Source organism: Cuneatibacter caecimuris (assembly GCF_004216775.1).
GTDB lineage: Bacteria > Bacillota > Clostridia > Lachnospirales > Lachnospiraceae > Cuneatibacter > Cuneatibacter caecimuris.
The window spans coordinates 689,392-747,062 of record NZ_SGXF01000001.1 but is presented as its reverse complement, the minus strand read 5'-3'; the positions used below and the strand labels follow the sequence as shown (position 1 = coordinate 747,062).

The window sequence follows — 57,671 nt, the reverse complement described above, 5'->3', positions numbered from 1 at the left end:
TGCGCAGTGAATTTCCGGAAATTGAGAATAAACTGGCAAAGGGAAAATACAAATATTTAGAAGGCAATGTCAAAATCAGGATGAAAGAGACAGATGCAGTGTATCAGGTGCGGGTTACCAGAAAATGTGCTGAAAACCTGAAAACGTTTGTAGAAGAGTCTCTGGAGATGTTTGGGAAATTCCAGGACGAGATACGCAGAGACCGGGTTAAGATCTGCGGTACCTGGGGGAAGCGCGTTTACCTGTCAGATATTGAGGAAGAGGTGGAAGCCGGAGATTCGGAATATGAGGAATGTTTTGAAATACAGTACCCTGGTGAGAAAGAATATGGCAGGCCTATGCGCGCGGTCCGGACAAAGTCCGGCACCTGGACAGGCAAAGGGACCGCTTATTCTCTGATGGAAGAAGAGGTTGAAGCATACATACAATCTATAAGCGGCGGGGAAAGTGAGCCGGATCTGGAGATCAGCAGGAGTGAAGGGAAATTTTATGATTTACGGGGCGTACAGGAGCTGCCAGACGTGAGCTATCCGCTTTGGGATGGAGAGGTGTCACTTCAGGAGGCTGTCGATACATTTGAAGAACAGATCAATGTGGACGGCAATTACTATTATCCGGACCCGAACCCAGCGGTGCATCTGGCTGTAACAGAGCTGTATCCCCGGAAGCTGAAAGACGGCCTGTATGAATATTGTTTTCAGGTCACGGAAGTATATGACGGGATACCGCTGGACAGTGTTTATAATTTATATGATTCCTTAAAAAATATTGAGAAATTTGACTACCCGGAGGACCGCCTGCTGGGCGGCGGAAGCGCTACCATGGTGGAAAAAGGAAAATTGGATATGACTACGGGCTGTGACCGGGTGTGCGATACCCGGCGGGAGGACGGACCTATGACGGAAGGCCTTTCTCTGGATTACCTTTTGACGCAGCTTTCCAAAAGGCTGGAACGCGGTACGAAAACACATTACCAGGTTCTGCATATTGAATTTATCTATCAGCAGGAAGTGATTTCCACCGGACATCTGGGAGATGAGGTGACCGATGAAATATACCGGTGGAGGCCAATATGGAAAGTGATCTGCGCAGAGGAGGATACAGGCGCGTATGTGGCGTTTTATCTGGATCCGGTGACTGAGGATATCTGGGCGGAAGCGGGAGGGTGAGCTGCAGTCCGGCGAGCGGGCTCTGTATTTCATTTTGTTTACAATACATAAAAAATGTCAGAAACTATTCATTTGACATAAATGTAAAAACAATGTATTATAAACAAAGGTTTGTTGAGCAGACCTAAGATGGAATACAGAGAGGATGAACAAGATGAAAAAGCTGTGGAAGCTGGTGGAAAAGGTGATGCCTGGATATGCGCTGGTTCCGCTGATTTTCTGTTTCACATACAACTGTCTGGTCTATGAAGGGGCCATGATGATTACGAAAAACTGGACCCATTATGACCTCACCATGGGAGTGGACCGGGCGGTTCCTTTTGTTCCCTGGTGGATCTATATTTATTTTATATGCTATGCATTCTGGGCTGCTAATTATGTTCTGGTCGCCCGGGTTTCGGACCGGGAACAGTTTTTCCGTTTTGTGACGGCTGAACTGATGTCCAAAACGGTGTGCCTGATTTTCTTTTTGGTGCTGCCCACCACCAATGTGCGTCCGGCGGTGACAGGAACGGACTTTGCCAGCGATTTGATGCGTATGCTCTATACCATTGATGCTCCGGCCAATTTGTTTCCCTCCATCCATTGTCTTGTGAGCTGGTTCTGCTGGATCGGCATCAGGGGCAATAAACGTGTTCCGGCGGCTTACCGGATATTCAGCCTGGTATTTGCACTGGCTGTCTGTGCTTCCACGCAGTTTACGAAACAGCATTATATTGTGGATGTGGCAGGAGGGCTGCTGCTGGCGGAAGGAGCCTGGTGGCTGGCAGCCAGAGTACAGCTGCGGGTATGGGTGCAGCAGTTTTTCACCAGAATGAATAACCGGCTGAAATATGCGGGTTTGGAATAGAGTGACTGGAGGAAATCTTGAAAAATCGGAAAAAGGCGGCTTTGAACATCCTGTTTTTGGCGGGCGTATTCGGGCTGACATTTTATCTGTTGCTGAAGGATCAGGAACTGTCCGGAATCTGGGCGAGCCTGCAGCAGGCGCAGCCTGGGTGGCTGATCGCAGGCCTGCTGCTGGTGATTGTGTTCGTATGCAGTGAATCCGTTATCATCCATTATATGATGGGCAAGCTGGAGGGAATCAGGCCGAAGCTGGGACAATGCGTGAAATATTCTTTTGTCGGATTTTTTTACAGCTGCGTGACGCCGTCGGCTTCCGGCGGACAGCCTATGCAGGTTTACTACATGAAAAAAGACGGGATTCCTGTCTCTGTTTCCACGCTGGTATTGATGGTCATCACCATACTTTACAAGCTGGTGCTGGTGGTGTTCGGCCTGCTGATTCTGGCTTTTTTGCCCGGGCTGATGGAAACATATCTCTCTGATACGAAATTTTTCCTGTACCTCGGTTTGGGATTGAATATTTTGTTTATTTCTGGTATGCTTATACTTGTATTCGCTCCCAGCTTTGCAAAAAGGCTGGCAATGGGCATTCTGCGCCTGCTGGAGCGGATTCATATTATAAAAGAAAAAGAAGAACGCCGCCGCCGTCTGGCTGCGTCTATGGATAAATATCACGCCACCGCGCAGGCGTTGGAACGGCATAAAAGTGTGCTGGCAACGGCGTTTATGATTACTGTATTTCAGAGGATATGCCTGTTTTTGGTGACCTGGCTGGTATACAAGTCCTTTGGATTTTCGGGGACGCCGCTGTGGAAAATAGTAATGCTTCAGTCAGTGATATCTATTGATGTGGATATGCTTCCGCTTCCCGGCGGAATCGGGGCCAGCGAGAGCCTGTTTCTCCACATATTCATGCCGGTATTTGGCTCAGCCATGGTGCTGCCGGCCATGCTGCTTTCCAGAGGAATTAATTATTATGCGCTGGTGCTGATCAGCGCTGCGGTCAGCCTATACGCTCATCTTACTGCGGGCCGCAGGCAGAGTACGATAGGACGAGAGGAAAAAGAATCATGATTGGATTTTATAATCATTCAGTAATATTGACTTACATTGGGCTGGCGTCTGCCGTAATCGGTATGACTCAGGCGCTGGGCGGCCATCCGAAAATTGCGCTGGCCTGTCTGATCATTGCGGGCGGCTGCGATATGTTTGACGGAAAAATCGCCAGAGCCATGAAAAACCGTACAGAGGATGAAAAACGGTTTGGAATCCAAATTGATTCATTGTGCGATCTCATTTGTTTCGGCGCGTTCCCGGCGATTATGGGCTATGCCTTCGGTTTGCGGGGTATCGTAGGGACCGGGGTGATGGTACTGTTTGTGCTGGCGGCGGTGATCCGCCTCGGCTACTTTAATGTGGTGGAAGAACGCAGACAGCAGGAGACGGATGAAGTCCGCAAGTATTATCAGGGCCTTCCGGTGACGTCCATTGCAATCCTGTTTCCGGCCGCCTATCTGCTGCGCGGCTATTTCCCCGACGCTTTTGTGTATATTCTGGAAGGGGTGCTTCTGCTGGTCGCGGTTCTGTTCGTTGCGGATATTAAAGTGCCGAAGCCGGGAAATAAAGTGATGGTGCTGTTTTTTGTGCTGGCCGCTGCAATTTTGCTGAAATTATTTGTATTTTGAGCATGCAGGCGTATGAAGGGCGTGAGAGTGATGCCGATGGATGGTCCGGCGGGCATTGCGGCGCTTCATAGGCCTGCTTTTTTGTGCATAGACAAAGTTAAAGCGAACCTGCTCTGGTTGTGATAAACGAGGGTGGGCCGCCATATTTGTATGAAGGAGGAAACGATGAAATATGTAACCGCAGAGGGAAAATATGTGGATGAGAATAATAAGCAGGACCGGCTGCTTTCTGTGCTCTATGGGAGCTGGTGGGGAAGAGCGCTGCTGAAGCCCCTTGTCTGCCCGGCTGTTTCCAGGGTATGCGGCTGTTTTTTGGATACACCTGTGTCCAAAGTGCTGATCTGTCCTTTTATCAGAGCAAACCGTATTGATATGTCTCAGTATGAAGAAACAGACTATGCTTCCTATAATGACTTTTTCACCCGCAGAGTGCGTCCGGAGCTGCGGCCGTTTCCTGGTGACCCGGAGGCTCTGCCTTCCCCCTGCGACGGCAAGCTGAGCGCGTTTGTAATCGGGGCCGGAAGCTTGTTTTCCGTCAAACATACGCGTTACAGTTTAAAAGAGCTTTTAAAAAGCAGAACACTGGCAGAGAGGTATGAAGGAGGCCTGGCGGTAATCCTTCGTCTGACGGTAGATGACTACCACCGCTATGCTTATCCGGATTCCGGCGTCAAAAGCTGCAACAGGGTGATTCACGGACGTCTCCATACAGTGAACCCGGTGGCGAATGACGTTTATCCGATCTATAAGGAGAACAGCCGGGAATATACCATGCTCCATACAGAAAATTTTGGCGATGTAATTCAAATGGAAGTGGGCGCGCTGATGGTGGGCCGCATCTGCAACCGTCAGGGTAAGGGCAGGATTGCAAGAGGCCAGGAAAAGGGACGGTTTGAGTTCGGAGGTTCCACGGTGATCCTGCTGTTTGAAAAGGACCGGGTGCAGCTTCGGGAAAGGCTGCTGGAAGATACGGCAAAAGGATACGAAACAGTGGTGAAGATGGGAGAGGTGATCGGATGGAAAAGAAAATAGTGGTCACATTGGGGCGGCAATATGGTTCCGGCGCCAGAGAGATCGGGCAGATGCTGGCGAAAAGGCTGGAAATCAATTTCTATGACAAAGAAATCCTGAAACTGGTTTCGGATACCAGCGGTATTGAGGAAAGTTATTTTCATCTGGCAGACGAACGCCCGGGACAGAAGCTGCTCTATAAAGTGGCAAAATCCCAGGCTCCCAGGCTGGAGAAACCCACCATCAGCGGAAGGCTTCTGGCGGATGACAATCTGTTTCTGTTCCAGTCAGAGGTGATCCGCGGTCTGGCGGAAGCGGAGTCCTGCGTGATTGTAGGCCGGTGCGCGGATTATTTGCTGAAGGATATGGAAAATGTAGTGAGTATCTATGTACATGCGCCGGAAGATACCCGCATTGCGCGGATCATGGAGCGCTACGAGATGACGCGGCAGGAGGCGGAGAAAGCGGTAAACCGGGTGGATAAGGAGAGATCCGATTATTACAGCTATTATACAGGCCGCTCCTGGGGAGACCTGAATCATTATGACTTGACCTTTGACAGCAGCAGGATGAATCCGGAGGGAGCGGTAGAGCTGATCGTGCAGTACCTGAAAGCTAGAACGATCTGAGAATAGGGGGATGATCTATGAAACTGATGGATATGCACTGCGACACGATTTCCAGGCTTCTGGAGTTGGAGGAAGCAGGAAAACCTGAAGAATTGCGGGAAAATTCAGGGCACCTGGATCTGGAAAAGATGAAAAAGGGCGGCTACAGGTCACAGAATTTTGCTCTTTTTGTAGAATTGAGACGGCCGGAGGACGCGCTGCTTACGGCGATGAAGCTGGCGGATCTGTTTTACAGAGAGCTGGAGCGGAATGAGGATACACTGAGGCTGGCGCGCAATGTCCGGGAGATGGAGGAAAATGAGCGGGCCGGTAAGATGTCTGCTTTTCTGACGATTGAGGAGGGCGGCGTCTGCAAAGGAAGCCTGGCAGCGCTGCGGGATTTTTACCGGCTGGGCGTCCGGATGATGACTCTGACCTGGAATTATGAAAACGAGCTGGGTTTTCCCAATACCATGAATGAAATGCCTGGGACAGGGCTGAAGCCTGCGGGTTTTGCTTTTGTGGAAGAAATGGAGCGTTTGGGCATGATTATTGATGTGTCCCATCTTTCTGACCAGGGTTTCTATGATGTGTACAGATGTACAAAGAAACCTTTTGTTGCCAGCCATTCCAATGCCCGGGCGCTTTGCCCCCACAGCCGGAACCTGACGGATGATATGCTGCGTTTGCTGGGAGAGCGGGGAGGGGTGGCAGGGATTAATTTTGCCACGAATTTTCTGGACCCGGCGGCGGTGAGGGGAAAGAGCATCAGCAGGATACAGGATATGATCGCCCATATGAAACATATCGCCAATACAGCGGGGATTGAAAGCGTGGGCCTGGGGACGGACTATGACGGTATCGGGGGAAGTGTGGAAATTGCCGACGCCTCCGGGATGCAGCGGCTTGTCAGCGGCATGGAACAGGCAGGGTTTACTGCCTCGGAAATTGAGAAGATCTGCTGGCGGAATGTGGAGCGGGTCTACAGGGAAGTCCTGCATTAGAGCGGAAAAGGCCATCTCTGCATATACTATATAGGCAGGAAATTGAAAACGGACATTGGAGGTGGCCCGATGAAGTTTGCGAAGATGCAGGGAACCGGCAATGATTTTATCTGTGTCGATTGCTTCCGGGAAAAAATTGTCCATCCGCACAGCCTGGCAAGGCGGCTTTGCGACCGCCATTTTGGGATTGGCGCGGATGGATTGCTTCTGCTCCTGCCGTCCGCTGCCGCAGATTGCAGAATGGAATTATATAACCGGGACGGGAGCGCCGCAGGCATGTGCGGCAACGGGCTTCGGTGCGCCGGCGCGTATCTGAATGCACATCTGCTGCCGCAGCGGCAGGAAATGATCATAGAGACCAGAGCAGGCCTGAAAAGGCTTTGGAAAAAGGAAGGCGGTTACCGTGTGGATATGGAAGCGCCCAGGCTGGAAGCCCATGCGCTTCCGGTTCTGTCCGAGCGGGGACTGGTGATAGAGGAAGCCTTTTCCGTGGAAGGAAAGACTGTGACCCTTACCTGTGTTTCCATGGGAAATCCCCATGCAGTGTGTTTTGTGGAGAAGACGGAAGAAGCGGAATTAGAGCTTTTGGGAAGAGCGCTGGAGCATCATCACCGTTTTCCCGAAGGCGTAAACACAGAATTTGTGGAAATTGTGGATGAGGAGCACCTGAAGGTAAGAGTCTGGGAACGGGGCTGCGGAGAAACCATGGCCTGCGGCACAGGGGCCTGCGCCGCCGTGGTGGCAGGCGCGCTGACAGGAAGGTGCGGCAGATCGGCCAGCGTCCGGCTTCCGGGCGGAACGCTTACGGTAGAATGGGAACAGGGCGGCCCGGTGTTTCTGGAAGGCCCTGCGGAAGAAGTGTTTTCCGGAGAAATCCCCGCAGTGTGACTTGGTTACAGACAGAGCCCTTATAGTTTGCTAGAATACAGGTAACAATAGAGAACAAAAAGACAAAGGAGTGTAAGAATATGGCAATGAAATTAACGAAGGAAATTTTTGAAGAAGAAGTGCTGAAATCAGAGGTGCCGGTTCTGGTAGATTTCTGGGCCAGCTGGTGCGGCCCCTGCAGGATGCTCGGACCGGTGATCGATGAGCTGTCGGAAGAAGCTTCGGGATATAAAGTGGGCAAGGTGGATGTGGACGATCAGCCGGAGCTGGCGCAGCAGTACGGCGTGATGACCATTCCTACGGTGATCGTATTTAAAAACGGCGCTCCCGCGGGAAAGACCATCGGCGTGCAGTCTAAGGAGACGCTGAAGCAGCTGATCTGATTAGAATGAAATAAAGGGCGTGTATATGAAAATGCCGGGCGGACAAAAGCACAGTTCCGGCAGTTCATATACACGCCTTTTACCGTGCGGCGAAAGATTGTGCTTCAAATGGGAAACTCTAAAAAAGAGAAAATTATGGAGAAAATAAATTGAATGATAAAAATTGACAGAATAAACCGGAGATGTTAGTATTTTATTAGAAGAACCTGGAAGAAGTGATATTTGGCGACAGAGGGGAAGGGGGTATGGAATGCGGAAAAAGCGTATGGCAGTTTTGATTGCTATTCTAACTGTCGGAAACGTATGGGGATGCGGCAATCCAGGCTTATCAGAATCCGCCGTGATGGGTCAGACGGCGGATTATTCTAAAGAAGAGCCTGAAACCGTTCGGGAGGAAAACTCATCCGTTCCCTGGACCAGCGTCGCCGCGGTGGATTCGCGCACACACCCGATGATCGCCTTTGAAGATGCTGCGCCAGAGGTCAGAGACGCTGTGGAGCAGTACCAGGAGGAGAAATATCGGGAAGACCGGTCCTTCCTGTACCTGCAAAAGCTTTCTGTTTTATGGGAAAACAAGGAGGAAACGGTGCTGTATGCCTATTGCTGTAAAAAAAGATATTTCCTGGAAATGGGATTCCGGCTATGGCCCTGCGGAAGCGGAGGCGGTGAAATATGTGAAGGCTCATATGGACAAGTTTCCGGTAAAGTACAGCCGGATTTCAGAAGCGGATTTGAAGACTGCGGAAGAATTTATCCCGAAGGATATTTTTGCGGGAGGCTGGCAGACGGATTTTTTGATGGGGCCGGAATGGTATGAAATCCGGGCGGCTCTCTATCTCTACTGGGTAGGAGAATACGCCCCCGCTATTCATCCTGATAAGGATGCTCCGGAACAGGTTTTGCTGGTGCGGGTGAAAGAGAATGAAGAGACGGGTGATGTAAGATTTTTTGGGCTATATCAATATTCCCAACGGTGGGACGGCTCGGCCATGGTACCTGGACTGGGGTATTATGCAGTAGATGAAACAACCCTTTTAAGCAGAGTGAAGTCCTGGATTGAGATGCCGGAGTTAAAATGACAGGGCGGTGAAACCAGAGGGCTGGGAGAAATCCCGGCCCTTTTATTGCGCATTCTTTTGCTGCATAGAAAACCGCGTTCCCTATGATGCAAAGCCCTCCGGGGGGATCGCACTACGCGCTAAGGAAATATGGCCGCTGAAGCGGCCGCGCTCCGGCGCGAGAGTCCGGCGGGCCGGACTCTTATTCACACCCGGCTATACAGTTCCTTCCGGTCCAGCAGCTCCACGCCGCCCCGGAACAGCCGGATCAGCCCCTCCTGAGACAGCTTCTTCAAGGCCCTTGTCACCGCCTCCCGGGCGCTGCCGATGGCCCTGGCGGTCTGTTCCTGGGTCACATGCAGTTCATCACTGTTCTGGCTGGCCGCCTCGTCCAATAGGAAAGACACCAGCCGCTGCTCCAGAGTCTGGAACAGGAGCTGCTCGATGGCCTGGATGATATCGGAAAAGTGCTCCGTGGCGGAACGGTAGGCGTAGTTTTCCACATAAATATTTTCACGGATGAGCCGGGCGAAGACCGGGGTGGGGAGAATCAGGGCGGAACTGTCCTCCATGGCCTGTATCTGAACGTCGTAATGGATGTCCGGCATTGTGCAGGAAGCGGAGAGCACGCAGATTTCTCCCTGCCCCAGGCGGTAAATGGTGGCTTCCCTCCCATCTTCAGCCGATATGTAAACCCGCATCCGGCCGGAGAGCAGCATCAGAACGCCCAGACATTCCGAGCCGTTTCCCCGGACCTCCTGTCCGGCGGCATAGTCCGCTCTGCGGACAGATGCGTCCAGCCTCTCCTGCCAGGCCGTGTCCAGGTGCCGCCAGAAGGGAAAATTTTGAACCTCCGGATTAATCATCATACGTCTCCTTTCTGAAGAAATGATTGAAATTCAGCACTGCAGATATTATACTGATAAGAAGTTGTATACATTATACTACATGAAAAAGGAAAAGCAACCATATGGAATGTGAAAAAAATAGGAATATCCGGATGATCGGCCTGGATTTAGACGGGACAGTTTTTAATGATGAAAAAAAGATTACAGCGCATACAAAGGAAGTGCTGGCAGCGGCCATCCGGCGGGGAATCGTGGTGCTGCCTGCCACAGGCAGGCCGCAGTCCGGATTGCCGGAAGAATTTCTGGAGATTCCCGGGGTGCGCTATGCGGTGACTTCCAACGGGGGGAGAATTGTGGATCTGGAAAGCGGGGAAGCGGTCTATGAATGCAGGATGCCCTGGGAGCTGACTCAACAGGTGATCCGTCAGGTCAGAGATGTGCCGGGCAGCGTGTGGGAAGTATACTGTGACGGGAAATGCCTGGTGGAAAAAGAAGAATACCGGTATATCGAACATCCGCTGATGCCCCAGGCGCTGAAAGACTATATCAGGAAATCCAGGATCTATGTGCCAAAACTGACGGAGAAGCTGCGGGAAAACCGCGCAGGGGCGGAGAAGATGCACATGCTGTTTGAACGGACAGAGGACAGGGACGGGACGCTGGAGCTGCTGCGGCAGAATCAGGATCTGCAGGTGAGCATCGCGGCTCCTTTTAACCTGGAAATCAACTATGCCCGGGCTGGAAAGGGAAAAGGGCTTCTGGAGCTGGGACGCCTACTGGGAATACGAAGAGAGGAGATCATGGCCTGCGGCGACTCCTGGAACGACTGGACGATGCTCAAAAGTGTGGGGTTTCCCGTGGTCATGGGAAACGCGGACCCGGAGACGAAGAAGCTGGGGGCTTTTATCACCAGGAGCAATGAAGAGGACGGTGTGGCATATGCCATTGAAAAGTTTATTCTGCATTGAAAATAAGGGGAAAATCTGGTATAATTTATGTATAACATACGGGCTGAGGAGGTAGACAGAATGCAGTACAGAAAATTTGGCAAAACAGGGGTGGAAGTTTCCGCATTAGGCTTTGGAACCATGCGCCTTCCGCTGGTGAATCCGGAGGATTCCAGCACGATCGATGAGGCGCGGGCGATTCGCATGCTGCGGGATGCGGTGGACGCGGGGCTCAACTACATTGACACAGCGTATCCCTATCACATGAGGATGAGCGAGACTCTGGTGGGGAAAGCGCTTCAGGACGGTTACAGGGAGAAGGTTTATCTTGCCACCAAGTCTCCGGTATGGCTTTTGGAAAAACCGGAAGATTTTGACAGGATTCTGGACGAACAGCTGGAGAAACTGCAAACAGACCACATCGACTTCTACCTGCTCCACGCGCTCAGTCAGGAACGCTGGGAGAATGTGGTGGTGAAGCTGGGACTGCTGGAACGTGCGGAAAAAGCAAAGGAGGCGGGAAAAATCCGCCATATCGGTTTTTCTTTCCATGACGGCCTTCCCGCGTTCAAAACAATTGTGGACGGCTATGACAAATGGGATTTCTGCCAGATCCAGTATAACTACATCAATACAGATTATCAGGCGGGCGCAGAGGGCCTTCGTTATGCCGCGTCCAAAGGCCTTGGCGTAATCATCATGGAACCGCTTCTGGGTGGCAGGCTGGCAGATCCGCCTCAGGCAGTGAAAGATGTGCTTCCGGATACAAAGAGCCCGGTGGAATGGGGGCTGGATTACCTGTGGAACCAGCCGGAGGTGAGCCTGCTGCTCAGCGGGATGAGTACGGAGGAACAGGCTGCCCAAAACCTGGAATACGCTTCCAGGTCTTCGGTGGGCATGCTGTCCGAAGAGGAAGCGGAGATGTTTGAACAGGCGAAGCTGGCTTATGACGGGCTGGCCCTGGTGCCCTGCACCAAATGCAAATACTGCATGCCCTGTCCTTTCGGGCTGGATATCCCGGGCACCTTTGAAGCATATAACGCGCTGGCTTATGAGACGGAAGAATCTGCGAGAAAGCGCTACGGGACCCTGGAAAAGAAGGCGGACGCCTGCAGGGCGTGCCATCATTGCGAGAAAGAATGCCCGCAGCATATCGGGATCAGCAGCCTGATGCCTGAGATCGCGAAAAAACTTGGCTGAACAGAAAGGGGATTTATGGAGCAGAAATATTTACAGCTGCTTGCAAAAGAGTATCCCACAATTCAGGCGGCCTGCAGTGAAATCGTGAATTTGAACGCGATCCGGCAGCTGCCTAAGGGAACAGAATACTTTTTCAGTGACCTGCACGGGGAGTATGAGGCGTTTCTTCATCTGCTGAAGAGCGCCTCCGGCGTGATCCGCGCCAAAATCAAACAGATATTTGACAATACCCTTTCAGAGGCGGAGCAGAACCAGCTGGCAAACCTGATCTATGAGCCGGAATCAGTGCTGAATTGTGTGGAGCTGTTCGGGCATCATGATTCCATGGAGGACTGGAAGCGCCTGACGATTTACCGGCTGGTGCTGGTCTGTAAAGAAGTTTCTTCCAAATATACCAGATCCAAGGTCAGAAAGAAGATGCCGCCTGCCTTTGCCTACATTATTGATGAGCTGCTTCATGTAAATTATGACGATGGCAATAAAAAGGTATATTATAACGAGATCATCCGCTCCATTATAGAGATAGACGGAGGGGACAAGTTTATTATTGCGTTATGTAAATTGATTCAGAACCTGGTGGTGGACAACCTGCATATCATAGGGGACATTTTTGACAGGGGGCCCAGGGCGGATATTATTATGAACGCGCTGGTTTCTTTTCATGATGTGGACGTGCAGTGGGGAAATCACGACATTTCCTGGATGGGAGCGGCTTCCGGCAACCGCGCGTTAATGGCTAATGTGGTGCGCATGGCCATCAGCTACAATAATTTTGACGTGTTGGAGGACGGCTACGGCATTAATCTCCGGCCTCTTTCTGCATTTGCTGCGGAGGTATACCGGGAGGACAGCTGCGAACGGTTCCTGCCCCACATTCTGGATGAGAATGAGTTTGACACCGTGGACGGCGATCTGGCGGCCAAGATGCACAAGGCTATGGCCGTGATCCAGTTTAAGCTGGAAGGGCAGATTCTGGAACGCCATCCGGAATACCGGATGGCTGACAGGTCTCTGCTGAAAGAGGTGGATTTCGGGGCGGGAACTGTAAAGGTGGACGGACAGATATATCCTATGCTGGACACCAGTTTTCCAACGGTAGACCCTGCCGGTCCCCTGAAGCTTTCCCGTGGGGAAGAGGACCTGATGAACGCCATATCCGCTTCTTTTGACCACAGTGAAGTGCTGCACCGCCATATCAAGTTTCTGTACAGCCACGGCGGTATGTATAAATGCGCCAATTCTAATCTCCTGTATCACGGGTGTATCCCCATGACCGCAGACGGGAATTTCGATACGATTGAATTTGACGGCCAGAAATACAGCGGAAAAGGGCTGCTGGATTTTCTGAACGGCCAGGTGCGGGCGGCCTATTTCCTGCCGAAGGAATCCCCCTGGTGGCAGGACGCCAGCGATTTCATGTGGTATCTCTGGTGCGGCCCCAAGTCTCCGCTGTTCGGAAAGAGCAAGCTGTCCGCGTTTGAACATTATTTCATTGAGGATGAAGCTGTCCATAAAGAAATATTAAATCCCTATTATAAACTGAGCCAGTCTGAGGAAGCGTGCTGCCGGATACTGGAAGAATTTGGCCTGGATCCGGAACACTCCCACATTATCAACGGCCATATGCCGGTGAAAATCAAAGACGGGGAGAGCCCGGTCAAGGCGAACGGCCGGCTATTTATCATAGACGGAGGGATTTCCAAGGCCTATCAGTCCAAAACAGGGATCGCAGGCTACACGCTGATCTTTAATTCCCATCACCTGGCGCTGGCGGAGCACAAGAATTATATGAACCAGGAACAGGCTCTGCGCCGGGATACGCCGGAAGTAAAGATCGTGGAACGGATGCGGTCGAGGCTGCGGGTGGCGGATACGGATATCGGAGCAGCGCTGGCGGCCCAGATAGAAGATCTGAAGGCGCTGGTAGCGGCTTACAAAGAGGGAGAGATTAAAGAGAAGATAGAATAGCGAAAAAGAAGGGGGCGGGGATATGAATCTTTGGGACAATATAAATGTATGGGGGATGATTTTAAAGGTGCTCGCGCTGACGGTATTTCTGGTAATGGCGGCAGCGCCGAACTTTTCCTGGGAGGTTCTGTTTGGCTGGCAGTGGAAAGACGCGAGACCAGCGGATGGGGCGGGCCGTATTATTCGTGTGATCGGAATTGTGGGAGCTGTGGTGATGTTTATTTGGATCTGTCTGGCCATCCAGATTGCAAAAGACCCTTATATGGTCTGATGTGATTATGAGGGGGTAAGCCATTCAGTAAATTGCAGCCTCGTTGATTGTGGTACTGGGCAAGCCATAACTGCAACAAGCCTATATGGTCGGACGGGTGTGGATTGACGCAGCAGGCGTAGCGTCCGCCGGCTGGCAGTTAAGGAATTATTGCAGAACGTAGAGGAAAAGAGAATGGAAGGAATAGATCATGTATTGCAACAGATATTGAATAGGCTGGATGGACTTGATTCTAAGGTGACTGATCTTCAGCTCACGCTTGAGAATGAAACTAATAAAAACATCCAGTTAATTGCTGAAGGGCATCTTGACTTAAACAGGAAGTCGGACGATTCTTTGAGGCTCGAGAATGAAAAGGAGATGCTATTGATCCGTGAGAATGAGCTGAGGAGGGTGAAAACAAAAATAGAGGAAATTGCATAACATAGTACATTTGTTTTGATTAACAAAACAGCTGGTTATGCTTTTGCTTTAGGGGGGATAAGGTATACAAAGACCAAATTAACCAGACAGCAAATGATATTGAAGCAGAAAAAACTAAAAGGAAATCCCAAATGGAAAAAGAAAAATTGCTGAATCATATTGCGCCGTGTTCTCTGCTTTGTTACACTTGTACCGCCTATGCAGAGGGAATAATATGTCAATCGGCTAATACATTATTACATCACTTGGATGGTATCTGTGAATTTAATCAAATACATAATTTAAGTTCTGTCAGCAATACAAAAACACTTCTAAACGAATTAGAGATGTATGGCGCAGGGCTTTGTTCAGGATGCCGTAACCGAACACATCATACGTGCAGTATTCAGGGATGCTTTATTTTGGAATGTACAAAGGAACATTTTGTTGATTTTTGCGGTGAGTGTAACGAATTTCCCTGCACTCAAACAAGAGGCATATTTGAGGATGAAGTGTACCAGAAATGGCTTAATGGAAATCAAGAAATTCATGATCATGGAATAGAACAATACTGGAACAGCCACTGTAAGGAATCTCATTATAATGCTTACAAAAGGGGAATATAAAGAAAACATCACAAATCCAGTATTCAATCCGCATACGCCTCGAATAGCTTCAGCATAATCAATCCAAAAAAACAGCAGAAAAAAGACAAGAAAAATCCGCAGCCAGAAAAAAGCCCGGGCAGGAGGAGGCAGAAAAAACGTAGGAGGGTATAGCCAAGAATTGGCATGGACCCTCCGGAGTTTCTTCTGCCTCCTCCCCGCGACTTGTGCGAAATGGCAGAGGAACCCAGGAAAACCTGCTGATTATTTCATGCAAGAATCCCGCTGTCCTTTACAGCCCCCACAGCCTTCTCCAATTCCGGCACAGGCAAGGTCAGCGCAAAACGCACATAACCCTCCCCCAGAGAGCCAAAGGCGCTGCCCGGAGTGCAGATCACACCGGAGCGGGACATCAGCTCTTCACAAAAAGCAGAGGAGGAAGAAAACCCTCCGGGAACCGGCGCCCATGCGAACATGGACCCCTCGCTGTCCGGAACCGGCCAGCCGATGGCTGTAAGGCCGCGGCAAAGAGCGTTTCTGCGCCGTTCATATTCCTCTGCCTGAGCCTTTACAGAATCCTGGGGCCCGGTGAGGGCGGCGATGGCAGCGTACTGGACCGGCAGGAAAATCCCGTAATCAATTTGAGAACGCAGCAGGCGGAATGCCCGTATGGCATCAGGATTGCCCAGAAGGAATGAAATCCGCGCTCCGGTCAGATTAAAAGTTTTGGATAGAGAATAAAATTCAGCGCCCACTTCGCATGCGCCCGGATGCTGCAGAAAAGAACCTCCGGTGCTGCCGTCGTAGACAATATCCGCATAAGCGTTGTCATGGAGAATGAAAATGTTATGTCTGCGCGCGAATGCGATCAGCTCGTCATAAAAGCTGTCCGGCGCCGCAGCGCAGACAGGGTTTAAGGGATAGGAGAGGATCATTACTTTTGCCGCCTGCGCGGTTTCTTCCGGGATGGATGATAAATCCGGCAGATATCCGTTTTCTGGTTTCAGCTCATAATATCCTATCTGCGCGCCGGAGAGAAAAGGGCCGGCTTCAAAAATGGGATAGCCGGGATTAGGAACCAGCACCAGGTCGCCGGGGTTGCAGAGCGCCAGGCAGATATGGGCCAGCCCCTCCTGGGAACCGCTCACTGTCATGATTTGGTTTGTATTCAGGGAAACGCCGAACCGTTTTTGGTAATATTCTGCGGCAGCCTCCAGCAGCTCCGGAAGATCCCGGAGAGAATATTTGTAATTTTCCGGATTGCGGCAGGCTTCTTCCATCGCCTGCATCACATGCGGGGCCGGAGGAAAGTCGGGCGTGCCCACGGACAGGTTGTAGATTGTCCTACCTTCCTTTAAAAGCTGTTCCTTCTTTTCATTCAAGGCTGAGAAAATGCCGGTCTGAAAGGATTTCAGCCGGTTTGAGAATAATATGTCCACCGCGGTACCTCCTTTGAATTATTTCGAGTATATCATATTCTTTTGCAAAAAAATTACTAAACTGGTTCGTGAAGGTTGACGAAATCTTCGGAAAAAGTTACAATAGATATAACCGGACATGTTCTGGGAGGTGAAAGAAAGGGGTTGTGAGAATGGGATACAGAATTTTAGAGATTGATCCGCTTTTGAAAAATTACGAGGGTGATATCAATCTGCGTATGGAGAACTATGCGCATAAGAAGGCTGAACTGCTTCCCGACGGAAGGCCGCTGACAGAGTTTGCCAACGGTCACCTGTATTTTGGGTTCCATCAGGAAAAAGGCGGCTGGTATTACAGGGAATGGGCTCCCGGTGCAGACGCTATGTATCTGGAGGGAGATTTCAACGGCTGGTCTCAGACTTCCCACCCGATGAAGAAACTGGATAACGGCAACTTTGAAATTTTTCTGCCCGGAAAAAACGCGCTGTGGAACGGCTGCCGCGTGAAAGCAGTGGTGCACCACGGCGGGAAGGTCCTGGAACGGATTCCGCTGTATGCTGCCAGGGTGGTGCAGGACCCGGAAACCTATCTCTGGTGTGCAGAAGTTTACGCGCCGGAGAAAAAATACCGTTGGAGGAAACGAGTATTTCACCCGAAAAAGCCGCTGATGATATATGAGTGCCATATCGGCATGGCTCAGGAGAAATATGGTATCGGGAGCTACGCGGAGTTCAGGGAAAATGTACTTCCCAGAATACAGGCGCTGGGATATAATACGATTCAGATTATGGCGGTGATGGAGCATCCTTATTATGGATCTTTCGGATACCAGGTGTCCAATTTCTTTGCCGCATCCTCCAGGTACGGCACCCCGGATGATCTGAAAGAGCTGATCGATACCGCCCACACCATGGGGATCGCGGTTTTGCTTGATGTGGTGCATTCCCATGCGGTGCGCAATACCAATGAAGGAATCAATGAATTTGACGGGACTACATATCAGTTTTTCCATGAAGGCCCGGCAGGAGACCATCAGGCCTGGGGAACCAAGCTTTTTAACTATGGCAAGAATGAGGTGCTGCATTTCCTGCTGTCCAACCTGAAATTCTGGATGACAGAATACCGCTTTGACGGATTCCGTTTTGACGGGGTGACCTCCATGCTGTATCACGATCATGGCCTGGGCAGCAGTTTTGATCATTATGATAAATATTTTTCATTGAATACGGACACAGAGGCTGTGACCTATCTGCAGCTGGCAAACGAGCTGATCAAAGAGGTGAACCCGGAAGCACTTTCTCTCGCGGAAGATACCTCCGCCATGCCGGGGCTCTGCCTCCCCATAGAGGACGGCGGCCTGGGATTTGATTACCGGCTTGCCATGGGAGAACCGGATCTGTGGGTGCGAACATTGAAAGAAGTCCCGGATGAAGACTGGGATATCTGGAATATCTGGTACGAACTCACCGGAAGAAGGCCGGAAGAGCCGGTGATCGGTTATGTGGAATCCCATGATCAGGCGCTGGTGGGAGATAAGACGGTGATGTTCCGGCTCTGCGATAAAGAGATGTACTGGAGCATGGAGAAAAAGACTCAGAACATGGTGATCGACCGGGGGATTGCCCTGCATAAGATGATCCGCCTGCTGACCATGAGCCTGGGCGGCGAAGGCTATCTGAATTTTATGGGCAACGAGTTCGGCCATCCGGAGTGGATTGATTTCCCCCGCCAGGGCAACGGCTGGAGCTACCATTACTGCAGGCGCCAGTGGAGTCTGGTGGAAAACCATGAGCTGAAATATGAGTGGCTGAATGAATTTGACAATGAGATGGTGCATTTTGCGGAGCAGTCTGAACTGCTGACCGGAGACGCTCATAATCTCTGGGTGCATCAGGGGGACAAAATACTGATGTACCAGAAGAAAGGCCGTGTATTCGCTTTTAACTTCAATCCGACCCGTTCCTTTGGAGGATATTTTATGCCGGTCAGGACAGAAGGAGATTATCGTGTCGTGCTGTCAACGGATGACCCTGAAGTTGGCGGGCAGGGCCGAATCTCCAGAGAAGTGGTCTACCATGCGGAGACGATTCCCGACGGACGGATTGGATTTCTGGTTTATCTTCCCAGCCGTACGGCTATGGTGCTGGAGCGGATTGGCAGCCAGCCGGGAAGAAAGAAAGCATCCGGAAGGAAAGCAGCAGCTTCCAAAGCATCGGCTGCCGCTAAAACACCAGCGGCCGGGAATCCGGCAGAAAAGCCCGGGGAGAAGAAGAAATGACTTCCTCTGAAGAAGCTGATCGGGCTTGAGACTGAGTAAAAAAGAGCAAATTTTCTCATACTGCATTGGAGCTGTTCCCGCACTTGATTGAAGTCCGGGACGGCTCCATTTTTGCAGGAATGAAGATGATTAGATTGCATAATTTTATGAGATTTGTTATAATACCAATAGTTAAACAACAAAACGTAGACATATAAGTCGAAAACAATCTGTTTATTTATATTTTTTGCTGTAAACAGGCAGATGACGAATAAGAAGGTAGAAAATGATAGCGCAAAAACAGGTTTTGATCGTAGAAGATAATGAAATTAACCGGATGATGCTGCGGGAAATCCTGTCTTCCGAGTATAGTGTACTGGAGGCGGAGAATGGACAGGCAGCTCTGGATGTGCTGAAAACGAACAGGGCGGACATTTCTTTGATTCTGCTGGATATTGTGATGCCTGTGATGGATGGGTATACGTTTCTTTCTATTATCAAAGCTGATGCAGTGTACTCGGCAATTCCTGTAATTGTAACTACCCAGAGCGACAGAGAATCCGATGAGGTGGCGGCTCTTTCCCATGGAGCTGCTGATTTTGTGGCCAAGCCCTATAAGCCGCAGGTGATTCTGCACAGGGTAGCGAGCATCATACATCTCCGGGAAACTGCTGCGATGGTAAACCAGTTTCAGTATGACCGGCTGACCGGACTTTACAGCAAGGAGTTTTTTTATCAGCGGGTGAGAGAGATCCTGCTTCAGCAGCCGGACCGCAGTTATGATATCATCTGCTCTGACATTGAAAATTTCAAACTGATCAATGATATTTTCGGCGTCCCGGCAGGAGACAAGCTTCTTTGCGGAGTCGCGGATATGTATTCCGAATTAGTAGGGGAAGAGGGAATCTGCGGGCGGTTTAACGCAGATCAGTTTGCCTGCCTGCTGGAGCACCAGGAGTATACGGATCAGTTGTTTGTCCAGGCGGAAGCACAGTTGAACGCACTCTCCAATACCAAGAGCGTTGTGGTGAAGTGGGGGATTTATCCGGTAAGGGACAGGGCTACATCTGTAGAGCAGATGTGCGACAGGGCCTTTTTGGCTGCGCACAGCATTAAGGGGCAGTATGCAAAACACTTTGCGGTATATGATGATAATCTCCGGAACAAGCTTTTGCGGGAACAGGCGATTACGGACAGTATGGAGAAGGCCCTGGCGGAAAAACAGTTCTTTATTTATCTGCAGCCCAAGTATACAATTCAGGATGACCGGCTGGCGGGAGCGGAGTCCCTGGTGCGCTGGAACCATCCGGAATGGGGATTCATGTCTCCTGCAGAGTTCATCCCTCTGTTTGAAAAAAACGGTTTTATTACCCGTCTGGACCAGTTCGTCTGGGTAGAAACCTGTAAAGTTTTGCGCAGGTGGCTGGATCAGGGATATCAGCCGATCCCCATTTCTGTGAATGTTTCCAGGGCGGACGTATACCAGGCGGATTTGGCGGATATCCTGCTGCGGCTGATCCAAAAATACAGCCTGCCGCCCTCTCTTCTTCATTTGGAAATTACGGAGAGCGCCTACACGGAAAATCCGGAGCAGATTATCCATACGGTGGGGAATCTGCGGGAATTGGGTTTTATCATAGAGATGGATGATTTTGGAACGGGATATTCTTCCTTGAACATGCTCAACAAAATGCCTTTGGATGTCTTAAAGCTGGATATGAAATTTATTCAAAGCGAAACGGCAAAACCCATAGACCAGGGAATTCTGCGTTTTATTATGGGACTGGCCCGGTGGATGAATCTGAGTGTGGTGGCGGAAGGCGTGGAGACCAGAGAACAGCTGGAACGCCTTCGGGATATTGGGTGTGATTATGTCCAGGGCTACTATTTTTCCAAGCCAATGCCCTGCAGGGAGTTCGAAATACTGGCTCAAAGTCTTGAGAGCCAGAGTACAGGCAGGGATGTCCGGGAAGAGGATAGGGATGATTGTGAAGAAGATTCCGGCGTCCTTCTGATTGTGGATGAAGATTCGGAATACCGGCGCCTGGCACGGGAAACTTTTCAGTGTGGATATCGGATCGAGGAGGCAGAAAATGCCGTACAGGCGATCCGATGTATCGTAAAGCATGAAAACAGAATTGCCGGAGTGATTTTAAGCTTGTCTCTCAGAGAAGAAGGCGGTTTTGCGGTTTTGGAGTATATTCAAAAAGAGAAAAAAATCTGGAATATTCCCGTGATTGTGTCGGGGCCTCAGGACGCTTTGCTGGAAGAAAAGGCTTTAATAATGGGAGCAGATGACTTTATCAGCCGTCCTTATACCCAAAAGAGCTTATGGAAACGGCTGGCGCGTGTCAGGGCGGCGGCTGTGGTCCGGGAGCGGGAGCGCAGACTGCACAGTGAAGCGTACCGGGATTATCTTACGGGGCTGCTGAACCGGAGGGGGCTCCATGTGGCGGAGGAGGCTCTGAGAAGAGAGGAGGGGCCTTTTGCGGTATATCTTTTTGATCTGGATAATCTGAAAGAGGTCAATGATAAATTGGGCCATGCCGAAGGGGATCGGATGATCCGTGATTTCGGCTCTCTGCTTCGCGCCCATTCCAGGGAAACGGACATACTGGCCCGGTATGGCGGGGATGAATTCGCTGTAATACTGAAACGGATGGGATCAGAGGAAGCTGCCCTCAGAAAAGGAAATGAGATATGCCGGGCATTTCGGGATAATTGCGGCAGAGGGAAGATTACTGTTACATGTTCTGCCGGCATTGTGGTCTGCCGGGAAACGGAGATGTCTGTAGAGAAAATGCTTGCCAGGGCTGATGAGGCGCTTTATAAAACAAAATCAGATCAAAAAGGCTGCTGCTGCATGTGGAAAGGATAGAGGATTTATGAATTTTGGAATTACAGCGGAGGAAACCGCACAGCAATTCTGCCGCGCGTGGTTTGAACTGTGCGATGCCGACAAGGCAGCGGATTTTCTGGAAGAGGATGTGAGCTTTGTTGGGACCGGCCAGGAGGAGCTGGCCCTTGGGAAGGAGCATCTGAAGCAGTATATCAGAGAGGATATACTGGAAATGAAAGAGCCTTTTATCTGCAGTCTCAGGAGGATTTTCAGCCAGTCACTTTCAAATAAATGCTGCCATATTTCTATGGAAATGAAGTTGAAAAACTCTATATATTCCTGGTCTCTGCGCGTGTTTTTTATCCTGACCTGTGAAAATGGACTGGAGTGGAAAATCAGAAGCTTTCATGCCGCGGAGCCCGGAGGAAGCCAGAGGGATAAAGAGCATTATCCCCATACTCTGGTGATTGAAAGTATTGTCAGACAGCGTCAGGAACTGCTGAATGAATCTTTTCCCGGCGGAATGATGGGCGGATACATAGAGGAAGGTTATCCTTTTTATTTTATCAATCAAAAGATGCTGGACTATCTGGGATATTGCAGTGAAGATGAATTTATGAAGGATACTGCCGGATTGATTTCAAACTGTATGCATCCGGAGGACAGGTGCGAAGTGGACCGCCGGGTTGCCGGCCAGCTTGCGGAGAGCGGCGAATATGTAGTGGAATACCGGATGAAAAAGAAGGACGGTTCATATATCTGGGTCCATGATCTGGGGCGCAGAACCACGGCAGAGGATGGGAGATATGCAATTTCGTCGGTGTGTATTGATATTACGGCCCAGAAGCAGGCCCAGGAGGAGGTGCTCCGGCTTTATAACAATATTCCCGGCGCTGTATTTCGATGCCGGTATGATAAAGACCTCTCTATTATTGACGCAAACGACGGTTTTTTTGAGTTTTTAGGCTACGGCAGGGAAGAATTTGCCGCGCTGGGGAACTGTATGGCTGCAGTGATCTGTCCGGATGATATGGAGAGGCTGAGGGTGCAGCTGAAGGTGCAGATAGGAAAGGGCAGCAGCATTCAGGCAGAACACAGGCTGATTTGTAAAGACGGTACGGTAAAGTGGGCGTCTGCGAAAGCCCAGCTATTTGTAGAGGATGGAGAACCCTATTTTTACTGTGTATTTGTGGATGTGACAGAGGAAAAACGGCTGCAGATCCGGATAAAAGAACTGTATGAACAGGAACTGGCTTATTTTGCGGAGCTGGCCTCTGAGCGGAGCAGCATACAGGGTACGATAAATGTCAGCCAGGGAAGGCTGGAAACCTATCTTTCCAGTTCAGATGTGGCTGTGGCCCAGGTAGGTGATTCTTATGAGAATACAGTTCTGAGCCTGGCAGGTTCGGCGGCGGATCCTGCTAAAGGGGATGAGATATGCAGGAGCCTTGCGAGAAAAAAAGTGCTGGATGACTATGCTTCCGGCAGAGTGGATTACCAGTTTGAATTCCTGAGAAGGAAGAACAATGGAAGCGTATTCTGGGGAAGCACCAGGCTGCGCTCCTGCCTGAATCCCGAGAGCGGGGACGTGATTATGTTCTTCTACACAGTGGATATTACAGAACAGAAACTTCAGTCCCAGCTTCTCAATAAAATTGCAGATCTGGATTATGACAACATCATGGATCTGGATATTCCTCAGGGCACTTACCAGGTAATCTCTCTGCCAAACAGCAAAAAGATCAGCATTCCTCAGAATGGGAATTTCATCAGAGAGGCAAGAAAAGTAGCGGACAGCCAGTTGGAAAAAAAGGACCGGGAGGAGTATCTGACGAAGCTGAGCTACGAATATATGGAGCAGGAACTCTCAGAACAGGATGCCTATAGTTTTGTAATTGAAATGCGGGATGAGGCGGGAGATCTGAGAGTTAAGCGTTTCCAGGTTTTTTATATTAGTAAAGAACTGAAAAGGGTATGTATTGCCCGCACGGATCTGACAGATATTGTGCGGCAGGAACAGCGGCAGAAAGAAGAGCTTGCCGCTGCGCTGGTGGCTGCGGAACAGGCAAATGCGGCGAAAACAGATTTCCTGTCCAGGATGAGCCATGAGATACGCACCCCGATGAATGCTATCATCGGCATGAGCGCCATTGCTGCCCAGGGGATCGGGGACGACGAACTGGTAGAGGACTGTATTTCTAAAATTGGGATTTCTTCCCGTTTTTTGTTGTCTTTAATTAACGATATCTTGGATATGAGCAGGATCGAGAGCGGAAAAATGCTGCTGAAAAATGAGAAGATCCCGGTGGAGGAATTCCTGAGCGGGATAAACTCCATCTGCTTTGCCCAGGCGGCGGCAAAAGGCGTGGAATATGAATGCATTGTGGACCCTGTGCTGGACGATTATTATATCGGGGATGCGATGAAGCTGCAGCAGGTTCTGATCAATATTATGAGCAATGCCATAAAATTTACGGGAGAAGGCGGAAAGGTCACTTTTTCCGCGTACCAGAGGCATAAGACGAAAAATGACGCAGTGCTTCGTTTTATTGTGAATGACACAGGCATTGGCATGAGCGAGGAGTTTCTTCCTCATATTTTCGAGCCCTTCTCTCAGGAATCCACTGGAACAACAGCCCTCTACGGGGGAACCGGGCTGGGGCTTGCGATCTGCAAAAATATTGTGGATATGATGGACGGAAAAATCACAGTGCGTTCGATTAAGGGGATCGGCACAGAGTTTACTGTGGATGTGAAGCTGGGGATTACGGAAGAAGAAAAACAGCGCCACAGGCAGAAGAAGCAGAATTATAGCTTTTCCCATCTGAAAACACTGGTTGTGGACGATGATGTGGCAGTATGTGAGAGCGCTGTGGTGACGCTGCATGAAATGGGCGTAAGCGCCGAGTGGGTGGACAGCGGCTATAAAGCGGTGGAAAGGGTGAAAACCCTCTGGAATGAGAAAAAATATTACGATATGATCCTGATCGACTGGAAGATGCCGGAAATGGATGGAATAGAAACGGCCAGAAGGATCCGGGCGATTGTGGGGCCGGAGGTTACCATCATCATCATGACCGCTTATGATTGGGCTTCCATTGAGCATGAGGCGAAACTGGCAGGAGTGAATCTGCTGATGAGCAAACCTATGTTCAAGTCCAGTCTTGTATCAGCCTTCTCCAGAGCCATGGGGGAAAAGGAAGAGCAGCTTCAGCGGGCGGAAATACCGGATTATGACTTTACAGGAAAACGTGTGCTGCTGGCTGAAGACAATGCGATCAATACTGAGGTGGCGGTGCTGCTGCTGAAGAGTAAAGGGTTTTCAGTGGATACGGCAGAAAACGGTTTGCGTGCAATGGAGATGTTCAGCAAGTCTGAGGCTGGCTGGTACAGCGCTATTTTGATGGATATCCGCATGCCGCTGATGGATGGCCTGACTGCGGCTTCCAACATCCGGCATCTCAGCAACGCCGATGCGGAAAACATACCGATTATCGCTATGACAGCGAATGCATTTGATGATGATATAGAAAAAAGCAAAGCAGCAGGAATGGTGGCCCATTTGGCAAAACCGATTGATCCGGAGAAACTGTATCAGACGCTTTATGATTTTATTTTCAGAGGGGAGGATTAAATGCCATGGGCAATTTCCGGGAAGAGTTTGAGGCATACGGAGCAGATTATGAAACAACAATGGCACGTTTTATGGGAAATGAAGCGTTGTATCTGAGATGCCTGGAAATGCTTTTCCAGGATGAGAATCTCCGGAGGCTGGGAGCGGCCCTGGATGAAGGTGATCTGTCAGGCGCTTTTGAAGCGGCGCACACGCTTAAAGGAGTGGCGGGCAACCTAGGACTGACGCCTCTTTATGAAGCAGTCTGCGGACTTGTGGAGCCTCTTCGTGCCGGCGAAGATGGAGCGTGTCTGGAACTGTATGAAGAGGTCTGCCTGGAATTCCAGAAAGCGGAGCTGTTCAGGGAACTACTGAGGAGGTAATCAATATGGCGCAGGAAAGAGAATTTTCTCAGTCCGCGGAGGAAGAAAAACGGGAGAAAGAACGTCTGATCAATTCTGTTCCCGGCGGAGTTGCCAGCTTTCGCATGGAAGGAGGGCGCTTCATTCCTGTCTTTTTTTCAGACGGAGTATCAGCTCTTTCCGGCCACACGAGAGAAGAGATTAAGGCTGTCTGGGGAGATGATATTTTTCAGGAGATTATCTATGGGCCGGACAGGAAAAGGGTTGCGGCAGCAATGAAGGCTGCGCTGGCCAGCGGAGAAATCCTGGATATTTCTTTCCGGGTGATTCATAAGAGCGGAGAATTGATCTGGGTTCATCTCAATGGTCAGAGAGCGGACCTGGATTCCGGCGAGGCGAGATTTGATGCGGTTTTTATCGGTATATCTGAAGAAACCAGGCTGTTTCAGAGTATTGCCAATGAAACTGCTGATGGAATTTATGTCATTGCGAAAGCAAATTATGATCTGTTGTATTCGAATGAATCCAAAACTCTGTTCCGCAGACCGGAAGAGAGAAGCGGCCAGAAATGCTATGAATTTCTGCTGGGGAAGACGGAGCCCTGTTCATTCTGTACATTTCAGGAGGCAGGGGAAGCACAGACTGTGCCGTTTGAAATCGGGGGAAGGTATTACAGCATACGATCCCGGGAAACAAGCTGGAATGGAACTCCGGCCTGGGTCAAGTATGTCCGGGACGTGACTGAGGAGATTTGCGTTCAAAAGGAAAAGGAGCGGCTGGAACAATATTTTCAGACTGTAATAAAAAATCTTCCCGGCGGAGTGGCGGTGGTCCGCTATGAGAAAGACGGCAGCATGCAGCCCGAATTTTTATCAGACGGATTTGCGGCCATGACGGGTATGACTATGGAGGAAGCCTGGGAGCTGTACAGCAGAGACGCGATGGCCGGGGTTCATCCGTCCGATATGCAGCATGTGAAAGAAGAAATGGACCGTTTTGTTGCCAGCGGAGAAAATCAGTGTGAAATAATATACCGGCTGAAAAAGGGAGACGGAAGCTATCTCTGGGTCAAAAATACGCTGACTGTGATTCAGAGCGAGGGCGGAGAAAACAAAGTTTATGCCGGGTATCATGATATGACCAGGGAGATGGAGGAACGGGAACTGCTTCGAAGGCAGTATAATGATCTGATCATCCAGCATTACCGTACCCCGGGGCCCAATGCGCTGATTGTGGGGCACTGCAATGTTACCCGGAATAAGATTCTGGAAATCCTGGATTATACGGATTCCGGCCTGCTTCAAAGTTTTGGAACGGAGCGGGAGGAATTTTTCAGAGGCCTTTCCGGGCTGGTACAGGGAGAAGAAGAGCGTCAGGAATTTCTGGACGCTTTTCTGAATGCGCCTACGCTGGCTGCATACAACAGGAATGAAACAGAACTGGTCAGAGACTTTTTTATCAGGCTGCCCCGGGAGAAGCAGGGACGGTATGTACAGTTTAAGGTGAACCTGGTAGAAACGCCTGACAGCGGGGACATCACTGGAATCCTCACTGTATCCGACACGACAGAGCAGATGATTTCTGGCCTGATCCTGAATCAGTTATCCGTAGCCAGCTATGATTTAGTAGTTGACCTGGATCTGAACGAAGACTGTTACACAGTACTCTCCTGTAAGAAAGAAAGCGGAAGCATTCCAAAGCAGCAGGGAAAACATTCACAGCGGGTGTATCACTTGCTGAAGGAACAGATTCTTCCCAAGGACAGGGAACATACGGCAAGGATGCTGGACAAGCAGTATATGGTCCGAAAGCTGGAAGAAGAGGGGAGCTATTCCTTCTCTTATGCTGTTGCGGGAGACAATGGGAAAATTTTCACCAAGAACCTGACCATCTGCCCCATAGACCTGAGGATCGGGAGGGTATGCCTGGCAAGGGCAGATATCACTGATTCTGTGCGGGAACAGCAGGGGCTGCTGAATGTAATTGCATATACTTTTGAACTGCTGGCTCTGATTGATGCAGAACAGAACAGGATGACGCTGTACACCAGAGAGACGGTTCTGGAGAATTTATCCCCTTTTGTGGTGGAAAATTATAATAATTACCTGGACAGGCTGGCAGATTTCTATGATTCCGGAGAAGGAGGGGAACAAATAGCAGAAAAATTCAGTCTGGAAGCCATGAAGAAACAGTTGGAGGAAAAACCTTCCGGATATGATTTTGTCCTGCCCTGTGTTTCTGACGGAAAACTGCGGTATAAGCAGATTAATGTACTTTGGGGAGACAGGAGCCATAAGACCGTCTGCATGGTGCGCGCGGATGTGACAGATATGCTTTCTGCTGAAAGGGAGACGAAAAAGGCTCTGGTAGCGGCGCTGAAGCAGGCAGAGGAAGCCAACCGTGCAAAAAGTGAGTTTTTGTCTTCTATGAGCCACGATATCCGCACGCCTCTGAATGCGGTTATGGGGATGACCGCGCTGGCCACAGCTCATCTGGACAGCCGTGAAAGGGTTGAAAACTGCCTTAAAAAAATCTCGCTTTCCTCCAGGCATCTGCTGAGCCTGGTAAATGATATTCTGGATATGAGCAAAATTGAACGGTCCGGGATTCCGCTGAACCGGATGGAGATTTATCTGCCGGAGCTGATGGAGCAGATTTCCGCGATTATGCTGCCCCAGGCCAGAGCCGGAGGCCTGGAATTTATAATCCGCACAGAAGGAGTCCGGCGCCTGCATTTTTATGGAGATGCGCTACGCATCAACCAGATCCTGATCAATATTTTGGGAAATGCAGTGAAATTCACGCCGGAAGGAGGCCGGGTGATATTTTCTGCCGAAGAGATACTCCCTGCCCGGAAAGAGGGATATGTTCGTTATTGTTTTACGGTCAGCGATACGGGGATCGGGATGCCGGAAGAGCTGCTGGACAGGGTTTTTGATCCTTTTGTGCGCAGCCGCAGCGCGACCAGGGTGGAAGGCACCGGCCTGGGCCTGAGCATTACAAAGGGGCTGGTAGATCTGATGGGAGGAGAAATTTCAGTGGAGAGCGCTGTGGGGAGCGGGACGGTGTTCCGTGTTGAACTGGAATGTGAAGAGGCTCCCGAAACCAGAAAAGAAGATGGCCAACGTGTGGAAGCTGAAAGAGAATACGCGGGTAAGAAGCTGGATGGCCGGCATTTTCTGGTGGCGGAGGATAATGCGATTAATGCGGAGATCCTCTGTGAACTCTTAGAAATGAACGGCGCTGAGGTTACCTTGAGGATGGATGGGGAAAAAGCGCTGAATGCATTCAGTGAGACAGCGCCCGGAACATTTGATGCTGTGCTCATGGATATCCAGATGCCTGTGATGAACGGATATGAGGCCTGCAGGGCGATCCGGGGCCTGCAGAGGCCGGACGCGGCGGAGATACCGGTGATTGCCATGACCGCCAATGCTTTTGCGGAGGACATACAGGCTTCTCTGGAGGCCGGTATGAACGGCCATGTAGCAAAACCCATTGACCTGCAGGTCCTTTGGTCAACACTGAACTCAATATTAATAAAACCTGCGGACAGCTGAAGAAAAGCGCGCGCCGGAATCAGATCAGTTTCCGGCGCGCGCTTTTTAATCATGCGGTATTCAGCTGATAGAGCTTCCAGAGCCCTTTCAGCAGCAAATCCTCGTCATAAATGATTTGCTGACGGCAATAGGGGAGGATAAAACGGGCCAGCCCTCCGGTGGCGATTATTTCAGCATCTTCTCCCAATTCAGATTTCAGCCGGCGGGCGATACCGTCCACCATGGAAGCTGTGCCAAAAACGATCCCGCTTTTCATGCTGTCCACCGTATTGGTACCGATGGCGCGGGGGGGAGCTTCCAGGCTGATGCCGGGAAGCTGGGAGGTGTGCAGCGTCAGGGAATCCAGAGAGACCCGGATGCCGGGACAGATAATGCCGCCAAGATAATTTTGATCCCGGTCAATCGCGGAAATGGTGGTAGCAGTACCCATATCAAAAATAATCAGAGGCGCGGGATATTGGGACAGGGCTCCCACTGCATCCACAATCCTGTCGCTGCCCAGAGAGGAGGGGCTGTCCACCAGCAGGGAAATCCCGGTATTCATGGAGGGTGAGACCTGCAGGATCTTCCGGCCCAGCAGCAGTTCCGCAGAACGCTTGACTGTATTGGAAATCTGGGGAACGACAGAGGTAAGAATCCCGCCTTCCAGCGAACGGGGGGTAAGGCCGTGCAGTTCCAGAATATTCTTGAAATCAATGGCATATTCCAGCTCTGTTTTATGGCGGTTGGTGGAGAGGCGTTCCACAAAACAGACTTTCCCTCCCTCCAGGCCTCCGGCTACAATGTTGGAATTGCCGATGTCTATTGCTAATATCATTGCTTTCCCCTCCTCTTGTTCTGGCGGATATTTTTTTCGTAAATGCAGAGAAGGCCTTTCAGCATCAGCCCGTCGTCATAGAGCACAGGCCTCTCGCAGAGAGGGATCACAGCCTGGGCCGGTGCTCCGGTTGCGATGACGGTGGCAGTTTCCCCCAGTTCTTCTTCAATCCGCTGGATCATGCCGTCCAGAAGCGCCGCAGTGCCGGCGACAGCGCCGCTTTGCATACATTCAGTGGTATTTTTTCCAATCAGATGCCGGGGAGTTTCCAGACTGATTTTGGGAAGCTGGGAAGTGCAGTAAGCCAGGTGGTCCAGCGCTCCCCTGACGCCGGGGACGATCACATTGCCCACATACCGTCCCTGCTTGTCAATAGCAGAGATGGTAGTGGCCGTGCCCATATCGATCATGATGATAGGCAGAGGGTACTGCCGGATGGCCGCCACTGCATTTACCACCATATCGCTGCCCAGCTGGGCCGGGTTATCAATGGCGATGTTCAGGCCTGTTTTCAGCCCCGGCCCCACCAGCCTGACCTCTCCTGGGATCAGCCTTTTCACAGCGCGGCGCATAGTGTCGGAGAGCTGGGGAACCACGGAAGAAATAATCCCCCCCGTTACAGCTTCGGGACTGATTTGATGCAGTTCCATGGCATTTTTCAGTGTGATGGCATACTCCAGCTCTGTTTTGCTCAGATTGGTGGAAAGCTGTTCCAGAAAATAGATGTTTTCTGTATCCACGCAGCCGACGGCGATGCTGGAATTGCCGATATCGATAGCCAGAATCATGGCGCGTCTCCTTTCGATGGATGCGTATCCTTGTCAACTGAGGGTATTATATCAAATGGGCCGCTATATTGCAAATAAAAGGAAAATATGCTATGATACAGGAATAAAGAGTCCGGCTGCCGGACTCTCGCGCCGAAGCGCGGCCGCTTTAGCGGCCATATTTCTTTAGCGCGCAGTGCGATCCCCCCGGAGGGTTATGTTACAAAGGGAACGCAGTTTCCTATGTAATGAAAAAGAATCCCGCTCGCGGGATTCTCCGCCTGCGGCGTGTCGCATTAGCGACGTAATTCCTTACGCCGCAGTGCGATCCCCCCGGAGGGTTTTGTTACATAGGGAACGCAGTTTCCTATGTAACAAAAATATGAGAGAAATGGAGGGCGGATAATGCTCGCAGGAAAAACAGTAATACTGGGAGTAACAGGAAGCATCGCGGCGTATAAGGCCGCGGCATTGGCCAGCGCGCTGCGCAAGCAGCATGCCCAGGTGCATGTGCTGATGACCAGGAACGCCTGTAATTTTATTCATCCTGTTACCTTTGAGACTTTAACAGACCACAAATGCCTGGTGGATACATTTGACAGGAACTTCCAGTACGAGGTGGAGCATGTATCCCTTGCAAAGCAGGCGGATCTGGTGATGATCGCGCCCGCTACGGCTAATGTGATCGCAAAATTGGCCCATGGCCTGGCGGACGATATGCTGACTACCACAGTGCTGGCCTGCAGCTGTCCGAAAATCATCGCGCCGGCCATGAATACCAGGATGTACGAAAACCCGGTGACACAAGATAACCTGAATCTTCTGCGCCGATACGGATGGAACGTGCTGGAACCCGCCACAGGGCTGCTGGCCTGTAAAGATGTGGGGAAAGGTAAAATGCCGGAGCCAGAGGCGCTGCTGGATGAAATCCTGCAGGAGGTTTCCTGTGAGAAAGATATGGCAGGGCTGAAGGTGATGGTGACTGCCGGGGCTACCCGGGAGTCTGTGGACCCGGTACGCTTTCTCACCAACCATTCCTCCGGGAAGATGGGCTATGCCGTCGCCCGCGCGGCATCCCGGAGGGGGGCTGATGTGACGCTGGTGAGCGCTCACGCGGAGATCGCGCCCCCGTCCCATGTGGAGCTGGTACAGACGGAAACTGCCCGGCAGATGTTTGAAGAGGTATCCGCCAGGGCCGGAGAACAGGATATAATAATCAAAGCCGCCGCGGTGGCGGATTACCGCCCTGCGGAAGTGAGCGGGGATAAAGTCAAAAAGAAGGACGGAGAGATGAGCCTCCGGCTGGAACGCACGGAAGATACGCTGGCCTGGCTTGGGGAGCATAAGCCTGCAGGGCAGTTCCTGTGCGGGTTTTCCATGGAAACGAAAGATCTGCTGGAGAATTCCAGAAAGAAGCTGGAGAAGAAGAACCTGGATATGATCGCCGCAAATAATTTAAAAATAGAAGGCGCAGGTTTTGGCGTGGATACCAATGTACTTACGCTGATCACGGCTGAGGGGGAACGGCAGCTGCCGATCATGAGTAAAGAGAAAGCTGCCCACTGCCTGCTGGATGCAATAATGGAGGAACGGAAATGATTTATCAGGTATTGGATGTAAACGTGAATTATGAAAAGGCAGGAATTCAAAAAGCTGCTTACAGGCCGAAGCTGTATGTATATGCCCGCGAGAATTCAGAGCAGATTGAAGCAGGCCGGCGCAGGCCTGCGGTGATCATCTGTCCCGGCGGAGGCTATGAGAGGACGTCTGACCGGGAGGCGGAACCCGTGGCGCTGGAATATCTGCAGGCTGGCGTTCAGGCTTTTGTCCTGCGTTACAGCTGCAAGCCGGACGTCTGGCCTGCCGCCCAGCTGGAACTGGCGCAGGCAATTCACATGGTCAGAGAGAAGGCCCGGGAGTGGTGCGTAAACCCGGACAAAATTATTATATCAGGTTTTTCCGCGGGCGGGCATCTGGCAGCCAGCGTCGGGTGCTTCTGGAACAGAGAGTTTCTCTACGGCCCGTTGGGGCTGTGTGCAGAGGATATCAGGCCCAATGGGCAGATCCTGTGTTATCCTGTGATTACTTCCGGGGAAAAGGCGCACCGCGGTTCTTTTGACGCTCTTTTGGGCGAAGAACGCAGCCGGGATGAAGAGTGGCTTCGCCGGATGTCTCTGGAATATCAGGTGGGGCCGCAGGTGCCGAAAACTTTCCTGTGGCATACGACCACGGATGAGCTGGTGCCGGTGGAGAACAGCTTGTACTACATGAGCGCTCTAAAAGCGGCCGGAGTGAATTTTGAGGCGCATCTGTATCCGGTGGGAGAGCATGGCATTTCTCTTGCCAATGAAGAAGGAGCCCGCATAGATAACCCTGCCCAGATTGTGCCACAGGCGCAGAGCTGGATGCCTCTGGCAAAGGTGTGGCTGAAGAATTTTTAAAAGTGCTTGCGGCCGGAGCGAAAATATGTTAATCTGATAAAGAATTGAATAAGAATGTCCAAGGGCTATAGATTTTACCGTTTCTGAGCACAAACGGGTCTATGGCCTTTTATTATGGTTCGGGACCGCGGGATTCTTTTTCATAATGAAATGAAGTAGGAGGATGAAATGAAAACAAGTACAGATATGATGGGAAAACGGCCGGTGTTTCCTCTTTTGATGGCGATGTCTCTGCCGGCCATGCTTTCCATGCTTATACAGTCTCTGTATAATATTGTGGACAGCATGTTTGTTGCGAAATTAGGGGAGGACGCGCTGACTGCGGTTTCGCTGGCGTATCCCCTTCAGAATCTGGTGCTGTCCCTGGCCGTAGGGTTTGGCGTGGCTGTAAATTCCTGCATAGCAAGGGGGCTGGGCGCGGGAAAAAAAGACGAGGTGGACAGGATCGCTGCCCATGGCGTGCTGTTCTCGGTGATCCATTCCCTGCTGTTTCTTGTGATGGATATTTTTCTGACCAGGCCCTTTCTGCAGATGTTCACTGACAGCCAGACTGTGCTGGAATATGCCTGCCAGTATACTTATATCGTAGTGGGGGCGGCGTTTGCCTGCCTGTTCCATCTGCTGATTGAAAAGATGTTTCAGGCGATCGGCAGCATGCTGATCCCGATGATCATGCAGGCTGTGGGAGCGATTGTGAATATCATCCTGGACCCGATCCTGATTTTCGGCTGGCTGGGCTTTCCTGCCATGGGCGTGGTGGGAGCGGCAGTGGCCACTGTAATCGGGCAGGCGACGGCCCTTTTGCTGTCCGTGTTCTTTTTCGTGAAAAAATGCCCGGAGATTCATATTTCTTTTAAAGGTTTTCAGTTGGAGAGCAAATTGGTTAAGCAGCTGTACAGCGTGGCCGTTCCTTCTACAATGATGACAGCCCTGCCTTCTGTGCTGGTCAGCATCCTCAATGGTATCCTGACCGGGATTTCCCAGACTGCCGTGGCATTTTTCGGTATTTATTATAAGTTTCAGACCTTTGTATATATGCCGACAAACGGGCTGATCCAGGGGATGCGCCCTATTGTCAGCTACAATTACGGCGCGGGGCTGTACGGCAGGATGAAAGAAACTGTGAGGAAGAGTATGCTGGTAATCGGGATATTCATGCTGGCCGGGATGCTGATCTGCATGCTGCTGCCGGGGCAGATTCTGGACCTGTTCAGCGCGGGAGAAGAAATGCGGAAGATCGGAATACCGGCGCTGCGCATCATCAGCTCAGGTTTTGTGGTTTCAGCGGTGGGGGTGACGTTGTCCGGCACATTTGAGGCAGTTGGGAAAGGCACCTCTTCGCTGGCAATCGCTCTGATCAGACAGCTGATCCTGATTCCCCCGCTGTCTTTGCTGCTGATAGAATGGATGGGCCTGAACGGGGTCTGGATTACCTTCCCTGCAGCGGAGATTGCCGCGGCGGCGGCAGCTTTTGCTATCTACCGCAGGTTCCTGAAAAAGCACCTGATTTCCGAAAAATAAAATCTCTCTAAACAATCTCCCGGGGATATTGACTTTCCCCGGGAAATGTTTTATATTCACACTTAGCTGTCTAATTGTTAGATGACTAACTGAAGCAGGAGGGACAGTATGAAAGATTTGGATACAGGAACAGAACAGGAAATGCAGAATATGGTAAATACCAGGCTGCATCAGCTGTTCCGCAGGATGTTCGGCCATTGGTTTGAGATCAACAGGGAACTGCATATCCATCCCGGCCAGGTGGGAACGCTGCAGTTTCTGAAGGAAAAACCCGGGGTTTCCCAGCGGAAAATGGCGGAACATCTTCAGGTAAAGCCTTCCACCGTATCAGTGACGCTGAAGCGGATGGAGGCCAGAGGGCTGCTGATACGCCGGCCGGATGAAAAGGACCGGAGAAATACCAGGATATTTCTGACAGAAGAAGGGGAAATTGTGGTAAAACAGCTGGATGAGAAGAAAAAGCAGGTTGAGGCTCAGATGTTCCGGGGATTCTCAAAAGAAGAATATGGTATTCTGGAAGAACTTTTGGGGCGTATGAAGGATAATCTGGAGAAAGGATGATTGCATGTCAAAGTTAGGAAAGTATTTGAAAAAATACTGGTGGCAGATTTTGATTGTGGTAGGTTTTCTGGTAGTTCAGGCCTATGGCGACCTGTCTCTGCCCCAGTACACCTCGGATATTGTGGATGTGGGAATCCAGCAGGGAGGGATTGACAGCCCTGTGCCGGAGGTGATAAGAAAGCAGCAGTTGGACCGGATTCTGATGTTTCTGCCGGAAAATGACCGGCAGACCGTGGAAAACAGTTATACGCTGCTGGATCAGGGAGATTACAGCGACAGCCAGTGGAAGACGTATCTGGAGAAATATCCTGTGCTGTACGGAGAAGCGCTGTATGTTAGGAATGACCTGACTGAGGAGGAAGAAGCGGCGATAGGAGAAATTATTTCCACGCCGGCAATGCTGATTTCCTATCTGTCTTCCGACGGAGAGGAGGCTCTGGCAGTTAAAAAGGATATTTTGTCCCAGGCGCTGCAAAAAGCTCCGGAAGATCTGACGGAAACAGATCTGCAGACAGATCTGTTCCAGATCTTTCAGCAGATGCCCTCCGAAGCCCTGCAGGAAATGGCCGCGAAGACGAAAGAACAAATGGGATCTCTGTCTGAAATGCTGACAGACCAGATCGCGGTGGAATTTGTAAAAAATGAATACACCGCGGTGGGCATGGATCTGGAAAAAATCCAGACCAGGTATATCACAGTGACCGGCGCGAAAATGCTGGGCTTTTCTCTGCTGATCATGGTATCCACGATTGTGGTGACCTTTTTGGCTGCCCGGGTGGCCGCGTCCCTCAGCCGCGATCTGAGAGGACGGATCTTTGGAAAGGTCCTTTCCTTTTCAAACGCGGAATATGACCAGTTTTCCACCTCGTCACTGATTACCCGGAGCACCAATGATATTCAGCAGGTGCAGATGATGGTGGTCATGCTGCTGAGGATGCTGCTCTATGCGCCGATTATGGCGGCAGGCGGTGTGATGAAGGTGCTGGGGACCAACACCTCAATGGCCTGGATCATCGGAGTGGCGGTTGCCTGTATCCTGGCTGTGGTGACTGTGCTTTTCCTGGTGGTGATGCCGAAATTCCAGCTTCTGCAGAAACTGATTGACCGGCTGAACCTTGTGACCAGAGAGATTATCTCCGGCCTGCCGGTGATCCGTGCATTCAGCCGGGAACGCCATGAGGAAGACCGTTTTGAAAAGGCCAATAAGGATCTCACAAAAGTGAACCTGTTTGTAAACCGGGTGATGACCTGCATGATGCCTTTAATGATGCTGATTATGAACCTGGTAACTGTGGTGATTGTCTGGAACGGTGCCCATGGCATCGAGGCAGGGGATATGCAGGTAGGCGACATGATCGCGTTTATCAGCTATACCATGCAGATCATCATGTCCTTCCTGATGCTGGCCATGATGTCCATTATGCTGCCCCGTGCGGCAGTATCGCTGAAGCGGATTGACGATGTGCTCACAGCCAAACCGTCCATAGAAGACCCGGTTTCCCCCAGGCATTTCCGGCAGGAGATGAAAGGCGTGGTCGAGTTCGATCATGTACATTTTGCTTATCCGGGAGCAGAGGAAGATGTGCTCTCTGACATTACATTTACAGCAGAGCCCGGAAAGACCACAGCAGTGATCGGAAGTACCGGCAGCGGAAAATCTACGGTGGTGAACCTGATTCCCAGATTTTTTGATGTTACCGGAGGCGCGGTGAGAGTGGACGGCGTGGATATCCGGGAAGTGTCCCGGAAGGATCTGCGGGACAGAATCGGTTATGTTCCTCAGAAGGGCGTGCTGTTTTCCGGAACAATTGAAACGAATATTAAGTTCAGCGATGAAGAGCTTTCAGATGAAAAAATGGAGCGGGCGGCCAGAATCGCTCAGGCCACAGAGTTTGTTGAAGGAAAGGCGGACCGGTATGATTCTCCGATTTCCCAGGGCGGCACCAATGTATCGGGCGGGCAGAAGCAGCGGCTTTCTATTGCGAGAGCAATTGCGAAGGACCCAGAGATCTTTATTTTTGACGACAGCTTTTCCGCTCTGGACTATAAGACAGACGCTGTGCTGAGAAAGACGCTGCGGGAGGAAACAAAAGATGCTACGGTAATCATTGTGGCACAGAGAATCAGCACGATCCTGAACGCAGACCAGATTCTGGTGCTGGATGAAGGGAAAATCGTGGGAAAAGGAACGCATGAAGAGCTGATGGTTTCCTGTGAGGAATACCAGCAGATTGCCCGAAGCCAGCTGGCGGAATCTGAACTCAGCGGAAAAGCAGGAAAGGAGGCGGCGTTATGAGTGCGGCAGGGAAAGAAAATGGCGGCATGCGCCGCGGAAGAGGGCCCATGGGGCATGGCCCGGGGATGATGGGCGGAGAAAAAGCAAAGAATTTTAAAGGGACCATCGGAAAGCTGGCCAAAGAGATGTCAGCATTTAAAATAGGATTGATTCTGGTCGTGCTGTTCGCCGTGGGCAGTACCGTGTTCAGCATAATCGGTCCCACAATCCTGGGCGACGCCACTACAGAAATATTTAATGGGCTGATGGGAAAGCTCAGTGGCGGCAGCGGCATTGACTTCACAGTGATCGGCCGCATCCTTCTGATGCTGGCGGGGCTGTATGTGGCCAGCGCGGTGTTTTCCTTTTTACAGGGCATTATCATGACCGGCGTGTCCCAGAAACTGACATACCGTATGAGGGAACAGATTTCCCACAAAATCCACAGGATGCCCATGAACTATTTTGAAACAAAGACCCATGGGGAAATCCTGTCCAGAGTGACCAACGATGTGGATACCCTCAGCCAGAGCCTGAACCAGAGCCTGACGCAGCTGATCACCTCCACGGCAACTGTGATCGGCGTCCTGATCATGATGCTCAGGATTTCAGGCTGGATGACGCTGGCGGCGGTGCTGATCGTTCCGGTCTCCCTGATTATGGTTTCCTTTATCGTGAAACATTCCCAGCGCTATTTTAAGGCGCAGCAGGAATATCTGGGCCATATCAACGGCCAGGTGGAAGAGGTATATGGCGGCCAGGTCATTATCAAAGCATTTAATAAAGAAAAAGATGTGCAGGAAACTTTTGATGAAACAAATGACACGCTGTACCGCAGCGCATGGAAGTCACAGTTTTTTTCAGGACTGATGCAGCCGATCATGATGTTTGTAGGCAACCTGGGATATGTGGTGATCTCGATTCTCGGCGGTTATCTGGCGATCCGCCAGGCCATCGAAGTAGGCCAGATCCAGTCCTTTATCCAGTATGTGCGCAACTTCACACAGCCCATCAACCAGATGGCGCAGGTGGCGAATATGCTGCAGTCCACGGCAGCCGCAGCGGAACGAGTGTTTGAATTCCTGGAAGAAGAGGAAGAGGATCAGATGGCAGAAAACCATGTCATGCTGGTGGAGAACGGTGAGGAAAGAAAGGTTAAGCCAACCGATCTGAAAGGCGCGGTGGAATTCGATCATGTGCATTTTGGATACACCCCTGAAAAAATCATCATCAACGATTTCAGCGCGGATGTGAAGCCGGGCCAGAAGATCGCCATTGTGGGCCCCACCGGCGCGGGCAAGACCACCATGGTAAAACTGCTGATGCGGTTCTACGATGTAAATTCCGGGGCGGTCCGCATCGACGGCTATGATGTGAAGGATTTTGACCGCAGCGAACTGCGGGAAGTGTTCGGCATGGTTCTGCAGGATACCTGGCTGTACCATGGGACGATTATGGAAAATATCCGATACGGCAGGCTGGACGCTACGGATGAAGAAGTGATTGCAGCAGCCAAATCGGCCCATGCCCATCACTTTATCCAGGCTCTCCCCGGAGGGTATAACATGGTGCTGGATGAAGAAGCCAGCAATATTTCCCAGGGGCAGAAGCAGCTTCTCACCATCGCCCGGGCGATCTTGGCGGACAATAAGATCATGATCCTGGATGAAGCCACCAGCTCTGTGGATACCCGTACAGAGCAGCGGATCCAGAAGGCTATGGATAACCTGATGAAGGGGCGCACCAGCTTTATTATCGCCCACAGGCTTTCCACCATCCGGGACGCGGATCTGATTCTGGTGATGCAGGACGGCGATATCGTGGAACAAGGCACTCATGAAGAGCTGCTGGAAAAAGGCGGTTTCTACGCGAAGCTGTATAATTCCCAGTTTGAGCAGAGCGCCTGACAGAAGAAATTCAAAAAGACAGGGGAGGTTTTCTCCTGGTAATGGATATGAAGAACAGCAGCTGAGAATGTGTTTTCCCGGCTGCTGTTTTGTACTGTCTGTCCAAATCTCCCTGAATGATCGGGAAACGGCAGTGATAAGATCGATGTGAATAGACAGAAGTGGGCCCTGTATGCTACAATATGATTGTACACACTTGACAAGAAACAGCGGCTATTCGGAATTGACGGAGCTCATCTCATGAAAAAGACAGCAATTTTATTTATTATGCTTGTGTGCATAGCAGGTTTGACAGCATGTGCAAAGGAAGAAATTTATACTTCTGAGATACCAGACGAAAATAAAACGACCTTTGAATTGGAATTAGATAAGGACTATTCAGATACAGACCCCTTTGTGAATGAAATACTGTTTTGTGTATCGGAAGATCTGGAAGATTTAAATGCCATGGGGACTTTGGAAATGGACGGCGAAAGAATCATCCTGGAAGTGAAAAACAACAAAACAAATGAAGTTTTATGGAGTAATACATGGAATGGAGCTGTCAGGTCAGAATCTTTTTTGATTTCACTCGGAAGTCTGACGAAAGATAATGAGTATGTTATATGCCTTACAGGGACAAAAATAAACTACGCTGCGGCAGGTATAACTTTTGACAGCAATTTTGTGCAGGAAAGAGTAAAACCTTTACGCTGACCGCTGCATAAAATTCAAAGAAAGAGGACTGTAATCATGGAAATGTTTTTTAAGCTCTGCAGCGGTTTGACAGCAGGTGTTATCATAGGATTTTTGTGCGGCGGCATCAAGATAAAACTGACCAGGAAATCCTATACGGAAAAGCAGGTTGAATCAAATAAAAAATGGATCAGAAGAATAGCCGGGGTTCTGAAGTATGTCACTTTTGCGGCGCTGTCCGTGGGACTGATCTGGTGCGTTTTCTTTTTGACCCTTGGTATTGTCAGCCCTCAGCAGTCTGACTATGCAAATAACATGGCAGAGTTAATTGTGGCTGTTTTGACTGTGATTTCTATTATATTTGCCTTTGTTGAATTTCTGCATAGAAACTGATTGTTGAGAGTTATGCTGAAGGCTGAAAATGCAAGAAAATTGTATGAAGAATATAAAGATATGGTTATAAAAGAAACCATGGAATTGGTTTAAGTGCAGAAACAAAAGAATGTTATTGATCAAAAGAGATTTTGAGAGAATAACAAGGCTTCTGGAGGTGTTTGATGAATCAAAAGTTCTATGATGAAATAAAATTAATTTTAATAACCGCAAGAAATAAGGTCTATCAAACTGCCAATTCTGCAATGGTTGAAGCCTATTGGAATATTGGAAAATCAATCATTGAAGAACAGGGCGGTAATGAGAAGGCGCAGTATGGTACAGGCTTGCTAAAAGAGTTGTCAAAACAAATGACACAAGATTTTGGGAAAGGATTTACTGTTGCCAATTTGAAAAATATGAGGCAGTTTTATTTGACGTTTCCAAATAGCTACGCACTGCGTAGCGAATTAAGTTGGACTCATTATAGGCTTTTGATGCGAGTTGAGAATGATAATGCTTGAGAATTTTATATGCAGGAAGCTGTAAAATCTCAATGAAGTACCAGACAGCTTGAAAGACAGATAAATTCTTTCTTTTACGAAAGATTATTATCCAGTAGAAATAAAGAACAGGTTGCAGAAGAAATCCAAACATTAGAGCCTGCTAAGAAACCAGAAGATATTATTCGTGACCCATATGTTTTGGAGTTTCTTGGCTTAAGTTCAAATGACGATTTTTTTGAAAATGATTTGGAGCAGGCATTGATTACTCATTTGAAAAATTCCTTTTAGAGCTTGGGAGAGGATTTTCCTTTGTTGCGAGACAGAAGCGAATTACTTTTGATGGTCGGCATTTTAGGATTGACCTTGTATTTTATAATTATATTTTAAAATGTTTTGTCCTGATAGATTTAAAAATTGGGGACTTAACACATCAGGACTTAGGGCAGATGCAGATGTATGTTCATTATTATGAGCGAGAGCTTATGAATGAGGGGGATAATCCGCCGATAGGTATTGTGTTATGTGCGGACAAGAGTGAATCTGTGGTTAAATATACATTGCCGGAAAATGAAACACAGATTTTTGCTTCAAAGTATAAATTATATTTGCCAAGCGAAGAGGAATTATTGCGGGAATTAAATCAGGAATATCAAGCATTGGAATCTGGCAAGGCAGGGAAAGAGAATACTGAGGATATAAAATATAATTAACCTTTACATCATGGTGGTGCAAAATTAACGGCATTTATATTTTGTGGAAATATATTTTAATTTGGTATTTATGTGGAAACAGTTTGGTAAGTATATTATAATACGAATGGTTTTCACCGATTTGTCTCATAAAAGCGGGAAGATAGTCAGACTATCGAAGAAAGTTCTCGTATCATAATGATTTACATGCCCAACTGATAGGCGGTAAAATATTCGAAGATCAGGGAAAAGGATAATCAGGCTCATTCTGGAGGGAAAAATGGAAATAAGAGTTCTTCAATATTTTCTCACAGTAGTTCGCGAAGAAAGCATCAATCGCGCCGCAGAAGTGCTGCATATCACGCAGCCCACCTTGAGCCGCCAGCTCTCCCAGCTGGAGGAAGAGGTTGGAGTCAGGCTTTTTCACCGGGGAGCAAGAAAAATCACGCTGACAAACGAAGGGCTGCTGCTAAAGAGGCGGGCAGGGGAGATTCTATCGCTGGTGGACAAAACTGAGAAGGAACTGATGGAGCGGGAGGAACTGGTGGACGGCAAAATCGTGATCGGCTGCGGAGAACTGGCAGCCATGCAGCTGCTCCCGGACCTTTTTCAATCCTTCAGCCAGAAGCATCCTCTTGTCAGCTATGATCTTTTTACTGCAAACGCAGACCTGGTAAAAGAGCAGATGGAAAAAGGCCTGGTAGATATCGGCGTACTGCTGGAGCCAGTGGATATGGAAAAATTTGAGTTCCTGCGGCTGGATCAAAAAGAACGGTGGGTAGTGCTGATGAGGCCGGATGATCCGCTGGCGGTGAAAGAAGCGGTGACTGCGGGCGATCTGGAAGGCCTGCCGGTAATTCTTCCCCGCCGCCTGAATGTGCAGAATGAACTGGCGCACTGGTTCGGGGATTCTTTTCCAAACCTTCATGTCCTTTTTACCAGCAATCTGAGCACCAACAGCGCGGTCATGGTCCGAAAAGGGCTGGCTTATTCCCTGTCAATAGAAGGTTCTGTTTCTTTCTGGGATAAAAATGAAGTTGTATACCGCCCGCTGTGCCCGGAATTGACGGCCGGCAGCGTGCTGGCCTGGAAAAAGGGCCAGCCTTTCAGCCTTGCAGCCACCAAATTTATCAGGCACATAAAGGATACTTATGCTTTTTGAGCATTAGTAAGAGATAAAAAACAGGTATTTGATATCATATATAAAGAGAGCTATTATGATGAGTGTATATGGAAAGAACAGATCTTTCCTGATGCGCTCATTTTTTTCTTGTTACATAGGAAACTGCGTTCCCTATGTAACAAAACCCTCCGGGAGATCGCACTGCGGCGTAAGGAATTACGTCGCTAAAGCGACACGCCGCAGGCGGAGAATCCCGCGGCCGCGCTCCGGCGCGAGAGTCCGGCGGGCCGGACTCTTTGTTATTACATAGGAAACTGCGTTCCCTATGTAATAAAACCCTCCGGGGGGATCGCACTGCGGCGTAAGGAATCACGTTGCTAAAGCGACACGCCGCAGGCGGGGAATCCCGCCAGCGGGATTTTTTTTCACATAAAGGGCCGTACAATGGAAAGAGAGTCTGTTTAGAAATTTCAAGGAGGAATTATATGGATCGGATTAAAAAATGCGCGGAGGTTTACTCCATTTTGTTTGGCGGGGAGCCTGCCTCCCCGGAGACCGGGAATGATCCGGAGCTGATGATGATTTTACAGCGTTTCATTTTTGGAGAGGTGTTTGAGACCGGGACGCTGGGGATGAAAACCAGGGAGCTTCTTACAGTGGTCTGCCTCACTGCGCTGCAGACGCTGCCGCAGTTGAAAGCGCATGTACAGGCGGCGCTGAATGCAGGGAATACTCCGCTGGAAATTCGGGAAGCAGTTTATCAATGCGCGCCCTTTACCGGTTTTCCCCGCACATTAAATGCGGTCAGTGCAATGAATGAAGTTTTCACAGCCAACGGCATTGCTCTGCCTCTCCCGGCACAGGGTACGGCAGAAGAAAAAGAACGGTATGAAAAAGGGCTTGCCCTACAGTTCCCGCTGTATGGGAATGAAATAAAAGAAAAATATTCCGGCCTGCCGGACGGCATCGGAGAGGCATTGCCGCGCTTTCTGACAGAAATGTGTTTCGGTGATTTTTATACCAGGGGCGTTTTGGCGGAAGGGGAAAGGGAACTGCTGATCCTGGCAGCACTGGCGGCATTGGGAGCGGAAGCGCAGATCAGCGCCCATGTCAGAGGAAATCTCAAATGCGGAAACAGGAAAGAAATGTTATACGCGGCAATGGTCCAATGCCTGCCGTACATTGGATTCCCGGCGGCGCTGAACGCCATCAATATAATCAAATCTGCAGAGTGACCAGACAGTTTGGGAGGAAAGGCGGTGGGAGAGATCACATTTTCTGATAAAGACCTGCGGGCAATGATCATTCCGCTTTTGCTGGAACAGCTGCTGGTCATGCTGGTGGGGCTTGCGGATACCCTGGTGGTCAGCTATGCAGGAGAAGCAGCCGTATCGGGAGTTTCGCTGGTCAACCAGTTTAATACCATATTTATCTATCTTTTTACCGCGCTGGCATCGGGCGGGGCGGTGGTGGTCAGCCAGTATATTGGCAGAAAAGAAAAAGAAAACGCCGGGATATCCGCCAGCCAGCTTCTGATGTTTGGAATTGTGTTCTCTCTGCTGGCGGCCCTGCTGGTACTGGCGGGAAACAAAGGCATGCTCCGGCTGTTTTTTGGCAGCGTGGAGGGGCCTGTCATGGATGCCTGCATGACATATCTAAGAATTTCCGCCTACTCTTATCCGGCTCTGGCAATTTACAATTCCGGAGCCGCGGTCTGCAGGAGCCTTGGTAAAACCAGGGTGACCATGTATATTTCCGTGGTTTCCAATATCCTGAATGTGATTGGCAATGTGATCGGCGTGTCCGTATTGAAAGCAGGAGTGGCCGGGGTTGCCTGGCCGTCGCTGATTGCGAGAGTCTTTTCGGCAGCTGCGGTCACCATCCTCTGCTTTCGGAAAAAAAACGGGGTATTCTATCAATGGCGCTGGATCTTCAGATGGGATTTCCCATGTCTGAAACGGATATTAAATGTTGCCTTACCAAACGGGGTGGAAAACGGGATATTCCAGCTGGTAAAAGTAGCGCTCAGCAGCATTGCCGCTCTTTTTGGCACTTACCAGATCGCAGCTAATGGCGTGGCCCAGAGCATCTGGTCTCTGGCGGCCCTTGCCGGGGTGGCCATGGGCCCTGTTTATATTACTGTAATCGGCCAGTGTATGGGGAACCGGGATATTAAGGGGGCGGAATATTATTTTAAGAAATTGTCCCGAATAACAGTGAAACTGTCGTCCGCATGGAATCTGCTGATTTTCCTGGTCACACCGCTTTTTCTCCAGTTCTATGCCCTGGAACCGCAGACAAAGCGGCTGGTGATCTGGCTGGTGCTGATTCACAATGTGTTTAATGCCGTCGCCTTCCCTTTTTCCGGAGCGCTGAGCAACGGGCTCAGGGCGGCGGGGGATGTAAAATTTACCATGTATGTTTCCGTTGCGTCTACCGTTGCAGTCCGATTACTGCTGTCCTATTTGCTGGGCATCGTTTTAGACATGGGAGTGATCGGGATTGCAGCTGCGATGGCCTGCGACTGGATGGTGCGCGCAGGGATTTTTATCTGGCGTCAGAAATCCGGCAGGTGGAAGCGCTTTAAAGTAATTTGATTTACAGAATTTCCACAGTAAAGCTCAACCGGGCCTCTTCCCCGGGCTTCAGACAGCGCATTCCGCGTTTTGCGGCGAAATCATCGCCCTCATCCGTACAGGTAGGCATGCCGCTCCAGGGTTCCAGGGCCAGGAAGGGAGCTCCCTCCTTGGGGCACCAGATCAGAAGATAAGGCATGTCCGGAAAAGAAATCCTGACTCCCCTGCCGGTATCAGGATGGCGCAGAGTGACGGCCCTGGATTTCAGGCTCGGGAAAATCAGCGCATCGTGCAGGAGATCAGAGTGCTGCAGTTTCCAGATCTTTTCATCTTTGAGAAAGGGTACGGGACGGCCGGTGTCAGGCAGGCCCGAAGCAGCGTCCAGGGGGAGCACGCAGGTATTCTCCTCCTGCTCAAATTCCACCTGGTAGTCTTCAAATTTTTCTCCTGGCAGAAGAGGGCAGCAGAATCCGGGATGTCCGCCCAGGGAAAAAGGCATTTCTTCTGTTCCTCGGTTGCGGACAGTGAAGAGATGGTGGATTTTATTTTGTTCCAGCCGGTAAGTGACCAGCAGTTCGAAATCAAAAGGGTACTGTTTTTTGCTCGCCTCGTCAGCGCGGAGCAGATAAGAAACGGAATCTCCGGTCTGTCCCGCAGGCTCATAATCAATTTTTCTGGCAATGCCATGTTTGGGCATCTGATACCAGGCGCCGTTGATGCGGGTGCGCCCGTCCCGGATTGCCCCGCAGATGGGAAACAGGATAGGAGCCTGGCCGCTCCAGTACGCGGGATCTCCCTGCCAGAGATACTCCACGCCGTCCCCGGTTTTGATGGAAGTGAGCTCGCCGTTATAGGCGGAAGTGCTGACTGTTAAAATATCGTTGGAAATTTGTGTCTTCATTACAGCCTCCTGAATCATTTTATTGCCTCCAGTATAGCATGGACAAGGACAGAAGTAAAATACTTTTATAAAATATTTTATAAAAGTTTTGGATTGCGATTTTCCCGGAAACCCCTTGCGCAGGCAAAGGAATCTATGCTATAATCCTTTAATTATAACGAGATGAGAAAAATGGACCGGCGGCTGCCGGAACGGAGGACAAAACGACCATGGCTGACCTGAAACAGGAGATTAAAAGAAGAAGGACTTTTGCGATTATTTCTCACCCGGACGCGGGTAAGACGACGCTGACGGAAAAATTTCTGCTGTACGGCGGCGCCATTAACCAGGCAGGGGCGGTGAAGGGCAAGCACAATGCCAAGCATGCTGTTTCCGACTGGATGGAAATCGAGAAGCAGAGAGGTATTTCTGTCACCTCTTCCGTGCTGCAGTTTGAATATGATGATTATTGTATCAATATCCTGGACACTCCCGGACACCAGGATTTCTCTGAGGACACGTACCGGACTTTGATGGCGGCGGATTCAGCGGTTATGGTCATCGACGGTTCCAAAGGTGTGGAAGCGCAGACCATCAAGTTGTTTAAGGTCTGTGTGATGCGCCAGATTCCGATTTTTACTTTCATTAATAAAATGGACCGGGATGCTAACGATCCTTTTGAACTGATGGATGAGATTGAGAATGTCCTGGGAATCGCCACCTGCCCTGTGAACTGGCCCATCGGATCGGGAAAGGGATTCCGCGGCGTGTACGACAGGAACAGCAAACACATCACCACCTTTACCGCCACCGCTTCCGGCATGAAAGAGGCAGCGTCGGAAGAGCTTCCTTTAAAGAACGCGAAAAAGCTGCTGACAGAGGGAGAATATGAAAAGTTGCTGGAGGATATCGAGCTGCTGGACGGAGCCAGCGCGGAATTTGAACAGGATCTTGTAAGCGCGGGCCAGCTGAGTCCGGTGTTTTTCGGATCAGCGCTGACGAATTTCGGCGTGGAGAATTTTCTGCAGCATTTCCTGCAGATGACTACCTCCCCCCTGCCCAGGAATTCTTCCGAAGGGATGATAGACCCGTTTTCCGATGTATTCTCCGCCTTTGTGTTTAAAATCCAGGCAAATATGAATAAAGCCCACAGAGACAGGATCGCCTTCATGCGTATCTGTTCCGGCAAATTTGACGCAGATAAGGATGTGTACCATGTGCAGGGAGAGCGGAAACAGAAGCTGTCCCAGCCTCAGCAGCTCATGGCTCAGGAGCGGAAGATCGTGGCTGAAGCGTATGCAGGAGATATCATCGGCGTATTTGATCCGGGGATTTTCTCCATTGGCGATACGGTCTGTTCTCCGGGCAGCAAATTTGCATTTGAGGGGATCCCTACCTTTGCCCCGGAGCATTTCGCCAGAGTCCGCCAGGTGGATACCATGAAGCGGAAGCAGTTTATCAAGGGCGTCAGCCAGATCGCCCAGGAGGGCGCGATCCAGATCTTCCAGGAGTTCAATACAGGAATGGAAGAGATCATTGTGGGCGTGGTGGGCGTGCTGCAGTTCGATGTGCTGAAGTTCCGCCTGGAGAGCGAGTACGGCGTGGATATCAGGCTGGAAAAACTTCCTTATGAGTATATCCGCTGGATTGAAAATAAAGATGAAATCGATGTGGCCAAGATCCAGGGAACCTCTGATATGAAGCGGATCAAGGATTTGAAGGACAATCCGCTGCTGCTGTTTGTCAACAGCTGGAGCGTGGGCATGGTGCTGGACAGAAATCCCGGCCTGAAGCTGTCGGAATTCGGAAGAGAATGAGAATAGAACAGGAGCTTGCTTACAGATGAAAATAGGAATGTTAGTCGCAGTGGAAATGGACGCAGTGTTTCAGGAATTTGGAGAAAAACTGGAGCCTGTGGAAATGGCAGGGTACGAAATTTACCGCTATCAGATGTCCGGCTCGGAGCTGTATGTGCTGTCCTCCGGAGCCGGAGAGATCGCGGCAGCGGCTGGGACTCAGCTCTTAATCACTGCTTTTGGTGTGGATATGATCGTAAATTTCGGCGTGGTGGGCGGCCTGACCGAAGAGATGGAGACCCTCAGGACCTGTGTGGTGGAAAGGGTGGTGCATTATGCCTTTGACACCTCCGAGCTGGACCGGTGCGAAGTGGGCAGGTATCTGGACTATCCCAGCATCTATCTGCCTGCCACGCCGCAGCTGGTGGAGATGGCGCTGGAGGCGGAACCGGGCCTGCGCAAAGTCACCTGTGCTTCCGCCGACCGTTTTGTAGGCAAAGCAGAGGACAAACGCGCCCTGCATCAGCAGTTCGGAGCCGATATCTGTGAAATGGAGGCAGCGGCCGTGGTGCTGACCTGTAACAGAAACAAGGTGCCCTGCCTCTTGCTGAAAGCGGTGTCTGACAGCATCCATGGCGGCGCCGAGGAATTTTCCAAAGCAATTACAGAGGCTTCCCAGGTCTGCCTGAAAGTGCTCTGTAAGGTGGTGGGAAACCTGTAGCTTTTTCCGCCGCATCCCCGTGCACATACGCCGCGCTTCTGCATAGAATATGCTAAAGGAAAACTGCGGAGGCGTGCGACATGGGAGAAGTGCCGGAAGAAAAAAGAGTATGCGTGCGGATTTACGATCTGCGCCAGAAGGAAGTAATCAATGTGGTGACCTGCAGAAGGCTGGGCTGCGTCTGCGACGTGGAAATCAACCTGTGCACAGGCTGCATTACGGCTCTGATCGTGCCGGGAAAGGCGCACATCTGCGGAATTCTTGGCAGAGAAACAGAATATGTCATCCCATTTTCCCGGGTAAAACAGATCGGCAGGGACATAATACTGGTGGATGTCTGCGAAGAAGAGATTCTGGTGAAATGTAAGTTCTGAAGATGATATGAAAAAGAAACCCGCGAGCGGGATTCTCCGCCTGCGGCGTGTCGCTTTAGCGACGTGATTCCTCACGCCGCAATGCGATCCCTCGGAGGGTCTTGTTACATAGGGAACGCAGTTTCCTATGTAATGAATAAGAGTCTGGCTCGCCGGACTCTCGCGCCGAAGCGCGGTCGCTTTAGCGGCCATATTTCTTTATCGCGTAGTGCGCATCCCCCGGAGGGTCTTGTTACATAGGGAACGCAGTTTTCTATGTAATGAATAAGAGTCTGGCTCGCCGGACTCTCGCGCCGAAGCGCGGTCGCTTTAGCGGCCATATTTCTTTATCGCGTAGTGCGCATCCCCCGGAGGGTCTTGTTACATAGGGAACGCAGTTTCCTATGTAATCAAGAAAAGTATAGAAAAAGGATTTTGCATGTGATATAATACCCCTGCAGGATCCTTTTTATGGTTTTGGCAAGCAGGGTCCCTGGAGAGAACAAAGGAGGAAAAAGGCATGAAATGTCCTTTCTGCGGCGCTGAGCTGACAAAGGTTGTGGATTCCAGACCGTCTGACGACAACAATTCCATACGGAGGCGCAGGCAGTGCGAGTCCTGCGGGCGCAGGTTTACCACTTATGAGAAGCTGGAGACCTTCCCCATCATGGTGATTAAAAAAGATAACAACAGAGAGCCCTATGACCGGGCGAAGATTGAAGCCGGAGTTCTCAGAGCCTGCCATAAAAGGCCTGTGTCCATCCAGCAGGTCAATCAGCTGATTGACGAGGTGGAAAACAAGATTTTCAGCCTGGATGTGAAAGAAGTTCCCAGTTCCGTAATCGGCGAGATGGTAATGGACAAGCTGAAAGATCTTGAGGCAGTGGCGTATGTGCGTTTTGCCTCTGTTTACAGAGAATTTACAGATGTGGATACTTTTGCTGAAGAATTGTCAAAATTAATGAAAAAGAAATAGGAGACGGTATGTTTCGGAAATTTTATCCGGGAGAATATGCCGCCAGCGCTTATGAGGTGAATTATGAGTCGCTGTGGGAGCAGGGGATACGCGGCATTATTTTTGATATAGATAATACGCTGGTTCATCATGGCGCGCCGGCGGATGCCCGCGCGGTTTCTCTGGTGCGGCGGTTGAAGCAGACTGGCTTTTCTGTCTGTCTGATTTCCAATAACAGCAGGGAACGGGTGCAGCCTTTTGCGGAAGCTGTGGGGGCGGAATTTTTGGAAGATGCCGGGAAGCCCTCTAAAAGGGGTTATCTGCATGCGGTGAAGCTTCTGGGCTGTCCGATCTCACAGGTGATTTTTATCGGGGACCAGGTGTTTACAGATATTTACGGGGCGAACCGGGCCGGGCTGCGCAGCGTGCTTGTTGGCCCTTTGGATCCCCGGGAAGAGATTCAGATTGTGCTGAAGCGCAGGCTGGAACGGATTGTTCTGTATTTTTATAAGAAGAAATTGAAATAGAAAGGCAGGAACAGGATGCTGGTAAAAGGAACGACCCGGGTATGCGGCGTGATGGCTGATCCGGTTGCCCATTCATTATCCCCGGTGCTTCATAATTATATGGCGGAGCAGATGGGGATAGATTTCATTTATGTGCCTTTCCGTGTGGATGTGCGGAGGGTGGAAGAGGTGCTGAAAGGCGCTTATGAAATGAACCTTTTAGGCATGAATGCCACCGTTCCTCATAAACAGGCGATACTTCCCTATCTGAAGGAGATCGACCGGGGGGCGGCGGATATCGGCGCCGTGAATACCCTGGTGAGGATGGAGGGCGGCTACAAAGGATACAATACTGATTTGCCGGGAATCAAACGGGCGCTGGCAGACGCAGGTGTGACGCAGTTCGCGGGACGTGAGGCTGTTGTGGTGGGAGCGGGAGGCGCCGCCAGGGCGGTGGTCTATCTGCTGGCCAGGGAGGGCATGTCCAGGATCTGGCTGCTGAACAGGACGCTGGCCAGGGCAGAGGAGATGGCCGGGCATGTGAATGGCATATTTGGCGAGGGGCTTGTCGTTCCTCTGAGGACAGATTGCTGGAGGCAGATTCCGGCTGGAAAATATCTGGTGATTCAGGCTACCAGCGTGGGGATGTATCCCTGTGTGGAGGAAGCGCCTGTGGAAGACCCGGCGTTTTACCGTTTGATCGATGTAGCGATGGACATTATTTACACGCCCGCTAAAACGAAGTTTATGAAATATGCGATGGAGGCCGGAGCGGAGGCATATAACGGGCTTCGGATGCTTCTGTATCAGGGCGTGGAGGCGTTTGAACTCTGGACCGGGCAGACAGTGCCCGCAGAGGTATCAGAGGGAGCGTACTGTCTGATGGAAAGGATGCTGGAGCAATCATGAAACATATTGTGCTGATCGGATTCATGGGGGCCGGAAAATCCACCGTGGGCCGGGCGCTGGCTGCGGAACTGGGAAGAGAGCTTCTTGATACGGATCAAATGATTGAAGAAAAGGCAGGATGCCGGATCACTGAGATTTTTGCCCGGCAGGGGGAGCCGGCTTTTCGCCGTCTGGAAGAAGAAATCCTGAAACAGCTGGCAGAGGAGAAAGCGCCTGCTGTGATCTCCACAGGGGGCGGAATGCCTGTTTTTGAAAAGAACAGGCCGGCTCTGCGCAGGCTGGGGACTGTGGTCTACCTGCAGGTGAAGCCTGAAACGGTGCTGAAGCGGCTGAAGGGCGACACTACCCGGCCTCTCCTCCAGGGAGGCGGAGCGGAAAGCAGGGTGAGGGAGCTGCTTGCGGAGCGGGAACCGGCGTACCGGGATACAGCCCATGAGGTTGTGCCTGTGGACGGGATGTCTGCGGATGAAGTGGTCAGAAGGATAAAGGAGCTGAACAATATATGAAAATACTTGTACTGAACGGACCAAATATAAATTTTCTGGGAATCCGGGAAAAGGGGATTTATGGAGCTGATAGCTATGACTGCCTGTGCGGGATGATACGTGAGAAAGCGGAGGCGGACGGGGATCAGGTGGATATTTTTCAGAGCAATTCAGAAGGCGCGCTGATCGACCGCCTGCAGCAGGCATATTATGACAAAACAGAGGGGATCGTGTTCAATCCCGGCGCGTATACGCATTACAGCTATGCGCTGCGGGATGCCATCGCCTCGGTACAGATCCCTGTGATTGAAGTCCATATTTCCAATGTGCACAAGAGAGAGGAATTCCGCCATACATCTGTAACTGCGCCTGTCTGCAGGGGACAGATCGTGGGACTGGGTCTGCAGGGATATCTTCTGGCTATGGATGCATTGAAAAAGTAGTTGAAATTTCAGGGGAGATAGTGTAGAATAAGTTAAGATATGGCCAAAAGGCTATTTTTTCGCTGCGATCACAGACAAATAAACATTCCAAGGAGGAACAAATAAATGATTTCAGCAAGTGATTTCAGAAACGGTGTGACCATTGAATATGAAAACAGTGTATATCAGATTGTAGAATTTCAGCATGTAAAGCCTGGTAAGGGCGCGGCATTTGTGCGTACGAAGCTTAAGGACATCAAGAACGGCGGCGTGGTGGAGAAATCTTTCCGTCCCACGGAGAAATTCCCCGCAGCCCGTATTGACCGCAAGGACATGCAGTACCTGTACAGCGATGGGGACCTGTTTTATTTTATGGATAATGAGACCTATGATCAGATCGCTCTTCCGGAGAATTCCATCGGCGACGCCCTGAAATTTGTGAAGGAAAACGAGATGGTAAAGATTTGTTCTCATAACGGCAACGTCTTCTCCGTGGAACCTCCGCTGTTTGTTGAGCTGGAGATTACGGAGACAGAGCCAGGCTTTAAGGGAGATACCGCAACAGGAGCTTCCAAGCCCGCTACGGTGGAGACGGGCGCTCAGGTGTACGTGCCGCTGTTCGTGAACCAGGGTGATGTGATTAAAATCGATACCAGAACCGGGGAATATCTGTCCCGCGTTTGATGATAAGGGCTGATAGAACGGAGTGATATAGAAAGGACGCTGAAACAGGCTGTGAGATGCCGCCGCAGCGTCTTTTTCTGTACTGGTAAGCTTCCTTCGGAAAATATACTGTTTATTATTTTAAACTGATTCCCGACGGAATTGTTTTTATCAGGATGCGGCTGCAGGCGGCGTACGGAGGAAAAAATGAAAAAAAAGAAAAAATGGAAGACTGCTGCGGGAATTTTGATTCTTTTGACGCTGCTTTGCGCAGCCATTGTTTTTGGGACAGATTTCTGGGTCAGGCACTCTGTAAAAGACAGGATTTTGTCGGAGGATGAGGCTGCGGGCCTGGAGGATGTGGACTGTATCCTGGTACTGGGGGCGGGAGTATGGGACGGGGGTGTGCCCAGCCCCATGTTGCAGGACCGGCTGGAACAGGGAATCGCCCTGTACCAAAAAGGGGCTGCGCCAAAGCTGCTGATGAGCGGAGACCATGGCAGGAAAGAATATGATGAAGTTAACGTGATGAAGCAGTATGCGGCGGATGCGGGCGTGCCTTCATCAGATATTTTTATGGACCATGCAGGTTTCTCTACCTATGAGAGCATGTACCGGGCCAGAGATGTCTTTCAAGTTAAACGGATGCTGGTGGTGACCCAGGGCTACCACATGTACCGCGCGCTGTACGCGGCGGAAAAGCTGGGCATCGAGGCCTGGGGAGTAAACGCCGATCCCCGCACCTATGCGGGACAGGCTTATCGGGACCTGCGGGAGATCCTGGCCAGGAACAAGGATTTCTGGACGCTGGTCTTTCAGCCGGCGCCTTCTGCCCTGGGGGAACCAGTTCCGATCAGCGGGGACGGGGACGAAACCAACGACTGATCAGTATACGATTTGGTCCAGCTTCCTGCTGTATAAATATACGCGGTCTGACAGCTGGTCGCAGATGGGGACGTCAGTGCGGTTCACATCCCGGACCATGCGCGCCAGGGCGGCCTGGTCCGGCGCGCTTGCGGCCGGCATCAATATCGCTTCATGAATACTGCTGGGCAGGATGTAAAGATCCGAGCCCAGTTTTTTTGCGAAAGAAGACAGCACGCCGGGATACAGCAGACAGGCCGCACCGTAACTGCAGGAGGGGTTGGTGAGCACATACATGGGGGAGCCCCCGGGCGGGAAAAGGCTGTCCAGATCCTGTTCCGGCAGGGCTTCTTTGTCTTCAGCCGCCAGAGCTTCCAGCATTTTGGGCAGAAGCTCCTGCATGGACTGGATTCTGGCGGGCAGGAGCGCAGGGGTATTGACCAGGGCCAAAGGCCACAGTTCAGATTCTTTCAGATGAAGGGCTTCCAGATGGGAGTGCTGGAGAAGACAGGAACCGGTTCCCAGGACACTGTGGGACACAGTAAAATAAAAAACGACAGCCAGGTCCAGGAAGGGGATATGGGGGACGTTTTTCAGCAGCTCCCGGTTTCGGGACCAGTGGACCAGACGGAATAAAATACGCTGGTTCACGTTTTCGGAGGGAAGAACCTGATCCGCGTCCAGTTCCGGATCTGCCCTGCGGCTTCGGTAAGAGGCCGCGATTCTGCGGGCCAGCGTGGCCACAGGGATTCCCTGACGGTAATCCTGATAATAAGGTTCCAGGTAGAGGGCAGGGGACAGTGTCAGACGGTCCTCTGTGATGATGACGGCGTGCAGGAGCAGGCCGTTATTTTTCCATACGGTTTCCAGACGAATCCGGCATCCGGATCCCAGCTCGTTGCGCAGACATTGCAGAATGCGCTGAAAAAACGCATCCTCGGAAAGAACAGGAAATGATTGAGATTTGTCCATAGATATTCTCCTTTGAAGTGAAAAATGAAATGTGATGGATTGATTATAAACTGAGGAGGATAAAAAAGACAAGGTGCGATTTGTTACGGCAAAAGAAAAAAATGAATTGACGCTACATTATTTATGTGTTATCTTAAAGAAAAGGACTGAAATATGAACGCGATTCGTATATAAGAACAACGGAGGGCTTATGCATCAGCCGACATGGAGAGTAATGAAAGTTCTGGAAGCCACACTGGAAGGCGGAAAAGGGAAGCGGCTGACAGAGTTCAGCAGAGAGCTGGAGATTCCCAAAAGCACCCTGGTTCCGATTCTGCAGTCACTCTGTGATATGGGATACCTTTTTGGAGATGAGTCTGGAAGATATCAGGCGGGTACCGCTCTTTTTTCTCTGGGAGCGGCGTTTTCCGGCTGTTTTCCTATTCTGGATTATGTGAAGGGGAAGCTGGAAGGGCTGGTGGCTGAACTGAAAGAAACCTGTTATTTTGGAGTGCTGGAGGGGGGCGAGGTGCTGTATCTGTGCAAACAGGATTCCCCGGAACCGCTGCGGATGCTGACGGAAACAGGCCGCCGCATGCCTGCTTATGCCACGGGGATCGGAAAGGCCCTGTTGGCGGAACTGGGAGAAAAAGAGCTGCGGCGTCTGTATCCTGATGGATTAAGACCCTTGACAGACCGGACGGTAACTGATTTTGGCAGGCTGGCTGCCCAGCTGCAGGAAATATTGGGATGCGGGTATTCCTGGGAGACGGAGGAATCTACAGAATATATACGGTGTTTTGCGGTTCCGGTGAAAAAGAGGGGAAGGATCGCGGCTGCCCTCAGTGTGGCGGTGCCGGTGTTCCGGTATGAGGAGAGCAGGAAAGAATTTTATCTGGAACGGCTGAGGGAGACAGGAGACGAAATCAGCAGGATGATGACAGATACTGATGCGCATTTCGGAAATATATTTTAGGAGGACGGAAAATGCCGGAAGTGATTACAGCGGGAGAAACAATGGCGGTGATGGCGCCGAAAGAAGCGGGCCCCTTGCGGTATGTCCCGGATTACCGGCTGAGGATGGCCGGGGCGGAGAGCAACCTGGCGGCCGGCCTGTGCAGGCTTGGCCACAGCGCGGGGTGGATCAGCCGCCTTGGGGATGACGAGATGGGGCGGTTTGTACTGAACTCCGTGAGAGCGGAGGGAGTGGATACCTGCGCCGTAAAGACCGACGGGGCCCACCGAACGGGCCTGATGCTCAAAGAAACCGGGAGCGGGGAGACCAGGGTATATTATTACAGGGAAAATTCAGCTGCCAGCCATCTGTCCCCGGAAGATTTAGAAGAAGAATACCTGCATTCTGCAAGGATTATCCATCTGACAGGAATTACACCTGTTTTAAGCGGCAGCTGTGAAGATACCGTGCGCACCATGGCGGAATTTGCCCGCAGGTATGGAATCCTGCTCAGCTTTGACCCCAATATCCGGAAAAAACTGTGGGGAGAGCGGGATTACAGGCCTCTTATGAGGGAACTGCTTTTTTCTTCCCAGATTGCGCTGCTGGGCCTGGACGAAGCGGAGCAGCTTTTATGGACCAGAAAGCCGGAGGAAATTGTAGGGATTTTACGGGAAAAGGGCGTCCGGTGGATCGCATTAAAGGATGGAAGCCGGGGGGCCTGGGCGGCGGATCAGGAGGGGCTGGAGCGGATAGAGCCTTACCCCTGCAGGCCGGTGGACCCTATCGGCGCAGGGGATGCTTTTGACGCTGCCTTTTTGGCCGGAATTCTGGAAGGCCGGGATCTGCGGACCTGCGGCCAGATGGGGGGGATTGCAGGAGCTATGGCAACGGAAACTTCAGGCGACATTGAAGGTTGTCCGTCTAAAGAGCAGATTATGGCAAAATTAGAAAAGAAACAGGAGATTTTCAGGTAAAGGAGGATCAGAGATGGATTTAAGAAAGGTTGTAGAGGAAAACCCTCTGCTGGCAATTATGAGGAATGTGCCGCTGGCGAAAACAGTGGATTATGCCAGAGCAGTGGTGGCAGGAGGGGTGAGGTTCTTTGAAGTGGCTCTGAATTCTCCCCATGCGCTGGAACAGATTTCCATGCTGCGGGAGGCCCTGGGAGAAGATGCACTGGTGGGGGCCGGTACCGCAATTACTGTAGAAAAAGCAGAAGCTGCGGTAAAGGCAGGCGCGCAGTTTCTCTTATCCCCCTCAACGGACAGGGATGTGCTGGAATACTGCAGGGATCAGGGGATTGCCATGCTGCCGGGCGCGCTGACGCCGTCTGATGTTTCCGCCTGCCTCCGGTACGGTTTTTCTACCATTAAGCTGTTCCCGGCGGGCGATATGCCAAAGGGCTATATCAAGAGCCTGAAAGGGCCTCTGGACGGAACGGAGTATGTGGCAATCGGAGGTGTGAACCCTGGGAATATCGGAGATTTTTTCCGCCAGGGGTATCTGGGCGTGGGCCTGGGAAGCAGCATGATGCCCAGAGAAGCAGTGGAAAAAGGGGACTGGGCGGCAGGGACTGCCTATGTGGCGGCTATGATGGAAGAGATCCGTCAGGTAAAAAATGAATGTAAGAAAATAAAGGAAAGTAAGGAGAAATAAAAGGGTGAAAATTGCAGAAGTCAATACTTATTTTGTCCGTCCGCGCTGGGGATTTGTGGAGATCATAACAGACGAAGGTATTTCCGGCTGGGGGGAAGCTGTTCTGGAAGGCCATGCCGCTACGGTGCTGGCCTGCGTCCAGGAAATGAAAGATTATCTGATGGGGGCAGATCCCCGGAAGATCGAGGATATCTGGACCGTATTATACCGGGCAGGATTTTACCGGGGAGGCGGCGTGCTGATGAGCGCCATTTCCGGCATTGACCAGGCGCTCTGGGATATCAAGGGAAAATACTTTAACGCCCCTGTATACGAGCTGCTGGGCGGATCATGCCATGATAAAATGCGGGTCTATTCCTGGATCGGAGGGGACCGC

General features: G+C 50.7%; 53 protein-coding genes and 1 pseudogene (2 of these 54 only partly in view). 48 read left to right on the top strand and 6 right to left on the bottom strand.

What is annotated here, in order from left to right; all coding sequences use genetic code 11:
- The 11 genes from EV209_RS03510 to EV209_RS16230 all read left to right on the top strand — a co-directional run.
- A protein-coding gene (locus EV209_RS03510; protein WP_130433091.1) for a hypothetical protein crosses the window boundary here: on the top strand, window positions 1-1,169 show its 3' portion. The gene continues 127 nt to the left of window position 1, outside the view; the window shows 1,169 of its 1,296 coding nt (coding positions 128-1,296); its start codon lies off the left edge, out of view; its stop codon occupies window positions 1,167-1,169.
- A gap of 154 nt (window positions 1,170-1,323) precedes the next feature.
- The gene (locus tag EV209_RS03505) at window positions 1,324-2,019 is read left to right on the top strand and encodes a phosphatase PAP2 family protein (RefSeq protein WP_243647481.1); all 696 of its coding nucleotides are present in this window, start codon (window positions 1,324-1,326) and stop codon (window positions 2,017-2,019) included.
- A 17-nt stretch (window positions 2,020-2,036) separates the two neighbouring features.
- Window positions 2,037-3,092: a lysylphosphatidylglycerol synthase transmembrane domain-containing protein gene (locus EV209_RS03500; RefSeq protein ID WP_130433087.1), complete on the top strand. Its 1,056-nt coding sequence runs from the start codon at window positions 2,037-2,039 to the stop codon at window positions 3,090-3,092.
- Complete coding sequence (locus EV209_RS03495; protein ID WP_130433085.1) at window positions 3,089-3,703, top strand: CDP-alcohol phosphatidyltransferase family protein; 615 nt, start codon at window positions 3,089-3,091, stop codon at window positions 3,701-3,703. The genes EV209_RS03500 and EV209_RS03495 overlap by 4 nt, the downstream gene beginning before the upstream one ends.
- A 165-nt stretch (window positions 3,704-3,868) precedes the next feature.
- Window positions 3,869-4,735, top strand: a complete 867-nt coding sequence (locus EV209_RS03490) for a phosphatidylserine decarboxylase (protein WP_130433083.1) — start codon at window positions 3,869-3,871, stop codon at window positions 4,733-4,735.
- Complete coding sequence (locus EV209_RS03485) at window positions 4,720-5,343, top strand: cytidylate kinase-like family protein (protein ID WP_130433081.1); 624 nt, start codon at window positions 4,720-4,722, stop codon at window positions 5,341-5,343. Before EV209_RS03490 ends, EV209_RS03485 begins: the two co-directional genes overlap by 16 nt.
- 17 nt (window positions 5,344-5,360) lie before the next feature.
- Window positions 5,361-6,326, top strand: coding sequence for a dipeptidase (locus tag EV209_RS03480; protein WP_130433079.1), 966 nt, complete (start codon window positions 5,361-5,363; stop codon window positions 6,324-6,326).
- Window positions 6,327-6,395: 69 nt separating this feature from the next.
- A complete protein-coding gene (gene dapF / locus EV209_RS03475) occupies window positions 6,396-7,214 on the top strand; it encodes a diaminopimelate epimerase (protein ID WP_130433077.1) in 819 nt (272 codons plus the stop codon).
- An 80-nt stretch (window positions 7,215-7,294) separates the two neighbouring features.
- Window positions 7,295-7,597, top strand: coding sequence for a thioredoxin (trxA, locus tag EV209_RS03470; RefSeq protein WP_130433075.1), 303 nt, complete (start codon window positions 7,295-7,297; stop codon window positions 7,595-7,597).
- Between the two features lie 250 nt (window positions 7,598-7,847).
- On the top strand, window positions 7,848-8,414 hold the full coding sequence (locus EV209_RS03465) for a hypothetical protein (RefSeq protein ID WP_130433073.1): 567 nt from the start codon (window positions 7,848-7,850) through the stop codon (window positions 8,412-8,414).
- Window positions 8,395-8,676, top strand: a complete 282-nt coding sequence (locus EV209_RS16230; RefSeq protein ID WP_165388799.1) for a hypothetical protein — start codon at window positions 8,395-8,397, stop codon at window positions 8,674-8,676. Before EV209_RS03465 ends, EV209_RS16230 begins: the two co-directional genes overlap by 20 nt.
- 185 nt (window positions 8,677-8,861) lie before the next feature.
- Here the strand turns inward: EV209_RS16230 and EV209_RS03460 are convergent, their stop codons facing one another.
- Complete coding sequence (locus EV209_RS03460; protein ID WP_243647480.1) at window positions 8,862-9,524, bottom strand: Crp/Fnr family transcriptional regulator; 663 nt, start codon at window positions 9,522-9,524, stop codon at window positions 8,862-8,864.
- A gap of 101 nt (window positions 9,525-9,625) precedes the next feature.
- On the opposite strand from EV209_RS03460, the gene EV209_RS03455 reads away from it, so the two are divergent.
- The 6 genes from EV209_RS03455 (at window position 9,626) to EV209_RS03430 (ending at window position 14,917) form a co-directional block, all read left to right on the top strand.
- Complete coding sequence (locus tag EV209_RS03455) at window positions 9,626-10,471, top strand: HAD-IIB family hydrolase (RefSeq protein WP_130433071.1); 846 nt, start codon at window positions 9,626-9,628, stop codon at window positions 10,469-10,471.
- A 60-nt stretch (window positions 10,472-10,531) separates the two neighbouring features.
- Window positions 10,532-11,650 (top strand): aldo/keto reductase, encoded by a 1,119-nt coding sequence (locus tag EV209_RS03450; RefSeq protein ID WP_130433069.1) that lies wholly within the window; start codon window positions 10,532-10,534, stop codon window positions 11,648-11,650.
- A 15-nt stretch (window positions 11,651-11,665) separates the two neighbouring features.
- Window positions 11,666-13,618, top strand: coding sequence for a fructose-1,6-bisphosphatase (locus EV209_RS03445; RefSeq protein ID WP_130433067.1), 1,953 nt, complete (start codon window positions 11,666-11,668; stop codon window positions 13,616-13,618).
- A gap of 22 nt (window positions 13,619-13,640) precedes the next feature.
- Complete coding sequence (locus EV209_RS03440; protein ID WP_130433065.1) at window positions 13,641-13,889, top strand: DUF6199 family natural product biosynthesis protein; 249 nt, start codon at window positions 13,641-13,643, stop codon at window positions 13,887-13,889.
- A gap of 150 nt (window positions 13,890-14,039) precedes the next feature.
- On the top strand, window positions 14,040-14,312 hold the full coding sequence (locus EV209_RS03435; protein WP_243647479.1) for a hypothetical protein: 273 nt from the start codon (window positions 14,040-14,042) through the stop codon (window positions 14,310-14,312).
- Between the two features lie 131 nt (window positions 14,313-14,443).
- Window positions 14,444-14,917, top strand: a complete 474-nt coding sequence (locus EV209_RS03430) for a DUF3795 domain-containing protein (RefSeq protein ID WP_130433061.1) — start codon at window positions 14,444-14,446, stop codon at window positions 14,915-14,917.
- 248 nt (window positions 14,918-15,165) lie between these two features.
- On the opposite strand, the gene EV209_RS03425 is transcribed toward EV209_RS03430, so the two are convergent.
- Window positions 15,166-16,335, bottom strand: coding sequence for an aminotransferase class I/II-fold pyridoxal phosphate-dependent enzyme (locus tag EV209_RS03425; RefSeq protein ID WP_130433059.1), 1,170 nt, complete (start codon window positions 16,333-16,335; stop codon window positions 15,166-15,168).
- Between the two features lie 152 nt (window positions 16,336-16,487).
- On the opposite strand from EV209_RS03425, the gene EV209_RS03420 reads away from it, so the two are divergent.
- The 5 genes from EV209_RS03420 (at window position 16,488) to EV209_RS03400 (ending at window position 28,946) form a co-directional block, all read left to right on the top strand.
- Window positions 16,488-18,593 (top strand): alpha-amylase family glycosyl hydrolase, encoded by a 2,106-nt coding sequence (locus tag EV209_RS03420; protein WP_130433057.1) that lies wholly within the window; start codon window positions 16,488-16,490, stop codon window positions 18,591-18,593.
- Between the two features lie 265 nt (window positions 18,594-18,858).
- Window positions 18,859-21,450 carry an EAL domain-containing protein gene (locus EV209_RS03415; RefSeq protein WP_130433055.1) on the top strand — a complete coding sequence of 864 codons (2,592 nt, stop codon included), beginning with the start codon at window positions 18,859-18,861 and terminating at the stop codon, window positions 21,448-21,450.
- Between the two features lie 7 nt (window positions 21,451-21,457).
- Window positions 21,458-25,045, top strand: coding sequence for a response regulator (locus EV209_RS03410; RefSeq protein ID WP_130433053.1), 3,588 nt, complete (start codon window positions 21,458-21,460; stop codon window positions 25,043-25,045).
- 5 nt (window positions 25,046-25,050) lie between these two features.
- On the top strand, window positions 25,051-25,407 hold the full coding sequence (locus EV209_RS03405; protein WP_130433051.1) for an Hpt domain-containing protein: 357 nt from the start codon (window positions 25,051-25,053) through the stop codon (window positions 25,405-25,407).
- 5 nt (window positions 25,408-25,412) lie between these two features.
- Complete coding sequence (locus EV209_RS03400; RefSeq protein ID WP_130433049.1) at window positions 25,413-28,946, top strand: ATP-binding protein; 3,534 nt, start codon at window positions 25,413-25,415, stop codon at window positions 28,944-28,946.
- A 49-nt stretch (window positions 28,947-28,995) separates the two neighbouring features.
- Here the strand turns inward: EV209_RS03400 and EV209_RS03395 are convergent, their stop codons facing one another.
- Both EV209_RS03395 and EV209_RS03390 read right to left on the bottom strand, forming a co-directional pair.
- Window positions 28,996-29,763, bottom strand: coding sequence for a type III pantothenate kinase (locus tag EV209_RS03395; RefSeq protein WP_130433047.1), 768 nt, complete (start codon window positions 29,761-29,763; stop codon window positions 28,996-28,998).
- On the bottom strand, window positions 29,760-30,551 hold the full coding sequence (locus tag EV209_RS03390) for a type III pantothenate kinase (RefSeq protein ID WP_130433045.1): 792 nt from the start codon (window positions 30,549-30,551) through the stop codon (window positions 29,760-29,762). The genes EV209_RS03395 and EV209_RS03390 overlap by 4 nt, the downstream gene beginning before the upstream one ends.
- 384 nt (window positions 30,552-30,935) lie before the next feature.
- On the opposite strand from EV209_RS03390, the gene coaBC reads away from it, so the two are divergent.
- The 12 genes and pseudogenes from coaBC (at window position 30,936) to EV209_RS03330 (ending at window position 45,197) form a co-directional block, all read left to right on the top strand.
- The gene (coaBC, locus tag EV209_RS03385; RefSeq protein WP_130433043.1) at window positions 30,936-32,129 is read left to right on the top strand and encodes a bifunctional phosphopantothenoylcysteine decarboxylase/phosphopantothenate--cysteine ligase CoaBC; all 1,194 of its coding nucleotides are present in this window, start codon (window positions 30,936-30,938) and stop codon (window positions 32,127-32,129) included.
- Window positions 32,126-32,971, top strand: a complete 846-nt coding sequence (locus tag EV209_RS03380) for an alpha/beta hydrolase (protein WP_130433041.1) — start codon at window positions 32,126-32,128, stop codon at window positions 32,969-32,971. The genes coaBC and EV209_RS03380 overlap by 4 nt, the downstream gene beginning before the upstream one ends.
- Window positions 32,972-33,139: 168 nt before the next feature.
- Window positions 33,140-34,492 carry an MATE family efflux transporter gene (locus EV209_RS03375; protein WP_130433039.1) on the top strand — a complete coding sequence of 451 codons (1,353 nt, stop codon included), beginning with the start codon at window positions 33,140-33,142 and terminating at the stop codon, window positions 34,490-34,492.
- A 108-nt stretch (window positions 34,493-34,600) separates the two neighbouring features.
- Complete coding sequence (locus tag EV209_RS03370; protein WP_130433037.1) at window positions 34,601-35,053, top strand: MarR family winged helix-turn-helix transcriptional regulator; 453 nt, start codon at window positions 34,601-34,603, stop codon at window positions 35,051-35,053.
- Window positions 35,054-35,057: 4 nt separating this feature from the next.
- Window positions 35,058-37,349, top strand: a complete 2,292-nt coding sequence (locus EV209_RS03365) for an ABC transporter ATP-binding protein (protein ID WP_130433035.1) — start codon at window positions 35,058-35,060, stop codon at window positions 37,347-37,349.
- Between the two features lie 26 nt (window positions 37,350-37,375).
- On the top strand, window positions 37,376-39,235 hold the full coding sequence (locus EV209_RS03360; protein WP_130434154.1) for an ABC transporter ATP-binding protein: 1,860 nt from the start codon (window positions 37,376-37,378) through the stop codon (window positions 39,233-39,235).
- Between the two features lie 240 nt (window positions 39,236-39,475).
- A complete protein-coding gene (locus tag EV209_RS03355; RefSeq protein ID WP_130433033.1) occupies window positions 39,476-39,931 on the top strand; it encodes a DUF4624 family lipoprotein in 456 nt (151 codons plus the stop codon).
- Between the two features lie 36 nt (window positions 39,932-39,967).
- Entirely contained in the window at window positions 39,968-40,303 is a 336-nt protein-coding gene (locus tag EV209_RS03350) for a transporter (protein WP_130433031.1), read from the top strand.
- A 164-nt stretch (window positions 40,304-40,467) separates the two neighbouring features.
- Window positions 40,468-41,498: pseudogene (locus EV209_RS16935) on the top strand (PDDEXK nuclease domain-containing protein).
- A gap of 259 nt (window positions 41,499-41,757) precedes the next feature.
- A complete protein-coding gene (locus EV209_RS03340) occupies window positions 41,758-42,639 on the top strand; it encodes a LysR family transcriptional regulator (RefSeq protein ID WP_130433029.1) in 882 nt (293 codons plus the stop codon).
- A gap of 446 nt (window positions 42,640-43,085) precedes the next feature.
- Window positions 43,086-43,835, top strand: coding sequence for a carboxymuconolactone decarboxylase family protein (locus EV209_RS03335; RefSeq protein ID WP_130433027.1), 750 nt, complete (start codon window positions 43,086-43,088; stop codon window positions 43,833-43,835).
- A 24-nt stretch (window positions 43,836-43,859) separates the two neighbouring features.
- Window positions 43,860-45,197, top strand: a complete 1,338-nt coding sequence (locus EV209_RS03330) for an MATE family efflux transporter (protein WP_330520802.1) — start codon at window positions 43,860-43,862, stop codon at window positions 45,195-45,197.
- Between the two features lies 1 nt (window position 45,198).
- Here the strand turns inward: EV209_RS03330 and EV209_RS03325 are convergent, their stop codons facing one another.
- Entirely contained in the window at window positions 45,199-46,077 is an 879-nt protein-coding gene (locus EV209_RS03325) for an aldose 1-epimerase family protein (protein ID WP_165388798.1), read from the bottom strand.
- Window positions 46,078-46,286: 209 nt separating this feature from the next.
- Between EV209_RS03325 and EV209_RS03320 the strand changes: the two genes are divergently transcribed.
- The 10 genes from EV209_RS03320 to EV209_RS03275 all read left to right on the top strand — a co-directional run bounded on the left by EV209_RS03320 (window position 46,287) and on the right by EV209_RS03275 (window position 53,751).
- Window positions 46,287-47,873, top strand: a complete 1,587-nt coding sequence (locus tag EV209_RS03320) for a peptide chain release factor 3 (RefSeq protein ID WP_130433023.1) — start codon at window positions 46,287-46,289, stop codon at window positions 47,871-47,873.
- Between the two features lie 25 nt (window positions 47,874-47,898).
- Window positions 47,899-48,573 (top strand): 5'-methylthioadenosine/S-adenosylhomocysteine nucleosidase, encoded by a 675-nt coding sequence (locus tag EV209_RS03315; RefSeq protein WP_130433021.1) that lies wholly within the window; start codon window positions 47,899-47,901, stop codon window positions 48,571-48,573.
- 113 nt (window positions 48,574-48,686) lie between these two features.
- Window positions 48,687-48,947 (top strand): PRC-barrel domain-containing protein, encoded by a 261-nt coding sequence (locus EV209_RS03310; protein WP_130434149.1) that lies wholly within the window; start codon window positions 48,687-48,689, stop codon window positions 48,945-48,947.
- A gap of 499 nt (window positions 48,948-49,446) precedes the next feature.
- On the top strand, window positions 49,447-49,902 hold the full coding sequence (nrdR, locus tag EV209_RS03305) for a transcriptional regulator NrdR (protein ID WP_130433019.1): 456 nt from the start codon (window positions 49,447-49,449) through the stop codon (window positions 49,900-49,902).
- Between the two features lie 8 nt (window positions 49,903-49,910).
- Window positions 49,911-50,408 (top strand): YqeG family HAD IIIA-type phosphatase, encoded by a 498-nt coding sequence (locus EV209_RS03300; RefSeq protein WP_130433017.1) that lies wholly within the window; start codon window positions 49,911-49,913, stop codon window positions 50,406-50,408.
- A gap of 15 nt (window positions 50,409-50,423) precedes the next feature.
- Window positions 50,424-51,296: a shikimate dehydrogenase gene (aroE, locus tag EV209_RS16585; protein WP_243647478.1), complete on the top strand. Its 873-nt coding sequence runs from the start codon at window positions 50,424-50,426 to the stop codon at window positions 51,294-51,296.
- Window positions 51,293-51,802, top strand: a complete 510-nt coding sequence (locus EV209_RS16580) for a shikimate kinase (protein WP_130433015.1) — start codon at window positions 51,293-51,295, stop codon at window positions 51,800-51,802. Before aroE ends, EV209_RS16580 begins: the two co-directional genes overlap by 4 nt.
- Complete coding sequence (aroQ, locus tag EV209_RS03285; protein WP_130433013.1) at window positions 51,799-52,224, top strand: type II 3-dehydroquinate dehydratase; 426 nt, start codon at window positions 51,799-51,801, stop codon at window positions 52,222-52,224. Before EV209_RS16580 ends, aroQ begins: the two co-directional genes overlap by 4 nt.
- A gap of 105 nt (window positions 52,225-52,329) precedes the next feature.
- On the top strand, window positions 52,330-52,887 hold the full coding sequence (efp, locus tag EV209_RS03280; RefSeq protein WP_130433011.1) for an elongation factor P: 558 nt from the start codon (window positions 52,330-52,332) through the stop codon (window positions 52,885-52,887).
- A 186-nt stretch (window positions 52,888-53,073) separates the two neighbouring features.
- Complete coding sequence (locus tag EV209_RS03275) at window positions 53,074-53,751, top strand: SanA/YdcF family protein (RefSeq protein ID WP_130433009.1); 678 nt, start codon at window positions 53,074-53,076, stop codon at window positions 53,749-53,751.
- Here the strand turns inward: EV209_RS03275 and EV209_RS03270 are convergent, their stop codons facing one another.
- The gene (locus tag EV209_RS03270; protein WP_130433007.1) at window positions 53,752-54,702 is read right to left on the bottom strand and encodes a DUF5688 family protein; all 951 of its coding nucleotides are present in this window, start codon (window positions 54,700-54,702) and stop codon (window positions 53,752-53,754) included.
- Window positions 54,703-54,892: 190 nt separating this feature from the next.
- Between EV209_RS03270 and EV209_RS03265 the strand changes: the two genes are divergently transcribed.
- The 4 genes in view from EV209_RS03265 to dgoD are tightly spaced (at most 13 nt apart) and all read left to right on the top strand, a layout consistent with a single transcriptional unit that may run on beyond the window.
- Window positions 54,893-55,657, top strand: a complete 765-nt coding sequence (locus EV209_RS03265) for an IclR family transcriptional regulator (RefSeq protein WP_130433005.1) — start codon at window positions 54,893-54,895, stop codon at window positions 55,655-55,657.
- A gap of 11 nt (window positions 55,658-55,668) precedes the next feature.
- Entirely contained in the window at window positions 55,669-56,613 is a 945-nt protein-coding gene (locus EV209_RS03260) for a sugar kinase (protein WP_130433003.1), read from the top strand.
- A gap of 13 nt (window positions 56,614-56,626) precedes the next feature.
- Window positions 56,627-57,295, top strand: coding sequence for a bifunctional 4-hydroxy-2-oxoglutarate aldolase/2-dehydro-3-deoxy-phosphogluconate aldolase (locus EV209_RS03255; protein WP_130433001.1), 669 nt, complete (start codon window positions 56,627-56,629; stop codon window positions 57,293-57,295).
- 4 nt (window positions 57,296-57,299) lie between these two features.
- On the top strand, window positions 57,300-57,671 hold the 5' portion of the coding sequence (dgoD, locus tag EV209_RS03250; RefSeq protein ID WP_130432999.1) for a galactonate dehydratase. 777 nt of this gene lie beyond the right edge of the window; only the first 372 of its 1,149 coding nucleotides appear in the window; the start codon lies at window positions 57,300-57,302; its stop codon lies beyond the right edge, outside the window.

What these genes read in the sequence shown, in the direction of transcription:
- EV209_RS03505 (WP_243647481.1), top strand. Translation starts at nt 1,324, where the DNA reads ATGAAAAAGCTGTGGAAGCTGGTGGAAAAGGTGATGCCTGGATATGCG.
- EV209_RS03495 (WP_130433085.1), top strand. Translation starts at nt 3,089, where the DNA reads ATGATTGGATTTTATAATCATTCAGTAATATTGACTTACATTGGGCTG.
- EV209_RS03490 (WP_130433083.1), top strand. Translation starts at nt 3,869, where the DNA reads ATGAAATATGTAACCGCAGAGGGAAAATATGTGGATGAGAATAATAAG.
- EV209_RS03485 (WP_130433081.1), top strand. Translation starts at nt 4,720, where the DNA reads ATGGAAAAGAAAATAGTGGTCACATTGGGGCGGCAATATGGTTCCGGC.
- EV209_RS03480 (WP_130433079.1), top strand. Translation starts at nt 5,361, where the DNA reads ATGAAACTGATGGATATGCACTGCGACACGATTTCCAGGCTTCTGGAG.
- dapF (WP_130433077.1), top strand. Translation starts at nt 6,396, where the DNA reads ATGAAGTTTGCGAAGATGCAGGGAACCGGCAATGATTTTATCTGTGTC.
- trxA (WP_130433075.1), top strand. Translation starts at nt 7,295, where the DNA reads ATGGCAATGAAATTAACGAAGGAAATTTTTGAAGAAGAAGTGCTGAAA.
- EV209_RS03465 (WP_130433073.1), top strand. Translation starts at nt 7,848, where the DNA reads ATGCGGAAAAAGCGTATGGCAGTTTTGATTGCTATTCTAACTGTCGGA.
- EV209_RS16230 (WP_165388799.1), top strand. Translation starts at nt 8,395, where the DNA reads ATGGGGCCGGAATGGTATGAAATCCGGGCGGCTCTCTATCTCTACTGG.
- EV209_RS03460 (WP_243647480.1), bottom strand. Translation starts at nt 9,524, where the DNA reads ATGATGATTAATCCGGAGGTTCAAAATTTTCCCTTCTGGCGGCACCTG.
- EV209_RS03455 (WP_130433071.1), top strand. Translation starts at nt 9,626, where the DNA reads ATGGAATGTGAAAAAAATAGGAATATCCGGATGATCGGCCTGGATTTA.
- EV209_RS03450 (WP_130433069.1), top strand. Translation starts at nt 10,532, where the DNA reads ATGCAGTACAGAAAATTTGGCAAAACAGGGGTGGAAGTTTCCGCATTA.
- EV209_RS03445 (WP_130433067.1), top strand. Translation starts at nt 11,666, where the DNA reads ATGGAGCAGAAATATTTACAGCTGCTTGCAAAAGAGTATCCCACAATT.
- EV209_RS03440 (WP_130433065.1), top strand. Translation starts at nt 13,641, where the DNA reads ATGAATCTTTGGGACAATATAAATGTATGGGGGATGATTTTAAAGGTG.
- EV209_RS03430 (WP_130433061.1), top strand. Translation starts at nt 14,444, where the DNA reads ATGGAAAAAGAAAAATTGCTGAATCATATTGCGCCGTGTTCTCTGCTT.
- EV209_RS03420 (WP_130433057.1), top strand. Translation starts at nt 16,488, where the DNA reads ATGGGATACAGAATTTTAGAGATTGATCCGCTTTTGAAAAATTACGAG.
- EV209_RS03415 (WP_130433055.1), top strand. Translation starts at nt 18,859, where the DNA reads ATGATAGCGCAAAAACAGGTTTTGATCGTAGAAGATAATGAAATTAAC.
- EV209_RS03410 (WP_130433053.1), top strand. Translation starts at nt 21,458, where the DNA reads ATGAATTTTGGAATTACAGCGGAGGAAACCGCACAGCAATTCTGCCGC.
- EV209_RS03405 (WP_130433051.1), top strand. Translation starts at nt 25,051, where the DNA reads ATGGGCAATTTCCGGGAAGAGTTTGAGGCATACGGAGCAGATTATGAA.
- EV209_RS03400 (WP_130433049.1), top strand. Translation starts at nt 25,413, where the DNA reads ATGGCGCAGGAAAGAGAATTTTCTCAGTCCGCGGAGGAAGAAAAACGG.
- EV209_RS03395 (WP_130433047.1), bottom strand. Translation starts at nt 29,763, where the DNA reads ATGATATTAGCAATAGACATCGGCAATTCCAACATTGTAGCCGGAGGC.
- EV209_RS03390 (WP_130433045.1), bottom strand. Translation starts at nt 30,551, where the DNA reads ATGATTCTGGCTATCGATATCGGCAATTCCAGCATCGCCGTCGGCTGC.
- coaBC (WP_130433043.1), top strand. Translation starts at nt 30,936, where the DNA reads ATGCTCGCAGGAAAAACAGTAATACTGGGAGTAACAGGAAGCATCGCG.
- EV209_RS03380 (WP_130433041.1), top strand. Translation starts at nt 32,126, where the DNA reads ATGATTTATCAGGTATTGGATGTAAACGTGAATTATGAAAAGGCAGGA.
- EV209_RS03375 (WP_130433039.1), top strand. Translation starts at nt 33,140, where the DNA reads ATGAAAACAAGTACAGATATGATGGGAAAACGGCCGGTGTTTCCTCTT.
- EV209_RS03370 (WP_130433037.1), top strand. Translation starts at nt 34,601, where the DNA reads ATGAAAGATTTGGATACAGGAACAGAACAGGAAATGCAGAATATGGTA.
- EV209_RS03365 (WP_130433035.1), top strand. Translation starts at nt 35,058, where the DNA reads ATGTCAAAGTTAGGAAAGTATTTGAAAAAATACTGGTGGCAGATTTTG.
- EV209_RS03360 (WP_130434154.1), top strand. Translation starts at nt 37,376, where the DNA reads ATGCGCCGCGGAAGAGGGCCCATGGGGCATGGCCCGGGGATGATGGGC.
- EV209_RS03355 (WP_130433033.1), top strand. Translation starts at nt 39,476, where the DNA reads ATGAAAAAGACAGCAATTTTATTTATTATGCTTGTGTGCATAGCAGGT.
- EV209_RS03350 (WP_130433031.1), top strand. Translation starts at nt 39,968, where the DNA reads ATGGAAATGTTTTTTAAGCTCTGCAGCGGTTTGACAGCAGGTGTTATC.
- EV209_RS03340 (WP_130433029.1), top strand. Translation starts at nt 41,758, where the DNA reads ATGGAAATAAGAGTTCTTCAATATTTTCTCACAGTAGTTCGCGAAGAA.
- EV209_RS03335 (WP_130433027.1), top strand. Translation starts at nt 43,086, where the DNA reads ATGGATCGGATTAAAAAATGCGCGGAGGTTTACTCCATTTTGTTTGGC.
- EV209_RS03325 (WP_165388798.1), bottom strand. Translation starts at nt 46,077, where the DNA reads ATGAAGACACAAATTTCCAACGATATTTTAACAGTCAGCACTTCCGCC.
- EV209_RS03320 (WP_130433023.1), top strand. Translation starts at nt 46,287, where the DNA reads ATGGCTGACCTGAAACAGGAGATTAAAAGAAGAAGGACTTTTGCGATT.
- EV209_RS03315 (WP_130433021.1), top strand. Translation starts at nt 47,899, where the DNA reads ATGAAAATAGGAATGTTAGTCGCAGTGGAAATGGACGCAGTGTTTCAG.
- nrdR (WP_130433019.1), top strand. Translation starts at nt 49,447, where the DNA reads ATGAAATGTCCTTTCTGCGGCGCTGAGCTGACAAAGGTTGTGGATTCC.
- EV209_RS03300 (WP_130433017.1), top strand. Translation starts at nt 49,911, where the DNA reads ATGTTTCGGAAATTTTATCCGGGAGAATATGCCGCCAGCGCTTATGAG.
- aroE (WP_243647478.1), top strand. Translation starts at nt 50,424, where the DNA reads ATGCTGGTAAAAGGAACGACCCGGGTATGCGGCGTGATGGCTGATCCG.
- EV209_RS16580 (WP_130433015.1), top strand. Translation starts at nt 51,293, where the DNA reads ATGAAACATATTGTGCTGATCGGATTCATGGGGGCCGGAAAATCCACC.
- aroQ (WP_130433013.1), top strand. Translation starts at nt 51,799, where the DNA reads ATGAAAATACTTGTACTGAACGGACCAAATATAAATTTTCTGGGAATC.
- efp (WP_130433011.1), top strand. Translation starts at nt 52,330, where the DNA reads ATGATTTCAGCAAGTGATTTCAGAAACGGTGTGACCATTGAATATGAA.
- EV209_RS03275 (WP_130433009.1), top strand. Translation starts at nt 53,074, where the DNA reads ATGAAAAAAAAGAAAAAATGGAAGACTGCTGCGGGAATTTTGATTCTT.
- EV209_RS03270 (WP_130433007.1), bottom strand. Translation starts at nt 54,702, where the DNA reads ATGGACAAATCTCAATCATTTCCTGTTCTTTCCGAGGATGCGTTTTTT.
- EV209_RS03265 (WP_130433005.1), top strand. Translation starts at nt 54,893, where the DNA reads ATGCATCAGCCGACATGGAGAGTAATGAAAGTTCTGGAAGCCACACTG.
- EV209_RS03260 (WP_130433003.1), top strand. Translation starts at nt 55,669, where the DNA reads ATGCCGGAAGTGATTACAGCGGGAGAAACAATGGCGGTGATGGCGCCG.
- EV209_RS03255 (WP_130433001.1), top strand. Translation starts at nt 56,627, where the DNA reads ATGGATTTAAGAAAGGTTGTAGAGGAAAACCCTCTGCTGGCAATTATG.